The sequence below is a fragment of the Streptomyces sp. NBC_00328 genome, assembly GCF_036139655.1.
Lineage (GTDB): Bacteria > Actinomycetota > Actinomycetes > Streptomycetales > Streptomycetaceae > Streptomyces.
Genome location: NZ_CP108013.1, coordinates 9,873,884 through 9,931,554, shown reverse-complemented (window position 1 = coordinate 9,931,554; position 57,671 = coordinate 9,873,884). Strand labels below are relative to the sequence as shown.

The window sequence follows — 57,671 nt, the reverse complement described above, 5'->3', positions numbered from 1 at the left end:
ACGCCAACCCTCACAGATACGACCCGCGCCAGATCCACCACTGGCTCCACCAACTCGCTACCCACCTCGCCCCGACTCCCTCCACTCCGGCCCGCACCGACATCGACCTGGGCAGTCTGTGGCCACTGGCCGGACAAGCTCTGGTCCGTACTTGCGGCGCCCTTCTGACCACCCTGATCATTTTCCTTCCTTTGCCTTTCGTGCTCTTCGCCCAGGTCACCACGACCGTGCATTTATCCTTTATGTTCCCGATTCAGGTCACTGTGCCCGTGGCCTACATCGCCTCCGGCGGTATCGGAGTTTTAGCCCTGATGATCGGGATCAATTACATAGTCGCCGGACCAGGAGATGCGGGGCGTCTCGGTCTTCGCCGGCTGGCGACCGCCGAAGGGTGGAGGCAATTAACAAACGACCTGGTGATGGGGACGCTGTTCACGCTGTTCTGCGGGGGGATCACCTACCTGTTCGCCTTGTATGTGGTCGTGCTGCCCGTCGGTTTGATGTTCGGAATGGCGACCGTGCAGACGGTCGCGCTGGGGACCGGGCTGGCAGGGGGGCTGGCATGGGGGGTGTTCTTCTTGCTGGTGGCGGTGACACAGGCATTGGGCGCAGCGCAGAATTCCGCTGCCAAGCCCGGTGCGGTCATCGGCGAGAACGCACGGCTCGGTCTGGTTGCGGGCCTAGTGGCTGGGCTGATAGTCGGGTTGGCGTCGGGACTGGCCGTAGGGCTGACGGTGAGGCTGTGCGGCGGGATTGCGGCTGGCCTGGCAGGCAGCCTCCTTTCCGCGAGCTGTGCGTGGAGATACTTGGTGTTCCTTTTGTGCGCTTTTAGGAAAGTGCCGTTCCGCCTGGCCCGGTTCCTCGACTGGAGTTGCCACACAGGGTTGATGCGGTACTCAGGTCCGGCCTACCAATTCCGGCATCGCGAGTTGCAGCTGTGGCTCGCAGCCCACCCGGACCCCGTCACCTGACACCCGCATGGGTCACGATCATCTGCGCAGCCCAGGGATGCCACCCATCAGGCCTTCCGGCATGCGGGCCCTCGATCCGCCAACTCGGGCTTTTTGATCTGGTGGTATTTCACGTACAGCAAGAACCGCTTCATCGGCGACACCTCTGGCCGATATGAGCTGGCCAACCGTGTTGACCGCACCGCAGGGAAGTCCATGAACGGCGAGGGCACCGGATCTCATGCGCCCGCGTGCACGTATGCCGCCCAGTGGTGCGGCTGGCCCGGCAGTCGTCGGCGCAGCTCACGGACGGCACGGTGCAGAGCGTGTGCGCTGTCATCAGGGCCGTCAGACCTCCCCATGCTGTGTTGATAGAAGGTTCGGGTCACCTGTTCAGCGTGCACGCTATCGATCTCCCAGAGTGTGCCCACCGCAGCAGGAAATCCCGCCAGCAGGAACGCGCTTGCGATGTGAATCGCCTCATCGCTGAGCCGGTCCGAGGTACGTGCCGTACCGCATGCCGTGACAAAGGCCAGACGGGCTGCAGCTGGCCGGGCCCGGCAGATCTCCACAATGGACAGCCGCTCACCGGCCGGTAGGTCTAGCCAGGCGCCAGACGGCTCAGCCGGATCGGCGGAGGCGTGGCAGCCGAAGTGCGCCCACCGGACGCCCTCGAGCGCGTCGAGCACGGCGGCGCGTGTGGCAGCGGCACCAACGAGCGGAGCTGGCGCCTCGAGCACTTCGGCAGCGTAGCGGGCCGCTGCCTCCACACCGGGCAGCTCGTCGTCGGAGACCGCGACGACAAGGGCACCGTCAGAGGGGGTATCCGCGCGCCGCTCGCGCTGCGCAGCCTGTCTGCGCGCGTGTGCCAGAACCTGGAACCCTGGCACGTAGGACGACACAACGGCTTCGAGCGCGGCACCGCACCCCTGTAAACCGCAGTCCGCGATAGTGCACTGAGCAGCATGCAGGGGCAGGACGTTGAACGCCCCTGTTGGCACCCACCATATCCGCGGCCAGTCCCCGCCCTCAGATACCGGCGCTGCTATGCCCAGGTGGTCCAGTACAGGGCGGGCAATGCTGTGCCACGTCCAGGACAGGCACCGCTGGAGCGTCGCCGCAGCATCCATCAGCTCGGCGGGGGACGGCCGGAACCTACCTCGGGCATTGATCGCCTGGATCGCATCGCGCAACTGCCTGGCCTGCTTCGCCAGCTCGTGGCTCTCAACATCGAGGAGAAATGCTGTGATCGACTGCTCCGTGACGACGACGGCCTGACAGAGAGACTTACTTTCCAGCAGCAGCACCACTGGCCCGTGGGAGGCCAGACCGCGCAACTGGCCGGCGGTGAGCGGATGGAGGAAGCTGTCGAACCCGGGCAGCCCACGGATGCGTTCGACGAGGTCGTCGAGGGAACGTGATGCCTCCAGTGCCTCGAACCGGGTCCGCTCGGGGACACGACCAGCAGGAGCGGTGATGCGTTCGGCAAGTTGCTCGAACTCGCCCGCCAGTTCGGGGTACGCGGTCCGCAGAGCCGTGAGATCGGCCCGCGTCTCGATCCGTCGAGAGAGCAGCAGGCCTCGCCCACGTTCCAGCACCTCAAGGGCCCGGTCCACGTCAGGGCCGGTAGCGGGTCTCGCGTGGGCAAGGGCGGCGCGTGGCAACGCGGTCAGGTCGAATCCCGGCACCCGCATATGGCCGCGGTCATCTCGGAGGCCGATCACCAGCAAGACTGCCGCGATGGTCGTCCGAAGCACCCCGTCAAAGGACATCAGCCCATGCTCGGCAGACTGCTGGTCACTGCCCCGGTCAGTGATCCGGGACAGAATCCCGACGGCCGCATCCAGATGGGAAAGCGCGACGCGGAAGCGTGGATCTGTCCCCTTCATGGCATGGGTCGCCCTGTCCATCTCCAGGTGTGCGTGGTACACGGGCGCGATCGCCGCGGCATCGACTTGCGCCTGGTCACCGTTTGGACGCGGCAGATGCCGGAGCCGTCGCATCGCATCCGCGATGGGGTCGGCAGGTTCCGTGCTCTCCTGGACGGCGTCATCCTGAGGCTCTGGCATTTCCACGGGCGGAGGGAGTTGAAGGATGATGTCCAGGGCCCGCGCGGCTTCAAGCCGCAGGCTGTCAGCGGAGTCTTCGAAGCCTTCCAGAGCAAGGACGTCGGCGGCGTCCAGGGCCTCGGCAAGGAGCGGCAACGCGCGCAGCGGCATGTCCGAGAACCCTTGGGCCCGCTGGATGAGCGCGCGGGCAAGCGCCCCCGCAGCGTAGTTCCGTTTGGGGTGACCGGGCTGGCACTGGGCGAGCGTTGCCCGGCATCGGTCCACCTGGTCATCGGTGATACTCCTGTGGAGCCCACCATTGGGGCCGATTCCGTTCACCAAGTTCAGGTAGCTGTCCCCCATCACGTCGAGCCCCAGCTCGCGTGATACATCACCGCCCACGCTGGTGCCGAGATCTTTAAGCCGCACAGCGATCTGCCGGGCCCGGTCGAGCTCAGCTGGATCATGGCCGAGCAAATAGTTGACGACAGCGTTGTGGAATTCGAGATCAGCGATCAGGACGGCTTTCCGGACCTCATGTCCCGGGTCCTCGGCTTCGGCACCGTCGTCCTCCTGGGTCTTGGCGGCTGACGCGTCCCGCGCGGTCGCCTCGGCCAGAACGGCTGCGGCCTCGCGCGCGGCTGCCGGGTCGCTGCGGTCCATCGAGATCAGCGTCAGGGTCTGAGCCAGCAAGAAGTCGGTCAGTGCAGAGCTCTCGGGCGAGTGCGCGTGGGCGTAGCGCAGCAGCGCTGCGGCTTCATTGCCAGTGGCCGGGTCGCCGGTCGAGCCGAACCGGTCGCGGAGGACAGCACCGAGGTCCTCCGACAGGTATGCCCGCCGCACAGTGTCGTCTTCGGGGATGAGCCCCATGGCCTCACGCATGATGGCGATGTTGTGATCGCTGGCGGGGTCGTCGGGCTGCAAGCCGGCGTACTTGGACAGCAAGGTTGCGGAGAGCGCGAGTTCCGGATCATCGACGGTACCGTCTGGCTCGCAGTTCACGGCATCGACGACGGCGATCTGCAGGGCTATGCGGTAATGGCCGTCTGCCAGGAAGCCGGTCAGCGTCAGGTCGGGCGGTGCGATGGCAGCGGTCTCTGCCGCCAGGGAATCAGCTTCCGCTTGCAGTTCGGCGGCCCTGCCAGGCTCAGATGTACGGAGCTCGCAGGCCCGAGTGCCCACGAGGCCGGCCAACACAGCGACGTACAGGTGACGGCGCGGGTCATCGGCAGGGACAGCGCCGAGAGCCGAGCGGAACCGTCCGATCTGCTGTTCGGAGACCGCATATTCGAGGGGGTCACCTGATGACTTGACCCATGCCACCATGCTGTCCAGGAGTTCGGCGAGTTCCCCACCGATCTGCAGAGTCTCCCTTTGTCCGCCAGCGTGTTCCTCAAGTGTCGCCGGGTCGTCAAGGAAGTCGCCCGAGTCGAGGAACGCGTCGACATCCAAGAATAAGTCGGCGTCGGGGAAGTCGAAGTCGTCTGCCAATCCGAGGCGAGTGAGGAAGTCGAGGCCGTAGTGTCGGGTCGCGTCAGCTCCCGGCTCCTGGGCCCGCAGGTCGGCTGCCTCACGTGCTGCTGCCGCGTCCCCGCGTTCGTGGGCGAATGCCTCCAGGGCGTCGGCCAGTGCAGATATGACTGCGATACGGGATGGATGGCCGACCGGGGTGGCGTCGAGGGCCGCACGCAGCCGACGTACGGCGCCGGCGATCCATCCGGCATGGTGATTGAGCATGCCGATGCGTGTGGACATCAGCCCCATCTGCAGGTCGAACTGCCCCGTCCACGAGGTCGCGTAGCCTTCGAGCCACCGCACGGCGCTCAGCAGATCCCGGGTCTCGGGCGGGAGCGGTCCAGAGGGCATGGCATCGATCATCCGGTCGACTTCGTTGAGCGGGGGCCGCCCGAGTACCTGGGCGGCGTGGACCATCGTGCTGAGGGCAATGGCGGCTGTCTCGGCCACGTCTGGGTCCATGCGCTCGGGCCCGCTCGCGGACAGCACGTCGCACACCACCTGCCCGTGCCGGGCAGCGCGGGCCAGTGCGTCGGGATCGGCGTCCAGTTCGAACCGGGTCAACTCGATCTCGAGGGCCTTCAATTCCAGCTCGGCATTCGGGGCAAGTTCGAGCGGAAGGAGCCGCCTCGCCTGCGCGGACCAGGCTAATGCGCGCTGCAGCGCAGCCATCTGCCCAGCGTCCCCGGACCAGGGCTCGGAGGCGGCCGAGTGGTGGGCGTCGGCGACGAGCTGCGCGAAGCGGGCCTCGACAAGCGGGGCAGCATCGGCATCCTCGACGGCGACCGCCGGCAACACCATGTGCTCAGGTGCACGCGGGTACAGGAAGCCGAACGCGGCGCTCACGACGGCAGTGTTCAGGGCCGCGTCAGGGTCGCTGGGTCCCAGGTGCCGGAGATGGAACGTCCACAGGACAGCGTGGACCACCTCCAGGTTGATAGCTGCCTCCGGCCACGGGGCCGCCCTGCAAAGCAGCGCGAACGCCTCCTCGACGGCCTCAGGAACACGCAAGGGCGCGGGACTGTCGGTCTTCCGCGCGGTCAACAGCCGTGCCAGAACGCGGTTGTGAAGTTCACTCACCGACTCAACGTAGTGTGGCGTAGCGTGGTATTTCATAAATTCGGCAGGATCCGCGGGGGGCACCGTGTTGCGCGACGCCAGGAACAGAAGCGCCTACGAGGATGCTCTCGAATACCTCTGCCGCCACGCGGAGTCATTGCGCACAGCCTTCAGCCCCGCTGACTGGACCAGGTACTTCACCGCCGTCCGCGACACTCAACCCGCAACCGACGCCTGGCGCTCAGCCATCCTCAGCCTTCACACAGCGGCCGTAGATGCCAACATCCCGGGCGGCCTCGGCCTGGGCTCCACGATGTCCGTCGGCGACTGGCCAGCCGGGCCACCGCCCAGAGCAGTCGGCTGGGTCTGCCCCACCGGCGGCTGCCCTCGCGTGGACCTGCCGGACGGCAACACCCTTGATTCGCCCGGCCCGCTGTGCGCACTCACCGGCGGGCCACTCCGCCCAGTGGACTGAGTTAGAGGTCGTTCTCTTTCCGAACCTTGTGTGCGGATTCCGCTGGTCAGACATGGGATGGCATCTGTCGCGGAAGTCTCGGCTTGTTGCCGGTCGAGATGTTGCGGGGGTGGCGGATGCCGTCGATGCGGGCGGTTCTGGAAGCGCGGCGGAAGGCCGCGGTGGTGCGGGTGGAGGAGCTCGAAGCCGAACTGGAGCGGGTGCGGGCGGACTTGGCGGACGCCGAAGAAGTCCTCAGGCGTCGGGTGATCGGGCTCGAGCAGTATCTGGAGGCGCTGGCCGAGGAGGAAGCGCCGGCCGTGGTGGTCGGCGGGCCGTCGCGGAAGAAGCCGGTGGGTCCGCGCCGTGCGGTGCCGCATCGGGAGAACGCGGTCGGGGTCGAGGATCTGTCGGTGGACTACCGGGCGGTGATGGCTGCCGCGGCGGAGGCCGGAGTCGAGGGGTTGGGTGCCCGGCGGACAGCGGTGGTACTCGGCTGGGACAGTGCCTCCGTCTCACGCGTCGAGGGTGCGAGAGCACGGTTGAAGAGGCTGGTGGAACGGGGCTGGCTGGTGGAGGCGAAGCCGGGAAGGTTCACGACGCCGCCGTCGGAACAGGTTGATCATGTCGGGCGGCCAGACGGCGGCTCATGAGTGCGATCATCGACCAGCGGATGACGGCTTCGCTGGTGTCGGTGCGTCGCTCGTAGTCCCGGACCAGACGCCGGCTGCGCAGGAGCCAGGCGAAGGATCTTTCGACGACCCAGCGGCGGGGCAGTGCCTGGAAACCTTGGACGTCCTCATGACGGCGGACGACGTCGAGGACGAGCCCGAGATGCCGGCTGGTCCAGTCGGTGAGGTGGCCGGTGTAGCCGCCGTCGGCCCAGACCCGCGTCAGCCGCCGAAAGCCCTCCTTTGCCGCGGGCAGAAGGATCCGGGCGGCGTCCCGGTCGGTCGTGGACGCCGGTGTGACCAGCACGTTCAGCAGAAGTCCGAGCGTGTCGGTGAGCAGATGCCGCTTGCGCCCGTTGATCTTCTTGCCCGCGTCGAACCCGCGTGAGGCGTGGGCGACGGTGGCGTCCGCCTTCACCGACTGCGAGTCCACGACCGCGGCACTGGGTTCCGGGCCGCGGCCCTCGCTGGTGCGGACGGCCTCACGGAGCCGTTCGTGCAACTCGGTCACGAGGCCGGCGTCCCGCCAGCGGGCGAAGAAGGCGTAGACACGCGGCCAGGGCGGGAAGTCGGACGGCATCGCCCGCCACTTGATGCCGTTGTCGACGAGGTAGCGCACCGCGTCGATCATCTGCCGGTGGCAGTAGCCCTCCGGTCGGCCGCCCCGGCCTGCCAGCCAGCCCGGAACTGGCAGCAGATCCTTCACCAGAGCCCACTCGGAATCGCTCATGTCCGAGCCGTACCGGGGCCGGCGATCCGGCCGGTCGGCCGCGTTCCCGAACCTGTGGGCGAGGCAGTCACACCCACGAGTGGACCAACTGGACTCGGCAACCGTGACCACGCGACACTTCGACAACAGGGCCTCTTGCTTCTCGCTGGACTCGACATCCGCGAGCTACCAAGAGGCCCTTCTTCCATGCCTGCACACAGAACAACTCACCCGAACCAGGCCCCTGTTCGAACCCCACCGATCACACGGCCGGATAGAGAACAGCCAGTTAGACGATGGGTCTGCTCGTCGAACTCCAAAAGCGCATCCCTGATGGCTGGCTGCTGCGTCGCCTGCTGCCTGCCACCCTGTTCGTGGTGGTGGCTGTGGTTGGGGGCGGGCAGCTCGGCTGGGCGCGCTGGTCGGATCTCAACCTCGCCTGCCAGCGAATTGCCTCCGGGCTGCGGCCCGACCAAGGCCTCACCTCCAGCAGCGTCGCGGTGCTGGTCCTGCTCGCCTCAGCGGCGGCCGCGGCCGCTTTTGCCGTGCCGTTCGCAGCGAGTGCGGTCGCCGCACTGACATGTGGGGCCTGGCCCTGGTGGCTGTCCCCGCTCGCACAGCAGCTCACTCACCGTCACCACCACCGCTGGTCGCAACGCGAAAGAATCGCCGTGGAGGCCGTCCGGGCCCGCGCCAATGGGCACGAAACACGAGCCGCCCGACTCGACGCGCGCCGCGCACGGATCTCTCCTGACCAGCCCACCAGTCCAACCTGGTCCAGCAACCGCCTGCGGACCGCCGAGCAACGGATCAAGCAGACGGCAGGCACCAACATTGCGGAAAGCTGGACCACCCTGGTTCTGACCGCCCCAGACCCCGCCCGGGAAGCGCTGATCGCCACCCGCGACGCGTTCGACCGTGCATGCGAGGCTGTGGTCTGGGGCCTCGCCTTCACCATCGTCGGCCTCTGGTGGTGGCCCTCGGCGCTCGCCGGTGTTCTCGTGTGCTTCGCCTCCTGGCGTGCCCTCCGTCGCTCCGTCGAGACACTCTGCCGCATCACCGAGGCGGTCGCTGCACTTTAGACGGTGTCCTACACGGTCAGTTTGAGGAGCCGTTTGTAGCAGCAGATGACAGCTGCCGGTCCAGAAAGGCGAGGCAGGTGCCGGGTTTCCGTTCGTAGCGGTGGCTGAGTCTGCGGTAGCTGGTCAACCAGGGCATGGTCCGCTCGATCACCCGCCTCTGGCGTCCGAGTCGTTCGGAGGCTGGATCAACACCTTCACCGACCCCGGCTTCTGCGCGGCGATCGTCGACCGCCTCACCTTCAACCGAGCGATCATCGAAACCGGCACCCAGTCCTACCGCCTCGCACATACCAGGGCCCAGCAGCAGCTCAAGGCTGTCCTCTGCACCCGCGACCCACGCTGGAACAGGATCAGCGCCCCCGCTCGGCCCACTCCCTCAAGCTGAGCGCCCGCTTCATGCGGGCAGCGATGTCCGTCTTCGCCGTCGTGTCCGGTGTCTCTGCCAACTCCTCGAAACTGGCGGGCCAGACGTCCAGCAGACTCAATACCTCCTCGCCGGTCCAAACCGTGAGCAACAACTCGCACCGCCACTGCGGCGACACCTCCGGTCGATGGCTGAGCCTGTGCTCCATCGCCGGGAACAGATAGTGCACTGCCGCCGCCTGGACGTGCTCCCGCAGCCAATCGGCCGGGAGCCGCTGGCTGAAGCCCAACCGCGCCGCTTCCTCCTCCAACAGGAGCAGCTGATCGGTGTCCACGGCCCGGATTGTCCGCGGAAACACTGCAGTCATACCGCGATCATGCCATCAGACGAGGCCGGTGGAGCCAGCTCGCACCGACAGCCGGGGCCACTTGAGCACGTCACACCGCCCCATTCGATCTCCGGATGGGGCCACGTCAAACCGTCCAAGTGGGGCCGACTCAAACCGTCACGGCCATGACCAGCAGCACATCAGGTCAAACATCCTTCCGTGGCTCCCAGAACTCATCGCATATACCTGCAGGACTGCAGGCCAACGGCACGCGATCACAGCAACCAGGGAGTCCTCATACGCCAGGTCTGACTGTCTGCTCATGCGCGGCGCAGGCATCCGGACGGTACCTGGCCTCCGGGCACGACCCGCCACAGGCTCCCGCCGCCGCACTCGCGGTACTGCGACCAGGGATCCCGGCCGACGGCGACGATGCACGACCGCACCCGCTCGCCCCGGCGCAGGTAGCGCACGATCGGCGAACGCGTCGTCGCGACCGGACCCCCGTTCCACGCCGGCCTGCGCACCGCCACCTTCTGCACGGCCCGTCAGGTCGACGCGCAGGGCGCGGCAGCGGCAGCGGTCGGCGGAGCAGCGGTCAAGGCGGTTGCAAGGACGGCGGCCGCCATGGTGAGCAGACGTCGAGTCAGGTACATACGCGATCAACCCCGCCTCCCGCCCGGTCACGGTTCCCTTCCCAAGATCACCCGCCAGGGGCAGCTTGTCGGCCCTGCCCGCGCGGCCGCGAGCAGGACGCCGGGCAGCCCAGTCCGCCGCCTCAGACGACGATCAGCAAGCCCAAGTTCAACCTCGCCAGCATCCTGTGCACCTGCGCCACACCGGCGAGCGTCGACTTGATGTCTGGGTCAACTGCGGTCGTCGCCGCAGCTTTCCGCCTCCTTCACGCGCGGCTGGCCCATAGAGATGGATCCCACCGGGTCGTCGTCCCTCAGCGCCGAGCGGTCGTACAGGACGGTCGGCGAGCGCTCCCATTCCTTTCCGTGGCTGTCGACGAACATCAGGTACTTGAACTCGACCCGCATCGGCGTGAAGCGCTCCATGCCGCCCCTCGTTTTGGCCCGCCGGCTCCGAGGGACCAAGACCATCTCGTCAGTATCGAACACCCGCTCAGTGCATGGAGGCAGATCATTACCGTCCATATGGGCGGAGTAGAGCCCAATGGTGAAGCGTCGAGCTCCGAGGAAAACGTCCGTCACCGGGTCGAGGGAACGGTTCAAGACGTGGAGTTCAGGCCCCTCGCCCGACGGCGGGTACTCCAGCCAGAACGTGACCCGTGATGCTTGAGCCTGCTCCTCGCGCTGGCTGTCCTCCCGCGACTGGCTGAGTTGATCCTTCGCCGTCTGCTGGGTCCAGTACGTGGCAACTGCCTGCGCCCAGAGACCGCCGATCGCGGCGACAGCGGCAAGTACGGCTGTGCCGACCGTGATGGCGTGGGTCCACCCAGCCCTCCGTAGACGTTCCCGCACACTCAGCGCTGCGGGCTCCGGCTCTAGCTCGGGCTCCGGCTCTGGCTCGGGGGCAGTGGCAGGCTGCGCCTCAGGCTCGGGCACTCTCGGTTCCGGCACCCGGGCCCGTACCACCTGCGGCGCTGTCCGTCGGCGAGCTAGCCGCAGGCGTACTCTCCGCTCCGATCGCTCGGTCAATCGACCTCCTCGGCTACAAGCACCCGCATACGCTGGCACAAGTCGCCTATTCCCGCGCCTACTTCGCCATACGACGCTCGTACGCTGCCACCGCGCCCGTCGCCTACGGCCCCACAGCCGGCTGCGGGGTCGTGGGCAGCGGGGCCCAACCTCGCTGGTCAGCGCGGCCACGGCCAGCTCCCGCTTCGGGCAGTACGGACCGTCAACGTGAGACACCCACCGCGTCCCGCGCACCGGCCTCGGCCGCCCCCGCTGCTGGCCTGACCAGGTCGTCGCCGACAAGTCCTGCAGCTCCCGCCGCCTTCCGCGCCTACCTCTGCCGACGCGGCATCGCACACACCATTCCCGAGAAGCGCGACCAGCAGCGATACCGCCACAACCGGGGCCGTCGCGGCGGTCGGCCTCCGGTGTTCGACCGGTAGATCTACCCCGCCGCAACATCGTCGAGCGCTGCGTCAACCGGCTCAAAGGCTTCCGCGACATCGCCACCAGGTAGGACAAGACCGCCACCTCCTACGAGGCAGCGATCAGTCTCGCGTCATTCCTATTCTGGGCCAGATCCGTTTGAAGACGAACCCTAGGACTTCGCGAGGCCAACTGCCCATTTCGGGGCGCGAATTCGCCACTCACAGAAAGGTAGGGTGCGGTCATGTCGAATGTGGGAGCGGAAGCCGATCTGGTCCAGCGCTTCGCGCAGCGAGGGATCGGGGACGGCCAGCAGGTTCTACTGGGCGGGATCCTGCGCGCACTGGATCCGCGCGGCCTGCTCACCCAGCACGCCGCCTCCCCGGGCACAGCGGCGGTCGCGCTCTCCAGGGCGCACGCGGTCCTGCATTCCCGCGGCACCGCAGCCAATGCGCGCGAGGCGCAGCCCTACGAGGACCGGGTTCTCCAGATCCAGATCGACGCGAAGAACGCAGTCGACAGGGCCTGCGCCTTTGCCGCGACCGATCAGCGTCTCGCCGATGCCAAGGCCTTCCTCCACAAGATCGTGAATGATGGTGCCGGCAAATTGAAGCAGCCCGCGCAGTGTCGTGCGCTGGCGAAGGTGATGGACCGCCACCGACGCGATTTCCAGGACGCGATCGCCGACCTCGCGGCCCGCGCGTGGCAGTCACCGCCGTCGAACGACTGCCTGGCGTGGATTGCCGCCGAGACAGCGGCGCTGTGCCTGGCGAGCGAGCGACACTACGACCTCCTGCTTGACGACGTGCACGCCCTCCTGCGCCGGCCGAACCCGATCGGCGGCAAGGACCTGGTCAATGTGCTGCTCCCGGCATCGACGCCGTTTCGGGTGGTTGTGGTGGTCGAAGGCGCTGCCGGGCTGGCCACCGCAGGCTGGCTGATGCCTGCGGACGCCGATTGCGTACAGTTCCCGGTCGATGGGCTGCCCGAGAAGTGGGCCCACGGGAAGGCCGAACTGGACGCCCTTGCCACGCTGGTGAGGGAGCGCATGGAGCAGCGGGGGGCCTGGGCGGGCGGGAGCCCCAAGGCGGTGCTGTTGACGTTCCGGGTGCCCGCCTGCGATCACGGCGCGGCGACCCTCATCGGTCGCCGTAAGGCCGCCGAGCTGCTGGACCAGTACGTGGCCGGTCACCGTCTCGCCGAGCTGCGGCTGGGCGAAGAGACCCTGGTCTGCGCGGAGACTACGGGGCGCACAAGGCGCTTCGCGGGAAGCCTGTCCGCCCCCGCTGCGGCGAAGCCGCTGACCGGCCACTGGCCGCCTCAGTTGCGCGAAGGTATGCGAACAGCCCACATCGCCCGGTCCACGCAGGGCCTGACGGCCAGTACGGGCTTGTGCTGGGCGACCCTCGAGGCACTGGGCCTGAAGTCCAAAACGCAAGCCCTCGCGAAGACTTTGAGCCTGCAGGCCCTGCGCCAGCAGGTGACGTCCGCCCACCAGGAGCTACGCGTGGCGGCGCTCGGCAGGCACAGTGCCGCAACAAGTGCGCTCGCGCTTGCTGAGCAGCGCAGGGCAGGAGTGCTGCGTGAGTACGACCGGGCAACGGCCGAGGGCCGCGCGGTCCCACTCCGCCTCAAAGAGGCGGTGGAAGCGTGCCAGAGGGATGTCAAGGTCCGCACGCGCGAGTGCGCGGCGGCCGAGGCCGTCTTTCGCCAGCCGCTGGAGGTGCTCGACCGCTGGACGGAGGCTAGAGGCCGTGGACGAATCGCGGACGTCAACCGCTGGCTTGACGTCCTGGCGCCGCCCCCGGCAGTGCCCTCAAGCCTTGCGGAGGCTGTCGGCGCGCTCGATGACCTGACCCGCGCCGTCGGAGGATGGGCCGCCCACGTGGTGCGAACCTGGCAACAGCGCCTCTCGGACGCTGAGGCCACCGCGAAGTGGATCGAGGAGGCCGAGGACCGCTTCAAAGCCGCGCTGGAATGGCTCTACGCCACCCGCAACACCGCGCTGCACGAGGGCCGGTTCGAATCCGAGACCGGGACACTTGACGCACTGGGCGGACGGGGCCTGGTCGATCTCACATTGGAGGTCCTTGGCAACTGGTACCAGCACGCGAGCACCGGGGACCTGGCAAGCAAGGTTGTCAGTGACCTCGGCACACGCCAGAAGTCCATCCTTGACCAACTTGAAGTCAAAGGCGTCCGAGACCTGCATCTGACACACCTGACCAGTCCCACATCGACCGGTCTGGACCGCCCGTGAAGTCAGGGTGAAGAAGTGAGAGTGGAGGTGTCCTGCCAACTGAACGAACCGGCTCGAAAGCCGGTCGGGGACTCGAAACCCCGGTCTCCTCCTGGCGAGCCGGTGCGATGGTGAATCGCCGTACCCGAAGTATCTCCGGCCCTGAGTGGACTATAGCTCCCGATGCCTGCCACACGCAGCCGATCGCACGCTTGTAGCAGGAGGAACTGCCGTGAGCGGGCCTGCCGGGCAGTCCCCAAGGTGTCCGGCTCGCTCTCTGCGCTGTCATGGACCGGCCGTTACCTGGCCCAGATCGAGAGGTTCGTCGCGGTTTCGTCACTTCCGCGCCAGCAGGGTGTTCGACCGGGAAGAATGCGGCCGACATGAAAGATCTGACTGCCGCGCACCGCGGGTACGAGTACCAGGATCTGATGGAGGCAGGGCGCATCGTCGACCTGCTGCTCGGTGGGATCGCCAGGGTCCATGTGGACGAGAAACTGGTGACGGACGACCGCTTCGACGACCTCACGGTGGTCACCGCGGACGGATCCCGCGAGCGGACCCAGTTCAAGCACTCGGACGAGGAAAGCCCCCTCGACTACACCACGTTCACGTCCGACGCCCGCGGACTGAGGCTGGACCGCCTCGTGGCGGCTGCCGTCGCCGACCGGGACGGACCCGGCGCGGGCGCAACCGCCCACCGGTTGCGGGTTGTGATGCGCGACGCTCCTCCGGAAGACGACGTCCTGAACGCGGTAATGGTGCCCGCCGGCTCCCCCGATTCGCCGTTCCTGGCAGGGATGAACACCACACTCCTGCGGTTCGACGCTGAAGCGCTCTTGCGAGGGTTCGACCTGCCCGCGCGGGGCCGGCGTAAGGCGGGCAACATTTTCGGGTTCCTGACCAGCGGTGACAGGGCCGTGTCCAAAGAAAACCTGGAATGGCTGTGCGAGCACTTGGTGGTGGAAGTCAATGCTCCGGCCATGACGACGGACCTCCTGCTGCCGGGGCCGGCCGAAGAGCTTGTCCTCCAACGGGTGCGCGGCGAGCTCGGGGCGGGGATCTACCCCAACGAGGGGCGCTCGCCGGTGGACGTTGCCGAGGCGCTCATCCGCACGGTCCGCTCTGCCCGGCAGCGTGGCACCGAGGTGACATTCCGTGAGCTCCTGCGCCAGGCCCAGTTGCGCAGTGACCTCGGTGCTGTCGTGCGCGCGAACCCTGTCGACCGCGCCCTGGAAGTGGCAAGGCCCGCCATGGTTGGCGTCCTGGCGGAAGCGGCCGCGACAGCGGCGGCTTCCGGGGGAGTCCTGTTGGTCACGGGCCCTCCGGGGCAGGGCAAGTCCTGGGCGTGCCAACAGCTGGTCGACCAACTTAGCGTTGACGGATGGCTGGCCGCCGAGCACTACTGCTACCTCGGTGACGCCGACGGCGACCAGTTGACCCGGGTGGTCACGGAAACGGTCTTCGGCAGTCTGCTGGGCCGACTGGCCGAGTCGGACCCCGACCTTGTCCAGGAGCAGCGCCCGCGTTTCGCTGCTGATGCTCAAGCGCTGACCGCGGCGGTGGAAGCCGCTCTGGGCAAGGCCCCTGGCCGGCGCGTGGCGCTCGTCGTGGACGGACTGGACCATGTCACCCGCGTGCAAGGAGGAAGGACCAGGAGAGCCGATCCGTCCCTGGCCCTCGCCGCGGTCCTCGGCTCGCTGCCCCTTCCGCCTGGCAGCGTCCTCATCGTCCTCAGCCAGCCCGGAGACCACCTCGTGCCCCTCCAGGACACGGGTGCGGCATCCGTCGCCGTGCCGCCGCTGACGGTGCACGAGTGCCGCGCCGTCGCGCAGCGGCTCGGGCTTGTCCCAGCTGCGGACGGCGAGCGCGCAGAATCGTTCCTGACCGACGACCGCGACGTGACCGACTTCCTGGACGCGCTGCAGGAACGCTCGGGCGGTAACGCCCTGTACGCAACATATCTCTGCCGCGAGGTCGCCCTCCGGCCGGAGACGATCACGAAAGCTGCGGCAGTGGTACGGGCGCTCCCGGCCTACCAGGGATCGCTGGAGGGTTATTACGCACACCTGTACGACACGCTCGGCGCGGAAGCCGACGTCGTCGCGGACATCATTGCCCTGCTCGGCGTGTCCGTCACTCACGAGGAGCTCGGAGAGATCATTCCGGACCGGGTGCACAGGATCGGCAGCGCGCTGAAGGTGCTGGCCCCGGTGCTTTCCGTGACAGCCGGACCCGGAGAAATCCGTGTCTACCACGAGTCGTTCGCGCGCTACCTCCGCCTGGGCTACGACAACAACCCCGGGGCCCTGGAATCGACGCTGGCGCTGATCGCTACCTGGCTGGCCAAGAAGGGACTGTTCGACGACTCGCGGGCTTTCCGCCGCCTCCTGCAGATCCTCGCCGAAGCGGGACGCGACGCGGAGGTGCTCGAGTACATCGGGCGGGACTTCGTCAGCCGTGCTGTCGCCACCGCCCACCCGGCCTCGGCGATCACGGACAACCTGGCCACCGGTGTGCGCTGCGCCGCCAGGACGGCGAACTGGCCCCTAATCGCTCGTTACGTCGAACTTGCCAGGGCCGCACAAACGTTCGAGTTCGAGCGCTTCGACGCGGTCCTGGTGGAATTCGCCGACGTGCCGATCGCCTTGATGGGGGCTCAGACGCTGGCGGACCGGCTCGTGCACGACGGGCGGACCGTCATGCCCGCCCGGGCAGGTCTGCAGATGTGCGCCGTCCTCGACGCGGCAGACGCCGTGTCACCCTGGCACGAATACATGACAGCACACGACCGCGAGGCGGAATCGGACAACACCTCCTACGACGCAGAGTCCGACCGGGCTGTCGAACTGGCATACCTGCGGGGCCGGTTGCGCCTGTCGGCGACCGCTCAGGGGACAATGCAGGAGCCGCGTGAGGTCGAGCCCGGCCAGCCGGTGTCGCTGGACCGCATCGCCGAGTGGTTTGACGAACGGGGTGATCAGGCAGCGGCCGATACCGTCGTGAAGACGCTCCTCGACACCGTCGGAATCGAGGCCGTCACCGACCTGGTGCCGCGCCTTCAGACAGGCGGCCCGGTATGCCTCGCACTCGCCGAGCAGATCGCCGCAGGCGCGGTGCCCGGAGCGGCGGTCGGCGCGGACGACTGGGCGCAGAAGGCCGCCGACCTGGGATATGTGGTGGGAACGGCGCATCGGCTGCTCGCCCTTGGGGTCGCCGCCGCCGATCTCGCCGCAGGACTTGCGACAGGAGAAGCCTCGACGGCCCGCGACACCTTGTTCGCCCTGAGCTCCGACGTGCAGAACGAACAGGTCCGGTTTAGCCCCGAGAGCGTGGCCAGGTGGCTCGATGCGCTGGCGATCACGGCACGAACTGACCCCATCGCCCTTGATGCGGTACCGGCTCTTGTCCAGGGGCCTGGCTGGTACCCCTGCTGGCTGCGGTACGCGATCGCCCTGGCCCGCGCCGAAGCTGCCGAAGCCTCCTCCCGGTCCGTCCTGGTCATCGAGGCCCTCGATCTCCTGACCGCAGACCTCCGGCCCTTCACCGGCAAACCGCGCGCCTGTGATCTCTACCCTATCCATCCACTCATCGAAGAGTCGGTGCGCCGGGCGGCCGCCCTCGTGTCCGACCAGGACTGGCCGCAGGCGTGGAAGACCCTCGTCCGCGTCAGCCGGGAAATCAGCGTCAGCCTGCGCGGCGAGATGGGCGGACCGCTGCCGGCCGACACGCTCCTGACGATCGCCGTCGAGCACACCACGCCCGCACGGCAGGCTGACGTCGACGAAGCAGTCCGCATCGAGTTCCTACAGCAGGCCGGCGGACGCTTCTACAGCGACCTCGCCCGCTACCGCCTCCTCCACGCGCGCCTCGCCCTCACTGGCGACGACCTCGCCAAGGCCGAGGAACTCTGGCTGGCCGCCTGCAGCTTCCTGGCAGCCTATGGCTGGCGCAAGGACATCACCGTCTACGAGGTCCTGGATCCGCTGCCCGCCCTGGTCACTGCGGACCCGGCCCGGGGCCGGGCACGCGTGGCGCGCATCCAGCCACTGTGCGAGCGTCTGGTCAATCACACCGACGGCAAGGAGACCAGCGCGGCCCGCCCTCGGTGGTGGAACGTCCTCGCCGGGGCCGATCCCGCGGCCCTCGCCAATTTCGCCGCCACCGGCCTGCTCAGCGACTGCAACGGCCCGAACACCCTCCTCGACGGCGCCCGAGAAGACCTCTGGGAAGCGTGGAGCGACACCGTCGCCCCGGTCACGGCCACCGCCCTGCGCCTCACGCTGGACACTCCGCTCCTCCAAGGCGACGCCGCACTTCTGGACCGGCTCGCCAGGACCATCGGGCCCGCCACGCCCGACGACGTTCCACAGCTGCTGCGCCTCGCACTGAGCAGGGCCGACGAAAGGCAGGCGAACCGCGACTCCTCCGTCGACGAGACCAGGCCGGCCGACGCGCAGTTGGTCGCGGAACTCAACGCCGTCGCCGAACGCGTCGGCGCCCCGCGGCTCGCCCCCCTGCCCGAACCACCGGCCACCGACGAACCCCGTAACCGCCGCACCGCACCCGTCCCCGCGCAGCCGACCCCGGCCCCAGCCTCTCCTGCCACCCCGTCGCCCGTGCCCTCCGAACCGGTCGGCCTGATCCAAGTACTGCGCGCATGGCGCCGGAGCCCGTACGAGGTCGGCACACCACAGCACACCCTCGAACAGATGACAGACCTCGTCGGCGACGGCCTGCTCGACCTCGCCACCCGAGGACAGACCGACGAGGCCTCACAGGTCCTGCGTGCCATCGCTGGCCCCTTCGACTTCCGCGACGGCCCGCTCCTGCTGCGCCAGCTCGCGAACAAGCTCTACCAGAACCGCCACGACGCTCTCGCCGCCGAGGCCTACGCACTGACCTGGGTGCGTACACGCGGACAAGGCGGATGGCTGAACTTCGGAGGCGAGACAGCCCTCGACGCCCTTCGCACGGCCTCACAGCTCGACTCCACCCTTACCCACCGCGTCATCACCGAAGAAGTCGAAGCAGTGGTGGGCTCTGGCCGGTACGGGACTCATGGCATCACCCAGGCACTGATCTTCGCCTTCGCCCACCAAGCGCTCGCGCTGCCCCCGACCCACTCCCTCAACATAGCCTTCGCCCTCTGGGACGAAGCCGTAACGGTCATCGAGAACAGAGCACCACGCGTCCACGACAGCGACGACCCCCAGCACCCCTACCGCGCCCCCGACAACGACAACGGCACCCCCGCACCCGGCGACCTCGACCACGCCTTCACGACCGCGGCCCTGGCCGCACTCGCCCACGCCGACCGGGAAGGCAAACGCCGCGCGATGGTCGCGACGCGGTACCTGATCACACTGCGCCCCGAAGCCACGGCCCCCGCCATCGCCTTCGCGCTGAAGCAACTGTCCGATCCTGCGACCCTGATGTGGCTGCTGTGCCTCCTCCAGGAACTGCAACCGGCGGCCCAACCTGTCGTGGACCACTGCCAGCACGCGCTCAAAGCACTGGCCCAAGGACCGCTGCTCACCGTCCGCGCCCTCGCCCGCCGGCTGCTCACCGATGCCGCCGGCGTGCCCATGGGCCCCTCCGACCCGGCCGCGCTGAACCCGCCAAGCCGCCTGTGGAGCGCCGCCGCACAGGAAGACAGCCAGAAAGACCGCTTCGTGAAGGGGATGGTCGCAGAAGTGGCCAGCGCGCGGCTGAACGAAGCCGAGCGTCTGCAGCCCGGGCTGATCCCAGCGGTCCTCGCCAAGGTCCGCTACGAGTTCGACACCGAGCGCACCATCCAGAGGAACACGGCCCAGCGCCGCGCCAACCGCAGTGCCGACGAGGACGAGCTGCCGGACGCCTATCTCGCCCTCGAAGAGACCATCGAAGAGGCGATCCAGACAGTGGCGGCAGGCAGCCGCGCGCACAGGCTCTCGCAAGGCCTGGGCGCGAGCCACCCGGCCCTCTGGGAGGACCAACTGGCCGCCCTGCTAACAGACGACCCCCGCATCCCGCTGGCCTTCGAAGAAGCACGCTGGCCACGCCCCAACCTCCAGCCGCCACCCGGCCCGGACGACTCGTCCAGCCAGGACACCATGCAGGCCGGAACAACCGCCGAGACCATCTCCACACGGCCACTGGCGCAAGCCACCGTCCTCACCGGACAGACCCTCCCGGGCTGGCGCATCCTCGCTTCCGCAGAGGAACGCAAGTTCCTGTCATCGGACACCAGGACGACCAACCTGACCACTGTGAGCTTCTCGGCCCCGGACGTGACGGACAGCCGAAACCAGCAAGACAGCGCCTTCACCTTCGCAGAGGGAGACCTCGAGGAGTGGACCCGGCCGCCGGGGCACAACCCCGCCGCCGACAGCCCGCCGGCCACCCCGCTAATCGGCCTCGACCGCACCATGACCGCCGCCGCAGACGCAGCTCAAGGCCTGGGCCTGCCCGGCTTCACGCTTACCCCCACCCCGTGGCTGCGGGCCGCACTGCGCCTGACACCCGGAGCCCCGCTGACACTGGACGACGACCGCGGGCCGGCCCTGCGGCTCATCTGCTGGCGCACCGAGTACGAGCGCAGCGCCTACCGCCTGCCTTGGCCGCGAACGACCGGCTGCGCCGTCGTGATCCGCCCCGACCTGCTGGACGTCCTGTCCGAGCGGGCACCCGCACCGATCGTCATCCGAGACATCGTCACACGTCACGTGGTGGAGAGCGCCTGACCAAAAGCCGGTAAGACACCATGATCGGATAGCCCGGCACCCGCAATCGGACAACGAGTGCGACCAGTCAGCCGCGAGGGGCCGCGCACACGGCCACCGAATGTCAGCCGTACCACCCGCACGAGGAGCGATTTCGAGGCGAGTTCCGAACCCTCCGAAGGGAGATCAACAACTACAAGGCGTGACCGGCTCACGGAACTTGTGCCAGACCCCAGGTTCGAACCGTTAATGCCAGTACGGGCCGGTGACGGGCACTTGGTGAGGCCTTGACGTGACCACAACGGGCCGGCTGACCTTTTGGAGGAAGTTGCGAGACGCAATCCTCGACAACACCCGGCAGTGACCGATCAGCAGCAGGCCTACCCCGACGCGCTGCGCTGGTAGGTGGCGCAGCACTGCGCATCTGTGGCCGGCGATCAGGGATGGGCCGGAGGCTTTTATATCCCGCGCGGACTGCCGCCGCAGGCCCGTTACAACCTGGCGAAGACGTCTTCGCCGCTCCACGAGGCCAGGATAAACAGCTTCGCGTGGCAGCAGTCAGAAAGCTCGGTGTGGCTGTTCAGTACGAAGCTGAAGCGCTCAGAGAGTCGTTCTTGGACCGCCCCTGCCAACTTGGGGGTCCCACTGGGCTGCAGATTGCCGCCTCTGCTGGTGAGGCTGCGATCGCGTGTTCGTCGGCGTCTCGGCAACGGTCTTGCGTGGAGTATCGCAACCCTCCCAATAGGGTGACGTTGTATGTGTAAGGCTGCTTTCATGGGTGGAGCATCGGGCATTGGCGGTGCGTGGCTGCGTGGACCAGGCGCCGCCCTGTCAGGGGCTCTGCCGGGGAGGGGACAGGCAATCGTGGCTCCCAAGGCGACCCTTCTGTGGGGCTTGGCGTCTTGTCAGCGGGAGCTGCGTGAGTGGCACTGTCCATCCGGCGAGGGGTGTTTGCATCAAGCTGTCATATCCTTCGGCCCATGAGGCGTTTTCGCAGGTCAGCCCTTTTGGCTGGTGTGCTGAATGGGGTCCCTGTCGTGGCTGGTGCGCCCTCGCCACTGTCAGTGCCTGGCTCTATCCTTGGTGGCATAGGGGGCAGTCGCAGAGGGGTGATTTCTGCAGCTGAGGGCCTTCTGTCGGCACAGCCCGGTGGCGATGGAAGGGATCTTTGGGGAGGGTGTTCGTGCTGTTGCAAGAGGGCATAGGCATGGGCAGAGAGAGAAGGACAAGGGGGTGACACGCATGAAGAGTGAGCCAGCAACCTTCGATGCTCGCGCGTTGAGCGAGCTGCTCGTCCGTGACGACGTCACTCCGTCTGTCCTGGAAGAGCTTTTCGGATCTTCTGAGGTCGGCGATGAACTGTTGCGCGGGGAGCGTTTGCCGTCGCGGCGGGAAGCGTCCCTCCTGGGCGCACTCCTGGGAGTCGATCCCAGCGTCCTGACCGGTGCGAAGAGGCCCTCGCTTGGCGTGAGTCTGCGCTTGGGGACCGCGCAGGTCGAACACGATGTGGTGGAGCCGGTCGAACACGCCATGAAGCTTCTGACGGCTGACCGACTGACCGAGCAGTGGGGCTTCCGGACACCAGCTGCGGATCTTTCTGCCTTCCCTGTGTCGAGGAGACAGTTCAAGCCGAAGGAGGACGGCAAGACGACTGCCGTCCGGCTACGGGCCCGCCTTGAGTTGGATCCGCTCAGCCCGATTGAGGATCTCACAAGCCTGGTTGAGAGCATGGGTTGCGTGGTGGAGTACCGGCCTCTACCGAATAACGTTCACGGTATTTCTGTTCCAGAAATCAGGGGAAGCCGTAAAGTCTGGGCGATTCTCGTCAACTCGCATGACTATTGGGCGCTCCAACGTTTTACGCTTGCACACGAATTGAGTCACGTTCTTTATCAGGACAGCGGACAGATCATCGTCGACCGGGCGCAGACGTCAAATGCTATTCCTGAAATCATCGCAGATTCCTTCTCTCGGCATTTCTTGTTTCCTGATGACGCGCTGGAGGAGCTGCTAGAAAAGCATGGCCGTCCGGGGAATCTGGCAGATACGGACCGGCTTGTCGTTGACATTATGCTCACTTATGGCATAAGTCGGCAGGCCACTCTCAAAGCGCTGCGGGATTCGAAAGATCCTCTGGCTCCGCCGGAGTCGCTGTTGCATCGGTGCGAGGGTGTGGCAGTCCGGTCGATGATGGCCAGCGTGGGAGCAGGTGCGGCCTGGTCCGAGATGGCAGAGGCTGAGGGGTGCAGGTATGCCTCACCTCGGCTGACCGAGCATGTTCTGGCCGCGTTCGCGGACAATGTTGTCAGTCTGCCGATGGTGGCCGACGTGATCGCGGACGGCGATGAGGTAGAGGCCGCGCGGCAGTTGACCGCTGCAGGGTGGGATCTGCCTGCGGCGGCGGAGAGGTAATGCTGCGGAACTAGCGCGTCAAGGCGTCGCAGGTCTGGCACTCACCGGCCAGGGCGTGGCATCGGAACGCGGAGGAGTCGGTCGGCCGCACCTCGGCGGGCAGGGTGCCGAAGTGGGCCGTCATCTCGGTGAACGCCGTCAGAAGACTTTCCTGCGTCAGGTGCGAGTTCTCGCAGGCCAGCTCCGCAAGGATGTTGCGCAGGTTCCGCGCGGACACTCCCTGCTGCCAGGCCGTGAGGCTGGCGCCTCCGTCGTTGGTCAGCAGGATGGCTGTGCCGCCGGCCTTGATGACGTCGGCAGCGACGAGGATGCTCTCCGTTTCGCCGTCATGGCGCTTTGCCCTGTTCGCGTCGAACGGGGACCACCTCTCCCCTCGTCGCATCGCTGCTGCACGGTCGAGTTCGCGGAGTTGCTGTTGCACGGGGAAGAGCAGGTCGGCTGAGTTTTCGGACGGCTCGCGCACAGTGATGATCTTGTCGTCGAGTTTGGTGACGAGCCGGTCCGCGCAAGCGCCCATCAGCACAAGGTTCTGGTGGGGGCGTTCCAGTCGGGGCACCCTCGCGACAGCACGGATTTCCTCCGCGACAGCTGTGGCGACGACCACGGTCTCGCCATAGAGGTCGAGGAACATCTCCAGGTACTTGGGGCGGTGGGCCAGGGTGTAGAGCAGGCCGGTGTCGGCAAGGGCAGTGGCGACGGGCAGACGGCGCTGGGGAAGCGCTGGGTCGACGGCGTACTTGCGCATCGGCGGCAAGGACGGCCTGGGGCGAAGGTTCGGGCCGCGGGGCAGCATCACCCGGGGGGTGGGGGGCAGCCTGTCCAACTACCCTCCCGCAGCGCACTCATGCCGATATGTTCCCTGTGGGCAAGCCTAACCGTGAGCTGGCCTGCCGCGCACGTGTTCTGGGTGCGGGGAGTTACTCGGGGGAGCCTGTCGGCAGACCGGCACACGGCTCGTCGTCGGACTGCGGCTGTTCGTGGGCGCGGTAGTCGAGGTCCGCCGCATCGGGGCACCACCGTCGGACGGGACACCACGTGCACTGGGCGCCGGGCGAGGGGGCCCAGGAGGTGTCACGAATCCAGGTGCGTGTCCGTAGCTGAACCTCGGCCTGAGCCATGCGGACCATGTCCTGGTCTCGTTCCACGTCCCAGGTGAACACCCGTGCCTCGCTTGGGGTGATGACCTCGAGCTCGATCCTGGGGAACGTATCGGATTCGCCGAAGGCATCTTTCGCGGTCCGAGCGATATTGATCAGCCAGGGAATCGGGAAGAAGCGGTCGAAGGCATCGCTCTCGTCCGCGGGCATCTGAGTCGTCGTCTTCGTTTCACGGACAACAACTCTTCCGCTCGGGTCCCGATAGACAAGGTCGGGTCGAGCGGCGACGATCACATCTGCCTTCGCGTCGTAGCCGTAAACGGGAGGCTCGACGGCGATGACCTCCGAGCCTTCAGCCAGAGGGCAGGAACGGCTGTGGGCGACGAGGAACTCTCGGGCCTTCGCGTACTCGTCCGCAGTGAGGCTCCCCGTGAAGACTCCTTCCTGGTCGGGAGGCGCGACGTCCCGCTCGGTGCACTGGGTACCGCGCGTGTGTGCCTGGTCGAGCCATCGGTGAATGATGCGACCGCGGTCCGATGCTTCCGAAGGGTTGTCCTCGGTCGGCAGCCGGAACTGCATGTCGAGGTACCAGCGGGCGGCGCATTTCGAGTAGAGCTCTAGATCGGCGGCGCTGACAGAGCGCGTTGACGGGCCCGGCCGTCTCTGGCCAAGGCAGTCGGTGAGATCTTGCAGACTGGGGCAGCGCCCCGCCAGCTTGCACTTCTGGCACGAGGGCCCAGGCCCGTAGTCCGTGGGGGAAATCAACTGCCTGATGACCGGCCGACCCTGCGCCTCGTAGAGGGCCAGAGCATCCTCGTACGAGTGCTCAAGAACGACCTCGGTGGAACCGTCCTGCAGGCCGACCTCGACGACTCGGATCCCGGTGGGCGGGACCCGCATCTGCAGCCTGGCGGCGACGTAGCCGGCGACTGTCGCCCCGCGGTCGCTTTCCTCTGTACGACTGCGTGCCCTTTTCATGCGCAGACGGCGGATCTCGCGGACTCCGTCGCCGTTGCTGTAGAGAAATGCCCAGACCTTAATCTCACGGCCCTGGCCGCCGACAACGGGGTCCAGGGTGGTGAAGCGCATCTCCCCGTGCTGCGCCTCGAGTGCGTCGTGTGCATCCAGATATTGCTCCACCGCGTGTGCGACGTACCTTCTCAGCCCGGGGTGGAGATTGTCAGAGCGCAGCGCCATCTGCTCGTTAAGGGCTTCCTGTAGACCTTCCCAGGTGATGGTGCGCACGTCACGGTGGAGCGCCACGACGATGTCCCGGATCACGCCGAGCATGAACGGTTCGTCGCCGTAGCGACGCTCCCAGCCTTCGACGGCAAAATCCCGGCGCGCCTTGGCTGCCGAGAAGACACCACAATGAGCAGGATGGCTCTCCGCGTCCGAGGCCCAGACCCGAAGGCGGCCTTGATGGAGTTGGAGCTGCTCCCGCAGGTCCTGGGTCGACACTGACCGCACCCCCTATAGCGTGGACCAGCAGGCGTTACTGCAGGCACCGCAGTATAAAACTGCCTCAGGCATGGACGTTTCGGATTTGACACTGGCAAGTCCATTCCGATAGCCGACGTGCGGCGCGTACGGCTTGTTCCGCCGGCGGCCCTCCCGTCGGGCCGCCGCGGCGCGCGAACGCCGGGCTGGACGGCGCAGCAGCTTCTCCTGGCGCCGCCTTCTGTCCCGCGGCCGACGCAGCAAAAGCACCCGACACCGCCCGTCGGCTGATGCCCAGCCGTGGATGCCGGGCACGACATCCCTGGCATCCGCTGGGCAGCACACGAGCCGGCTTTGGTCCCGCCATCGGCATCTGCGGCTGCCTCCCCAGCATCACGCAACTCTCAAGTTTGCAGACCCCGTTCCCGGGGACGGCCGGCAGGCCCCGGCGCTCTGTCTGAACCCGTTCTCTGCGCATACCGTGGAATGCATGGCCAACGGGGTGTTTCACACCAGGTACGGCATAGAGATCAACCTGCACCGCAAAGACCTCGCCAACCCAGATCGTGAACACCTGCTGGAGGAGATCACCCAGCCTGTCGGCCGGCGCGCCCGCGACCTGCTGCAGTGTTTGGAGGACCGCAACGGGGGCGAATGCCAATGTGCGCTGGACGGCAAAACGCCCTGGATGTTCGTCCGCCGTCAGCGCCGCAACGGCCAACTGGTCTGGGAGGCGGCTCACCTGCCGCTCACTCACGTCGCAACACCCCAGGAGAGTGACAAGCACAAAGCAATGAAGGAGCGGATCGCCCGTACCGCAACGCGGCACGGTCTGGACGTACAGACTGAAGCACGGTCCGAAGACGGACGAGTGATCACCGATGTCCTTGTGACCGGAGCCGGCGCACGCGTCGGATGGGAAGCTCAGTACTCCCCCATCACCGCCAACACCGTCCGCCGGCGCTCCGCCAAAGCCCGCGCCCGCGGCATCGCGCCCCTGTGGGTGACCGGCGACGCGAGCTCCCAACTGATCGACAGCGCCCCCTGGACCCGCGTCGACGACGTCCCCTGGCAACGCATCATCTCTCCGCTCGCCCTCATCATCCGCGCCGGGGTCCGCCACCTGCAGATATGGAAATGCACCCCCGTCAGCGAGCGTGCCTGCCCCGATACGGGCGACGCCTGCGGCAAATGGCACTGCGGGTGGTACCTGGCCGCCCTGTGCCTGCCCCAGGAACGTGCTACCGCGCTCGACGAACTCGTCATCACCAGCGCCGACGGCGAACACCTAGCCGTGCGCTCCCGCAGCCCCCACGACCCACGGCGCGTCACCTACCTGTGGGCACTGGCCCGCGATGTGCAGCGCTGGCGCGAGATCACCGGCGAGTCCGACGCCCCTGCCGAACCCGACCAGAGCGACGACGAACACGTCACCTACACCGAGGAAGAAATCGACGGCTCCTGCCGGTACGGCGAAGACGGCCCCCACACCAGCAGCCCGCGCCCCCTACGCGAGACCACATCCGCCACAGGGCTCCACACCTTCGACCAGGCACCCGACCACACCCTGCTCCAGCCCAGCCGGCCCATCGCTCTGCATCTTTCCCCCCGTGAACGCCTCGTCATCGCCGCAGATCTGAAATGCCCGCCCTGGGAAATCGGACCCTGCACCCTGTGCGCCACCCCCATCCACCGCTACGGCCCCCGAAGCCCCCTCGCGTGCCCCACCTGCCGCACCGCCACTCACCATCCGTAACGGGAGCGATGTAGAACCTCCCCGTGTCGCGGACTTCGACTTCTTCTGCGCTGCCGTAGCGATCTTCGTAGAACTCGCGTTCGTGCTCAGCGGCCGCTCGGGCGGCGGGACCGCTCTCGTCACCACGGCCGCCCACAAAGCGGACCGCTGGAGTGTCCGCGACCGTGGCTGGGAACAGCAGTCGAAAGCGCCGTGGAGAGCGGCCGTCAGGGTGATATTGCTGCCGGGGCGCGGCTGTCTGGCCGGGCGGCGTATGTGCAGGCCAGACTGGGTGCGCGGCAGGTTGGAGCAGATGGCGTTCCGTGCTTTTTGCGCGAACCGAGTTTTTAGTTAGAGCTAAAGGTGGCATCCTAGTTGAGGCAACGTTCCTTGCTGCCAACGGACTTGGGGGTCCTCTATGAGTTTCTTCGCTCGAGGTGAGAACAGCACAGACTTAGCCGGTGCGCAGTTGGCCCGGCAGGCGACTGCCTCTCTGGCGGGGATCCTGGCGGGCCTTGGCAGATCGCGTTCCGACCTGGCCAAAGCGATGGGTGTCAGCCCGGGGCGCGTGAGTCAGATCATGTCCGGGGACGCCAATCTGACGGTCCGCACACTGGCTGCAGCAGCCGAGGCGCTGGGAGCCCAGGTCGAGATCACGTTCTCGGTACATCCCCAGACCGCTGGCGTGCCGGCGAAGGGCAGCGGGGACTCATCGCCGATGCGCGGTGCCGGCCTGCCGTCGCATCACTGACGAGACATCTGCTGCCGGCCCCGCCGACACGGCGTGTTCCTACACTCGCGTAGATGGCCAGCGCTTTCAGCGGCGGCTGCGACGCCAGGACAGCCGGCGCTTCTGCGGCGGCACCGAAGCACCGTGGTGGGCGCCGGCATTGAAGGCACCGGTCCGCAGGGCTTCGAGTGCAAAATATTCGGATCGGCGGCCGTGCAGGTAGGCCAGCATCACAAAGTGCTCACACAAGGTGCGGGCTTCCGCGAACGCGCTGCGGCAGGCGAATTCCTCGTCGGCGTCCGGTTCCCTTTTGAGCCAGGGGGTCTGGACGTTGCACGCATCGTCGATCTTCGTCTGTACTTCGAGTGCCCTGTCGATCGCCTTCTCGGCGGACTCGTACTGGGCCTTGATCGACTTGATGACGGCTGCATGGTCCTGCCGGGCCAGCAGGTACTGCTGGAGTTCATGGATGAACAGGCGCAGCTGCCGCGATTCCCTGAAGTCGGCGAGAAAGCCGGTGCTCCAGTTCAGGGCGTCGGTGCGCATCCGGTACTCCAGGCGCTCCAGGAGCCACGCGACACCCAGAGTCATGAACTTGACGACCGGCTGGGCCGTGCCGTCCTGGCGGCGGCGGGGGGCTGCCGTGGCACCGAGCGCGAAGCCTGCCGCCGCCGGAGGCACCTTCGCCAGGTGCGGCAGCAGCAGGCCCGCTCCGATGGCGATGGCGCACATCAGGGCGACGACGCTGAATGCCAGAGCTGCGGAGCGGTGCGTGCCCAGCAGCCGCCCCTTGCCGCTGAACTGCCGCAGCAGGCCGAACCAGGCGACACCCGCGCAGATCACGGCCGGTAATGCGAAATCGGTGAACCACGTCTGTTGATACCAGTGCATGTACGGCCCCAGATTTTCCAGTGAACAGGCAGGACCGTCGCCCGACGGCAGAGGTGAGGCGGGCTCCCCCTCGGCACCTGCGCCCAGCCCTCGCCCATGACAGGCGAAAATGCCCGGCATAGGTACGGCCCGATAATCTCACTCTGCGCTGCCCTTGGGTCTCACTTTGAGCAACGTGAAGTGACGGATTGCATGAGATCCGGCCACCCTCAGAACTTTCAGCGGCACCGTCCCGAGCTCCACGCCCCCTCCCCGGCAGGCATGCGAACTTTGCTGCTGGGGGGCGACGGCCACCGCCTCCTGCACTGCTCGCACCGTGCCGACCGACCGACGACCGGCTTGCGGCGGACAGACTTCCGGTGAGCGGGCGGCCAACCAGCGGCGAGCGTTGCGGGTGCCGGTGCGCATCGGCCGGCCGCGTCGCTGGGGCATCAGCGGCGGGTGAAGTCGTGGAGCCGGTCGGCCAAGCGCCGGTCGGGGCGCTGGACGATGATGCAGGAGCCGGCCTTCGCGGTGGCGAGGCGGTCGACCTCCATCTCCAGGCCCCCGGTCGGGGAACTGGCGTGGCTCAGGCCGGACTTGCGGACGTAGGTGGCAACGCTCTCCAGGAAGGCGAGGAAGGCGTTGTCGGGTGCCTCGGAGTCCAGAACGCTCTCGGTCACCTCATGCAGCCAGTGCCGTGCCTCACGGGCCTCGCCCAGGGCGAGGTGGTGCAGGTGCAGGCAGTAGGCGGCCGCACGGTGCCCGGCGCCCGCGGCGAGCTGCCACCAGAACTGGGCGCTCTCGGGATGACCGGTCAGATGGAGCAGGCACGCGAACACCAGCGCGCCGTCAACATCCAGATGACCGACATCCAGAGGAGCATCGGGTTCCTGCGCGAGACGGTCCACGTGGTGGGCCGCGTCCGGCTTGTTGAGGATCCACCGGCACACCGTCGACAGCCGCTGGCCGGCCTGCGCGGCACGCAGCATGTCCGGGTTCGGCCGCGCCGCCGCGCCGGCCGCGTCCGCGGCCAGGCGGCGCAGCGCTGCGCCCACGTCGAACCCGTCGCGCAGTGTGGTGGTGATCCGTGCGTCGGCGAGGAGGTCATCGATGGCAGTCACTGTCCTGCTCCCTTCTTGACGGGCCTGCCGGCGGGAGCGGGCAGGCCCAGCTGGATGCGCAGGCGTTCCCTGCCCTTGCGGCCGTGGTAGTCGACGGTGCGGGTGTCCAGGCCCATGTAGCGGGCGATCCGCTTGGTCGGATAGCCGAGCAGATGGCGCAGGACGATGACGGTGAACTGGCGGGTCGGCAGACCCAGGATCGCCTCGTAGAGGCCGCCTGCCGCACCGTTGATCTCCAGCTGGTTGCGGACCGCCTCCAGGTTCTTGGCTATCGGGCCGGCGATGAGGAAGGCCGGGGGCCGGTTGTCCTCCTGCAGACGCTGGCTCACACCCCGGTGCAGCACGGCGAGCGTCTGCTGCTCGAGATCGCCCTGCTGCAGCAGCTCGTCCCAGCCGCCGAGGATCTGGAGGAACACCTGATGCACCACCTCCTCCGCGACCCGGCGGCCACCGAGGTGGATCACCGCGAAGTCGTGGAAGAACTCCTGATGCCCGAGGTAGAAACCCTCGAAGTCGAGGGGCAGATCAGGAGGGGCCGCATGACCGCCGTCCTGGGGCGACACGTCAGTGCTGACCTCGCCAGTGCCCATGAAACCTCCAGGCGATGCAAGCACCGTCTGCTCCTCGTCGAGCAGCGGCGCGTATCCAGACGCGGACCAACCGGCCCGCGCAAGGCCCCAGTTGATCGGGGTCCTCAGGCACCACACTCTCGATTTCGGAGGCGTAAGACTCATGCCGACCCCGGAAAAAATTACTCACCGATCATCAACGTAAGCGGAACGTTAGTTCTCTGTGGGTCATCCTGTTCGAGACAGGGCCCGTGAGCAGCGGCAACGCGTAAGAGGAGCACGGTCCTGCCGGTAAGAACGACCACAACCGTGGCGCACGTCACACCCATTGAGTCAGCGCCCGAACGCCCAGCCCGCCAACAGACGCCACACCCTGACACCCGCGCGCAGAACCGATCCACCATCACCCGTTGGAGCGACACCGCCCCCAGCCGGAAACCGGCTCCGCACCGCAGCCGTCTTTACCCATACCAAGGTCAGGATCTTGCACCCCGAGCGGGACGACACCGGAGCAGCCGCCCCGGACCCCGTCGGCACGTTCCCGTTGACCGCCTAGAACGGATTGTCTGGGTGGTGGAGGGGTTCAAGTCCTGGTGGTTCTTCCTCGTCGTCGAGGACGTCGGTGCTCTCAGGCACACCGAAGGCCGTACGTATCTTGCCCGCTAGTCCTTCGCCGATACTGCCACTGCTCGTCCGTCAGATCCGTGTCATAGGCCCGGACCCGGTCGGGCTGGTCGCAAGCGTTCCCGAACCGGTGAGCGAGGCAATCACACGAGGGTGACAGCGAGTTGGACTCCGCGGGCGTGAACGCGTACCCCTGCTTTCATGCACGCTCCCGGCGGAATCACCCGCCCCGGCCACTCTTTTCGATCAAACCGCACTCAAGATCGATAGGACAACGGCTTCTAAGGCATTTCTTTGCCCTCGTACCACACGTCCCAACCGCTGGGGTAGTCGCAGTTGTACGACGGCAGCGCCTGTGCCGGCGTCCCGGACAGCCCGACCAGGGCGGCGCTGAGGACGGCGGCGGACAGCAACGACGTGATTCTCCGTGATCGCATCCTTGGCTCTCTGGCTAGTACGGGCCTCATTGTTGAGCGGGGGTGAGGGAGGTTAACGCTGCTCAGGGGCCGCAGGGATCTTCGTCGCGACCCCTGCGGGATGTGCGCGGAGGGTGTGGGGCGTGCCGCTTGCCCCAGGCCTCAGAGGATTGGCCAGTCAGCGTGCACAGGTCAAGATCGGCAGATCTGAGCACTTTCAGAGGGGTTCTGGCCGGGGAATGTTCGCTTTGTGGGACGCGCTTGGGCGAGGATACTTGGCGCCAACCGACTGCGGAAGACCTCGATCGGCTCACCATCCGAAGGACGGCTGCGCGGGCGCGGCCCACGTCAACCGCACAAGCGACGCGGTCCGCTCCACCCGTGCCGGCGAGCCATCCGCGGATCTGTGAGAGCCGAGGGTTCCCGGTTGGGTGTGGCTCCGGGCCGCCCGACCGGGGGCTCCGCTTCCGGGACGTTCGCCGAGCACTGGCGATCCCAGAGTAGAAGGACCGGTCGGCCGCGATTCGGTCGATCGGCAGCAGCGTGCCGTCCAGGATCACGAATGCCTTGGTGGAGGCGGTGCAGGCCGCGGTCCGCAGGTCGGAAGCCAGCGCGGCAAGGACCGCACCCGCAGCAACCGCTTCAAGCGCTGAACACTTTGCAAAGAACCCGCTGCAGGCGGTCGCGAGCCGACAGGTCGGCATCGACAACGACGAAAGGCGGATCAGCGCGCCGGCTCAGACGTGCCTCGCGCCTGGTCGCAGCTGGCGACCACCAGGTATCCATCGCTCTCGGGGTCGAAGGTGGTGGACTGCACCGTAAGCCCGACACTGCGCAACTGCGCCACGAGGTCCTCATACCGGTAGGGCCAGATGGACAACCGCTCCGAGCAGGCTCGCACTGCCCCATCCGGCTCTTCCGCCTGCCTCATCACCCACCGGCATGTCCAACGCCTTTGTTAGGACCTCTAAGCGCTCAGTCTCACACGTTTGGGATCGGCCGTGTTCCTGCTCTAGGCCGAACTCCAGGTGCTCGATGTCTCCTGTGACTTGGCCTGAGACGGCGAGCCGGCTTTCAATGGCCCGGTGACGCTGACACGCCCGCTTCCGGGCAGCACTCTCGAGACGATCGCCGACTTGATCTCTCTGGAGCAGATCCTCGCACTCCTGCAGATGCACCGCCCGGTTTTCCACTCCGAAGCCGATCTCCAGCACGGCTTCGCCCGGGCGTTGTGGGAGGCGGCCCCAGAGGTACGGTCCCGACTGGAGGTGCCAGTACGTCGCGATGACCGGGCGGAGTACCTGGACCTGCTGTGTCTGGGACCGACAGGGCGTACGGCCATCGAGTTCAAATACGTCACCCGCCGGTGGTCAGGCACAGTGGGGACGCCCGCCGAGGAGTACAGCCTGCGGAACCACGGCGCACCGGACGTGGCGCGGCGTGACTTCGTACGCGATGTGGAAAGGCTGGAGCGCTTCTGCGATCGAACTGACCAGAATGGCCTCGCGCTGCTCGTGACGAACGAGGCGTCGCTGTGGAAGCCCCAGCCGCCGGGCCGCGCGCGAACCCGTGACGACGAGTTCAGGATCCACGAAGGGCGCATCCTGAAAGGCACCCTCCTGTGGGCTGAGGGCACATACGCTCCCAACACCCGCGTACTGCGCGGCGAGTATCCCCTCCGGTGGCGCCGGTACTCGCAAGTGGGTGGCAGAGGAGGCGAGTTCCGCTACCTGGCGGTCTTGGTTCAGCCGAAATCTGGCCAGACCTGAAAGGGGTATGCGACTCGGTGTCATCGCTTGCTCAAGCGCCCTCCTGAACCGCCTCGCGTGCCGGTTGTTGTTCTGTAGCGCCGTCGTCCGGCTCACCCACGGTGAGGCAGTCGATTGCGTAGGCAAGCCAGACCTCGCTCGTCACCCGGCCTCGCGCGCCCAACTTCTGACCGTTCAGCTGGGCCCATTGCTGGACGCGATGCTCTTCGAGTAGTCCATCTGACCCCAGGGCATCCAACCGGCCCGCCTTGCTGAGCCGATAGGAAGCTGTGATCCGATCGGGGACCCGTCCGTTCACGCCAACTTCGATCCCCTGCTCCCGAGCCCAGGCACGTGCATCTCGGGTCTCAACACTGGAGATGGTGGAGCGCTGCTGTTGCTTGGTCTGATTGCGTAGGCATCCGCAGCTCTTGGTATTACCCGAGGTGACCTGGGCCTGGACAGCCGTAAAGGGCGAATTGCCGCAAGCACACTGGTAGTCGCGAACGATTTCTGCGGATCGGACGGGGTTTCTGTACGGGGCGTCCACGGGCGTCAGAAGGCTGTCGTGGTGGGGTTCCGTCTCCTTGAGCCTGCGCGGGCGCGGAGATGCCACTCGTTCGGGTTTGCGTCGTGGGGGTCGCAGTTCGCCCCATACAGCGAGAATGTACGCATCAGCCTGTTCTTGGCACTGTGCGCGCCTCCTGGCGACGTAGTCGTCGAGGCCGGGAACGCTGTCAGGGATGCGATTTCGGATGGCGGTCGCCACTGCGCATGCCTGCTGATAGGGATCCGACCGCTCCGGTATCGGCACGCTCAGCGCTTGGGGCGCCTCCAAGGGGGGAAGATCCCCCACCCTCACGTGGACGAGCAAGTCTAGTTTGTCGGCTGCGGCTAGGACCTGGCTCTTTTCCGATTCGAACTGCTGGCGGTCCCTCTTCTTGACTGAGTGGTGATACGAACCGTCGTACTCGACTCCGATCCGGAGCCCGCCCTGTACATGGAAGACGGCGTCGACTTCTACCGCCTTGTAACGCCAGTGATCGGGTTTGTGCAGAGGTGGCACTGTGATCTGGTGTGAGGCGAAATCAGTCAGGCCGTCTGGTAGGCGGGCGTCCCGCGGCTGGGGCGGCACGTAATCCATCAGCCCCGCGAGCTCGGCGATGAGCCGGACTTGTTCTTTCGAAGTTCCAGCCGTTGAGCAACGCGGGCAGCGGGCACCCCGGACGCGATTGAGGATGGTTGCCTTCCAACGGTGCCCATGCCGACATCGCCAAGATAGCCTCTCATAGGCGTCTTTGGGGTCGTTCGTGTCCAGCTTCTTCCTGGAGATGTTGTGCTGACTGGTAGACAACTGGCGAGGGTCGATGTCTGGGTCGTCAACCTCGGCGGCGATCTCCGGAAACCACGTCTGCAGCGAGTTCGTGTCATCTATAACGTATCCGGCACAGACCCGGCAGCCGTCTCCTTGAAGTGCTCGCTCCTTGGTCACCGCGTCGAAATGATGCTCGACCTTGTGCCATCTGCCCGTGGTCGGCTCAACGGCCCATGTGCGACAAACCCACGGCGCCCGGTCACGTGCCGCGAAGGATGTGTCGCCTGCCGGGATCAGCCCTCGGTACTGATCGGCCAGGGTCCGGAGGTCAGCGAGCCGAATCAACTGTCGGCAGGCTGGGCAACCCGCTCCAGCTTGGACTCGGTCCTTCGGCCACGCGGGCCAGGGCTTGTGCCCAAGGCCAAGTGGGCACTCCCACAGATAGGGACTCACCGCGACGCCGCGTTGCTGAGCGGTAGCTGAAACTTCCTCGGGCCGGACTGTGTTGTCCGAGTGCCACTGGACCGCGATTTCGGGAATGTCGACGATCATCGTCTTCCCACGTCCGGCGGTGCGCCCAGCCCACCGCTCCTTCACCACAGTCTTGTGCCGGTCCCAGAAAGCGCTGACCTGCGCTTGACGCACCTTCGCCGCCGCTACCTCGGCGTGTACTCGTTCACGACGCACTCTATTAACGTCGTTCCAGAAGTGGCGCATGTCTTGAAGCATGCGCATCCGAGCTTCGCGGTCGCCTCCGGCCGGATCCAAGGGTTCCGGCCGGGGCGGCCACAGAGGTCCTGGGACCTCAGAGGTCACACGAACGTGAAGAGTGGTGTCGCTGGTGCACGCGCCGACCCGCCTGTCTGTGAACATGCCGAGAAACTACAACTCAGGACTGACATTGAACTTCCTTGCAGAAAGTACAAGTTATGGGGCCTGCGTCCCATCCGGTGGCTCCACTCGTGCCGGAGGTTCTGCTCGGCGGGCCGATTCGTGCCCGTGGGCTCGTGCAGGTTCTTGAAGAGTTCGTTGTCGTACCAGGAGTCCCTCTTGTCCCATACCCGGGACAGAGCGTCCAGCCAGTCCAGATGCTCACGCTCGGGCACGTCACAGACCCTGAGGAAGGCCTGGTCTCTTCAGGACGGGCCACAGGCAACTGTGCGACCCTGTCCGTATTCCGGTGTCATCTGACAGGTCTGCCCTCCGGATGATCGTCGATCCAAGACAGGCCACCCATGTCCAGCCGCTGACGGGTTCGTGTGACGGCCACGTAGGCGAGGCGGGCCTCGCTGTTTTCGATCGGGCCTGGGATAGTCCGCCCGTCGACGTCCTTTTGGTCGCTGTCTTTCGGTGGGGTGAAGTCGTCCGCGATCCTCACGCAGGCCCATTCGCGACCTTTGGCTTTGTGAGCGGTCGAGACGATCACCTCAGCTGACTCTTCGGAGACGAACTGGGCGACGGCGTCGAGGATGGTTCCGGTGCCGTGGGTGTCGACGAGGTCGACCAGCGGTTGCAGGTCGCGTCCCGCCGGGTCGTGGGAGGCGTAGTCCTGTAGTTCTCCCCAGGTGGCGAAGAGGACGAGTTCTGGGTGGTTGGTGCGACGGCCGTCCTTGAGGTCCTGGGCTGCCAGTGCCAGGGCGCGCAGGCTGTCGCCTCCGCCTACCAGTCCGACCTTGTGGCCGGCAGCGAGGAAATTCATCGCCTGGGCCATGGCGCCGACGTTGGTGCGGCACAGCACGGCGTCGGGGCGAGTGACTGGGCCGAGGTCGGTGGGCACGGTGTCGGTGCCGGTGAGGCGGATCGGGGCGTCGGCGATGGCGAGCCACCGGTTGGCTTCCGCGGCGAGGTGGGGGCCGAAGCGGAAGGACTGGGAGAGGGCGAGCTGGGTGCCGTCGAAGCCTGTCATGACGTCTTTGGCGCCGCGCCAGTCGTAGATGGCCTGGGCGGAGTCGCCGACCATGACGAGCTGGGCGTGGTCGCGTTGGGCGAGGAAGATCTGTTCGACGACGGGGTTGGTGTCCTGGGCTTCGTCCAGGAGCAGGAAATCGGTGTCGATCCTGGGCTGGGTGAGGGCCCAGATTTTCAGGTAGTGGTCGTGTTCGAAGCGGACTGTGCCGTCGTCGGGGTTTTGCAGGTCGGTCCAGGCTTTGCGGGCGAACGGCACGATGTGGTCAGCGAGTTCGGTGTGCAGTTTCGTGTCTTCGAGGCCGCGCAGGCGCGGGACGTGATGGCGGGCGACGGCCGTGTCGGCGGTGTGGCAGAAGCGGGCCACGGTGCGCAGTGCCGAGTTGGAGAGAGTCTTCTGCGACACGTCGCGTTGGCCGATGCGGACGGCTTTCGTGATGCCGAGGGCGTGGCCCATCTGCCAGGCGGGGCGGCGTGGGGAGTTGAGGCGGTGGGTGTAGCGGTGGCCGATGGCGGCGTAGGCCAGGGCGTGGGCGGTTTTGCAGCTGACGGTGGCCGGGAAGCGGGCGTGGGCGTCCTGGGCGATGGCGCGGTTGTAGGCGAGGTAGCGGCCGCGGCGGCGGGTGGCGCGGGCGAGTTCGGCGAGTGTGGTGGTTTTGCCGGTGCCTGCACCGGCCTGCAGGGCCAGGTGCTGGCCGGCGTGGAAAGCATCGGCGGCAGCTTGCTGTTCGTCGGTGGGCTTCAGCACGGCGCTGCTCCGGTGGTGTGGGTGAGCGCGCGCCCGAAGGCTGCCAGGAGATAGGGAGGGGTAGTGCCGGCGAGCAGGTGCTGGAGTGCACGGTCGAGGCGATCGGCCTCCTGATCGGCGTGCCGGGCCAGGGCTTGGTAGATGGCGTCTTGTACGAACAGGTTCGGTGGTCTTCTCGTCTGTTCGGCGGCAGCCTTGAGAGCGGCGTGCGCGGCAGGCGAGAAGGTGATGTTGATCAAGATCTGCCCGTGCGGGTCGGGGTAGTGCGTGGTAATCACGTCGATGGGGAGTCGTCCGCCGATCTGGTGGCGCAGCCGGTTGAGGGCCTTGGCTGGGGTTTTGGCGCGGACGAGGGCCAGAAAGCGAGTGGCGTCGTGGGTGGCTGCGAGCGGCATCGTGTGGGCGGCCCGGTGGAGTTCGGCCGGTGTGAGAGCTCTGGTCAGGGTGATGTCCAGGGCGTGGTGCCGCATGGTCATGCCTCTTCGCGGTGGGCGGGCAGGGTGTGGGGCAGGCGGGTGTGGAGGTGCGCCGCGTGCTGGAGGGGGTCGAAGACCTGCCATCCGGCTGGCGTGAGATCTGCGGCGTCGGGCGTTGCGGCGTGGGCGTGGCAGCGCTGGGTGCGCCAGCGCAGCTGCTCGGCGTAGGGCAGGCGGCTGAGGTCGTAAACGGCCATGAGTGTTGCGGGCAGCGCGAGTTGGCCGCGCTGCGGACTGGCGGGTAGTAGTGCCCATACGCCTCGGGGGCTGGTGGGATCGAGCACGCGGTGGGGGCAGCGGTGGCGCTGGCGGGTCTGGGCCACGCACCGGATGGCTTCGACGGGCGCGTCGGCGAGGTAGCGGCCCAGCAGTAGCTGAACGACGGGCTGGGCGGGGTGGTCGTTGCCGGCGGCTTGCTCGCAGGCGGCGGGAGGTGTGGGGGTGAACTGGCCTGTGTCGATCAGGCGGCGGGTGCGGACGGCGAGTTGGCGGCGCAGGGATTCCAGGTAGGGGCCGGGCGGCGCGGTGGGGGCGTGTTGCGGGCAGAGCACGTGGTGCGGGATGCGGCACCAGGGGCTGCCGTCGCCGTGGGGATAGGCGATGCCGCCGCTCAGGTGCCAGCGGCAAGGGGCGGGGATCTGGGAGGCGTCCAGTTCCGCGGGGTGCAGGGCGATGGGTCGCTGGTCGGCGCGCTGGTACCGGTCGATCCGGTGGCCGCACTGGCGGCAGCGGCTGCTCTGGCCGGTGCGCAGCAGGCGGCTGGGGCTGGTGGCGGTCACCCGCAGTGGGCGCCGGGGGCGTGTGGTGCGTGGGCTACCGTCCCAGTGGCAGCTGGCGGAGGCGGTGTTGGGGTGCATGGCGGGACCGTGCCAGGCGACACCCCGCGATTGCAGAGAAGGCCGGGCCGGGGTCGCCCGTACAGCCGAACGGCACCGAACATCCGATCCGGTTGGCGCTGAAGCGTTCGATGCGTGCTCGCCGGTTCGGGTGATTCACGGCCCGGGCGCGAGCGGGTGTTGCAGTGCGGTCAGGGATTCGGGGTGCCGGGCGAGGTGTGGTCGTCGCAGAGGGTGTTCAGCAGTTGCTCGATTGGCACGTCGAAGGTGTGGGCGAGGGTGTGCCAGGTGGTGAGGCTGCCGGTGGTGCGGCCGTGTTCGAGGTCGATGAGGGTACGGCGGGCCAGGCCGCTGCGGTCGGCGAGTTCATCGAAGGTCCAGCCGCGCTCGCCCCGCAGGCGCGCGAACTCGACGCGCAGCGCGGTGAAGTCGGGGTCGGGCGGCAAGATCGTCACCCCACCATCCGACGGTGCAGGACCCTGCCCTGTCAGTGCAGACTTCTGCACTATCTGCCGGTGCGGGAGTGACGTTCACAGTGCAGGGATCTGCACTACGGTGCGTGCGTCCCGGGTGCCGTTTGGAGCTCCCGGCAGGACGGTGAGATAGACAGGAGGACGACGGGCCGATGAGGCTTGCCGGCGCGCATCCCGCGGTGCGGCGTATCTGGACGGTGGAACTGTGTTCACGGGCAGGCGGCCCGAGGCTCATCTGTCCGCACTGCACCGTGCGCTCCCCTCCCCTGCAGGCCGCCTCCGCACGGTCTGCCGCCCTGGCGCATCTGGCCCGCCATGCGCGCGCCGACGCGCTGCCGGCGCATCTGCGCAGCTGCCAGTGCCGGGCGCAGGGCTGCTCCTGGCATCTGCGCCATCGCGGCTGCGCCGGGCCGGTACTGCTCGCCCTGACCCGCGACCGCAGCGGCCGCGCCTGGCGTCTGTCCGACACGTGTGCGGCCTGCGCAGCCGCCACCAACCACACCGCCGTCGTCCCAGCCACCCTGCTCGCGCCCCGGCAGCCCGAATACGCCGGCCGCCGCCCCAAACCGCTGGGCGGCCCTGCCGAGCGCACCCGCGTGCGGGAGATGCTCACCTACTTGTCAGCAGTACTCCCCCAGTTCACCTCCCCCGCCGCCCGCCTGCTCGCGCTGCAGTGCGCCCTGCGCGCCGACACCGGCGGCTACGTCCGGCTACCCAGGGGCCTGCTGCGCGGCATGCGGCTGCGCGGCCGCACCGAGTTGTGGGAGGAGTTGGAGCACGCCGACTGGCTGCGCCGTACGGTAGGTCGGCACCCGTACGTGGAGGCACGGCTGCTGGACGCAGCACTCCTCTCCCAGCAGGACAGCCGGGCGCGGGCCCGTGCCGCACAGTGGGCGATGCGCCCCACCCCGCTCGCCGTACCGGCCGGGCTGCCGCCGGCCGTACGGCTGACCGCGCTCGCCCTGGCCTCGCACACCTCAGACGACGCCTGCAGTACCGACCTCAAGGTCCTCGCCCGCCTGTGCGGGCACTCACCCCAGCAGACCGCGGAACTCCTCGACCGGCTCGTGGCATCGCACGCCCTGACCGCCTGGCGGCACAACCGGGAAACCGATGAGGTCTTCTGGTGGCTGCCGCCACCGGCCTGGGCGGGACATCAGCAAGGACCCAGCGGACGGCCGCCCACCCTCTGAGAGACGCCGAGAACTACTTGCCCTCGCACCGCCCGACGACGGCACCGCCAACCGTGCGGACCCGCTCTCACCCACCTTCGGCACTGACACCTCGAGGCACCGACCGGCAGTTGGACGTCCGCGAAAGGGCGCGTGCTTCGGCGACCTCGCGCGGAACCCCAGCCCGGCTGGGACTGCAAGCGGCATCGACCTCTACCTCCATGCACTGACAACCACCGCCAGTAGGGCGCTGATCAGGGTGAGGGTGCTAGCGAAGGCGACGGCCGCCTGGGTCATGCATCCGGCAGGGGAAGCTCCGTCGGCGCGAGCCAGTAGCGCGGCCGCGACAGCGCACAGCAGCGCGAGGAGCACTGCGCTGAGCAGGGCCAGGCCTGCCAGGGCGAGGGTTGTCGGTTGTGAGGTCATGGTGAGTCCTTCCGCTTTCGTCAACAGCGTTTGCTGGGAAGGAACATGACGGAATCGGCGTACGGAGACGTTCAGGTGGACGAAGATGAACGCCCCGGTGGCACAGCGTGCGGAGCCATACGGTGAGGGGGTCTGATGGAGGCGGATGACGGTGTGACGCTGGATGAGCTGAAGGGGCTCTTGCGGCGTCTTCGCAGCAAGCAACGGCTGTCGATGACCGCTTTGGAACGGCGTGCCGGGCTGGGCCACACCACGGTCAGTCAGGCGCTGAACGGGCCCTCGATCCCCAGCGAGGCGACCGTGATAGCGCTCGGTCAGGCTCTGCGGGCAGAGACCGGCGTCCTTCTTGAGCTGCGTGAGCGGGCTGCGCCGCCGGTGTATGTCCCGGCCCGGCAGAGTAGTGGTGAAGACGACCGGTTCGAAAACCGGTACCGGCAGTACGTGCAGCAGCGCCACGGGCGTCTGTCGGTTGTGGGGCTGGACCTGTCACGGCCTGAGCGTGCGTGCTGGCCGCTGGATGCCGCCTACCTGAGCCTCGAACTGGCCGTCCCGTCCGCGAACATGGAAGCGGCCGGTGGTGTCGATCCTGGTCCGGATGGCGGCAGCGGTGCGAGGGTGCGGGTGGAGCGTGCCGAGCAGGCTCTGGGGGGGCGACGGCGGACCCTGGTGCGAGGTCTGGCCGGCAGCGGGAAGACCACGCTGCTGCAGTGGCTCGCCGTCGGAGCCGCCCGCCGAGACCTGACCGGAGGCATGTCCCACCTGAACGGCTGCATCCCGTTTGTGCTGCCCCTGCGGTCGCTCGTGCGCCGAGGCGAACTGCCCACCCCAGATCAGTACCTGAGCGCCGCCGGATGCCACCTGCACACGGCGCAGCCACCCGGCTGGGCCGATGACCTGCTCGACAGCGGCCGCGCCCTGCTCCTCATCGACGGCCTCGACGAAGTTCCTCAAGGCCAACGTGCCCACACCCGGCGGTGGCTGAATGAGTTGCTAGCCGCCTATCCGCGAGCCACCTGCTTGATCACCACGAGGCCTTCCGCGGTGCCCGAGGGATGGCTGGCAGACGCCGACTTCACCGAGGCCTCGGTGCGGCCGATGAGCAGCCGTGACGTCGGTGTATTCGTTACCCGCTGGCACACCGCGGCGGCAGGCAACGTCACAACTGCCCAGGAGCGTGACCACCTGTCCGCGCTGCAGGAGGCGCTCAAGGACACGGTGCGCGCCCAGCGCGATCTCGCCCACCTGGCCACCACTCCGCTGCTGTGTGCGTTGGTCTGCGCCTTGCACCGCGACCGGCGCGGTCACCTGCCCCACGGACGCATGGAACTGTATGAGGCGGCCCTGTCGATGTTGCTGCACCGCCGCGACACCGAACGCGACATCCACGCCCCCGAAGGCCTCACCCTCACCGAACACCACAGCATCCAGCTGCTGCAGCGTCTGGCCTACTGGCTGATCCGCAACGGGCAGACCGAGCTCGACCACGACACCGCCCGCGCCCTCATCGCCGACGCCCTGCCCTCGATGCCGCACATCGCCGAGCAGGCCGACGCCGACGCCGTCCTCATGCATCTCCTGGCCCGCAGCGGCCTGATCCGCCAGCCCACGGCCGACACCATCGACTTCGTCCACCGCACCTTCCAGGATTACCTCGGTGCCAAGGCCGCCCTTGAGTCCCGCGACATCCCCCTGCTGGTCAAGAACGCCCACGACGACCAGTGGGAAGACGTGCTGCGTATGGCCGTCGCTCACGCGCGCCCCGATGAACGCGCCCGACTCCTGTGCCGGCTGATCAGCCGCGGCGACCGTACCCCCAAGCACCGCAGCCGGCTGTATCTCCTGGCCATGGCTTGTCTTGAGCACGCGACAGAGCTCGACCCGGCGGTACGCCGTGAGGTCGAAGCCCGCACGGCCGCGCTCCTACCCCCGCGCGGTTTTGACGAAGCCCGCGAGCTCTCTGCAGTCGGCCCGGTCATCCTCGATCTTTTGCCAGGGCCCGACGGGCTCGAAGACGACGAGGCCGAAGCGGTGGTCCGTACCGCAGGCCTGATTGGTGGCGACGCCGCCCTGACCGTGGCGAAGCGCTTCCGCAACAGCGAAAAGGACAACGTCGCCTGGGCCCTTCAGGCCGCGTGGGACCGGTTTGACCCGCACGACTACGCCAGCGAGGTCCTCTCTCACGTGCCCAACCTGCGTATGCTCACGGTGTCCACGCCTGAACAGCTGGCGGCCCTTCGCACCCTGCCCTCACTGCCGGGTGTCTCCTTCGACGGGCCCTTCACCCACAAGGAAATGGCCTCTGTCATCGACCCCGGCATGTTCCAGCAACTGATGCTCCGCGACAACCCGGTGCTGCAACAACTGGCCTTCCTCCAGCCATACACCGCCCTGGAACGGGTCAGCCTGACGGGGTGCTCCAACATCGAGGACCTGACCGACCTCGCCAACTCCACCGTCAAGGATCTTCAGTTGTGGACCGGCAGCTCGGTACGCCTCGAAAGCCTCAAAGAACTGACAGGCCTTACGTTCTTCGGCATAGACCAGGAGCTGCCCCGGTGCGGCCTCGAAACGCTCCCCGTGACGGCCGACTTGACGACGTTGTTCCTTGGTTCCACAACATGCCGGAGTATCGGCACGCTCCGCGGCATCACCCGTTGGCCCAACCTGACCAGCCTGAACCTGTGCGGCCCGGTCAAGGAAATCAGCGACCTCAAAGCGCTACCCCACCTCGATCTCCTCATCCTGCAGGGCGAGGCCGGCCTCTCCCTGCTCGAACACCTCACGATCACACCTCAGATCACCAGACTCACCGTGACCAATCTGCAAAGAGGCGACAGTCTCGCGCTCGTTGCCACGGCTCTGCCCCAGCTCAAGGAACTGAACATTCACTGCTTCACCGGACACCGGTCCATCGACCTCACCCCGCTGCGCAGCATGCCTGACCTCATCATTCGTCTTTACGGCGCCGTGGAAGTCACCGGCGCCGAACACTTCCCGGCCAACGCAATCACCCGCACCCCACGCCCCCGCAACTGACCCCACCAGCACCGAAACCTGGTCGGGTCTACAGCCCGGTTGGACCCAGGCCGCCGCGCGAGCTCCGGATCCGTTCGAGAGGGGGGCGTGCGTTGATACTGGTGCGGCGTTAGCCAGGTGTCACCAGAATCGTGGGGCCAGCCGCGACCGGCCGCAGGCGAAGTAGCTGTTGCTGGCAGCATCCACGCGGGCCTGGATCTGCTGGAAGGCCTGTTTGGCACGACGTCCAGGACGTTGTCGACGGTCACGTAATTCGGCTCTGGCGACGATCTTGTGATGCTGTCCGGCTGAACTGGGCATCTCCTGGGTGTGCGGTTCAGGGGGTTTGGGGCGGTTGCTACCGCATTTAGCTGATGTGGTGGTGGAGGCAGTCAAGCGGACAGCAGGGACGGTCACGTTACATGCGGCCTGCCAGTCGCTCCCGGCGAGATGCCCGGGGTGCGGGATGCCGTCGTGGCGAGTGCACGGTCGCTACATCCGTCGGCTGACCGATGCTCCGTTGGGCGGTGCGTCCGTCGTGATCGAACTGGCGGTGCGCCGGTTCAAATGCCTCAACTCCCATTGTCCGGCGGTGACGTTCGCCGAGCAGGTCCCCGGGCTGACCAGCCCGCATGCCCGCTACACGCCGCTGTTACGAAGCGTGCTCGTGTCGATCGCGCTGTGCCTGGCGGGCCGCCCCGGCGCTCGTCTGGCTGCCGCGTTGAAGATCCTGGTCGCCAAGGACACGCTCTTGAATCTCCTGCGCGCCTTGCCGGACCCGCCTGCCTCGGCGGTCCGTGTCCTGGGCGTCGACGACTTCGCTCTGCGTAAGGGCGATACCTACGCCACTCTCCTGGTCGACCTGGAGGCCCGCCGGCCGCTCGACGTACTTGCCGGCCGGGACGCCGAGCCGCTGGCCGCATGGCTGCGCGGCCACCCCGAGGTGGAGATCATCTGCCGTGACCGGGCCGGCGCCTACGCCGAGGGTGCTCGTTCCGGAGCCCCGCAGGCACAGCAGATCGCGGACGGATGGCATCTCTGGCGCAACCTTGCCGAGGCCGTGGAGAAGACGGTTGGCGCCCACCATGCCTGCATCCGGGCTGCGTTCGCCTTGCCCCCGGTCACCGAGGAAGCATCTGAGGAGACCCGAGTCACCGCTGCGTCACCGGTGGAGGTCGTGCCGTTCATCCCGCCCGATGGCACGTTCGACGTCACGGGGAAACCGCGGCGGCTGGTCGCCCGCACGACCGAGCGGTACGAGGCGGTCCAGAAACGGCTGTCCGCGGGGATGCCGCTGGCCGCGATCCGCCGCGAGCTGCGGCTGGACCACTCGACCGTACGGCGCTTCGCCCGCGCCCAGAGCCTCGACGAACTCCTGGTCAAGGCGGTCAACCGGAACTCGATTCTGGACGTCTACGAGCCCTACCTGCACCGACGGTGGAACGAGGGCTGCCACGACATTCCCCAGCTCCACCGCGAACTGCGCGAGCAGGGCTTCAGCGGCGACATCCAGTGCGTCCGCCGCTACTTCCGCCCGTTCAAGAAGCCCCATAGCCCCAGGCCGAGGCAGCCGCCAGCACGTCCTCCCGAACCGTGGCCGGCACCGAAGCCCCGCCGAATCATGCGCTGGATCATGACGACCCCCGGGCACCTCGCCGACGCCGACGCGGCAGAACTCAAAGAGATCAGAGCCGCCTGCCCACACCTCGACGCCGTCGCGCAGCACGTCCGCGACTTCGCCGACATGATGCGTGATCTGCGGGGCGACCTGCTGCCCGCCTGGATGGACCGCGTCCACGCCGACGACCTGCCCGCGCTGCACTCCCTGGTCGCAGGGCTCCGCCGGGACCAGGACGCCGTCGTCGCCGGCCTGTCCACTGACTGGAGTTCCGGGCAGGTCGAAGGCCAGGTGACAAGAGTCAAGCTGATCAAGCGGAAGGGCTACGGTCGCGCCAACCTCGACCTGCTCCGCCGACGCATACTCGTCGCGGACTGATCCTGCCCGTGCCCGTCAGACAGACCATCGACCAACAGCCCACCTCGGGAAGTCAGTCCCACCATGAGACGACAGCAAGGCCCTGCTTCCGGGCTCCTGCATAGAACTCGCGAAGAGCATCGAAATGGTCCATCAGATACGTTCTGGGCCCGTCGACGAGGCCTTCGGCTCCGTGGCCGATCAGCGCTCCTGCCTCACGGATGTCGAGTGGCAGCACAGCCAGAACGGCCTGGAGGTCGATCTCCTTGAGCAGACCGGAGACTCGCCTGACTGCCAACGGTTCAAGGGCGGCCGGTGCAGGCCCGAAGGGCCCGATGGCATGAGGGTGAGCATTGAGGAAACCGACATCCATCGCCAGACCGCCGTCGGTGGCCTGCCTGAGCGCGGCGAGGTGCAATTCGCCGACTCCGGCGATATCGCACGCACGTTCCAACATGGCTGGGACCCAGTCGAGGTCAAGGCAGTCAGCCGTCGGCGGGTCCCACTGGTGATCACCATCGAAGGACTCCTCGGCGCGTGTCCGGCAGGCGGCGAGATACTCCGCAGAGACTCGGGCAAGCTGCTGGGTGACGGCCATGACAACCAGTATCCCGGGGGCGTCCACCCCTTTTTTGAGCACCCCGTTCGTCACAAGATCTTCGCCAGAGCCGAATTGCATGACCGTCGACAAGGAGAGGGCCTCGACTGGCACGCAGGAGGTTGAGGCCGTGAAGGACTGTCGCCTGCGCCGCCCACCGCGCCCTGCGGCCTTCTTCGCCAAACGGCTATCCCTCGTGCGCCGAGCAGCTGGAGCTGGTCCCGGCGGGACCACAGCGTCGGCGCCGTGGTCCCGTCAGCGTGCGAGCGTGACCTCGATCGGCTTGTTCGTAAGGGCTTGTTGCGAGTGGTGCGAGAGCGGGGTGGTAGCGGTCCCGGTGGCGGCCGTCCGTGGTGTCTGCCGCAGACGGACCAGGTGTTGTCGGCGGCGATCTACTACCGGACAAACCTGGCCATGAGGCAGCTCGGGCCGCTGTTCGCGGTCTCGCCGGAACACCTCCGCGCACGCGCCCGGGAAGGGCCCCACTTCCTCTTCCTCTGGAACGGCAGCCGTCTTGCCAGCCGCCGCTGAAACAGGCCCGCGCGCAATCGACATCGCCGCAGGCAGCGACGGAACCGAGGCTGCCCTCGTCAGTTCCGTCGCGCCGGAACGCCCGGCCTCACAGAGATGGCTTGACCGCCGGTACCCATGCAAATCCGAAGCCGTACGCCTTGTCGATGAGCTGCTGGTTCGACAACCACGGCTTGGTGGTGAACCAACGGACCTCGCGTCGGATTTCGAGGGCGTCCCGCCCCGGGGTCAGCAGGGCGATCGCGCACGAGGTGGCCCCGGCCGGGGAGTCGTCCAGGTGGATGCGCCAGGTGCCGCTCGGCGCGCTGACGGTGACCACCCCTCCGAGCATGCGAAAGTCGGCCGCGCCCTCGTAGAGGTAGACGTAGACGAGGAGTTTGGTGAACTGGTGCCGGTGCTCAAGGCTGATGCGGAGCGTTTCCCCGTCGGAAGTCTCACCGGTGCGGTCGTCCTGGTCGAGGCCGACGTAGGGCCAGGCGTCGAGGTTCCCAAACTCACCACCAAGGGGCTGGACCGCGGCGCCTTTTCCGTCGCTGGTGGCCACCATGCAGCCCAGATCGAGATCGGCTTCAGCCGTGACCGACCAGTTCAGGTTCACTTGGAGAACGCCCGGCCCCGCGATCTCGGCACGGGGTGTCTGACGGGTGAGGTCCACGGCACACGGCCGTGGCTCGCGAGCGCCTCGTTCCCTGGTCGGCTGGCCGCCACTCAGCCGGATGACCCCCCGTTGTCTGCCATCACCGCTCATGCAAGCCCCCTGATTTGACGCTTTGCACGGTCGCTCTCATACCCAGCCGTCCGTCGATGCGATCATGGCCTATTATTGCGCAACCCGTGAAGGGGACGTGAAGATCCGTCAACCGTTCGTCTTGTGCGGCAGGAACATACGCGCTGGTCCCAGCCCAGGTTCTCGCCATGTCTCGACACGTAGAAACGTTCCGGCATTGCCGGGCAGGGGTGGGAATGTTGGCGGGAAAACAACTCGACAAAAAAGTGGCGGCACGCCACCTCGAGGACATGGCGCAGGATCCTGTGCTCGCACCGCGCGCCGAGGAGCTGCGTGCGCTGGCTGGGGCACTTGACTCCAGCGACACCGAGGCTCTGGACGCCTGGGCTGATCTCGACCTGATGGGACACTTCGCGCGGCCCGAGAGCGTCACCGAGACGGTGCCCGACGGCCGTGGCACACGTCTGGATTCCGTACTGGACTGGGTTCTGGGAGCCCTGGTCTTCCTGCCGCTGCTCTTCACCTGGTTCGGCCTGTGGCAGGCCTCGAGCGCGTACGGGGCTCTCACGGGCGACGATCCCAAGGCCGCGGGTCGGCCTTTCCTGCAGCTGTGGCAGTCCGGGTTCGACGGACACCTGGGTGGGCTCTTCCGGTTCGGTCACGTGGCCGTGGGCGGATGCGTCACCCTGGCAACGCTGTTCGTGCTCACGGCGGTGCACGGCTTCCGGCGCTCCGCCGCCGAACGCCGAGACGAGCACGCCCGCGAGCGCACCCGTGCCGCCCTCGCCCGCCTGGTCCCGGTCCTCACCCATGCGCAACTCCTGCTCAACGAGCACCGCTTCGCCTCCCCGCAGCGCTTCGCCGCGGAACTCAACTCGGCGGCCGGGCGACTGCAGCGCATGCAGTCCAAAGCCATCACCACCCAGGAAGAACTCACGCGCGCTGCCCAGCTGGTCGCCGAAGCCGCGGAGAAGGCGGAGAAGCGTCTCGCCCAGGCGGAGACGTACGTGCGGCCGATCGAGAAGGTGGTGCTGCGGATCGAGGAGGCTGTGCGGGAGAGCGGAACGGCTATCCAGAGCGCGGTGCGGAATCTGGACGACCCGCTGGACCAGGCGGGCCGACGGCTCGCCGACGCTGTCAGCGGACAGACGGGCGTCCTCGACGAGGCGTTGGAGAAGCTGCGGACGGCCGGGGACGAGATGCGCAACATCCTCACGCGGGCTGCTGACCGGCTGGAGACCGCGGTCGGCGACAACGGCGACATCGTCCACAGGGCCCTGTCGGACGCGGCACAGCGGGTCGAGGATTCCCTAACCGTTCTGGCCGCCTCCCAGCGCGGGTTCACGACCGGCGTGGAAGTGGTCGCGGACGTCAACGGCCGACTGCTCAACGACCTCGGGGCGGTGGCCGAGCGCACCGGTGAGGCCGCGGAGGTCTCCCGCGAGGCGCTGCGCGGCATCGAGGCACGCAGCCGTGCGCTGCACGAGGCGGCCGACCGCTTCAGCGGCGTCACCGATGCCCTGGCGTTGGTGCTCCGCGAGACCGAGACGGCGCGCGCCGAGACGGTCACGGCTCGGGCTGAGGCGCAGGCTGCGCGGGCCGGGGCCGAGGCGGCTCAGAGGCGCGCGGAGGAGGAGCTGCGGCAGGCGAAGGAGCTGCGGACCGGAATCGGTTCGGCACGGTGAGCCCGCCGAGAAGAGGGTTCCGGTTCACGCCGTTGCACCTCGCCGGGTGGCTCTTCGCCGACATGCTGCTCGTGCTGGCTCTGGTGTCCATGGGGGACCGGGGTGATCCGCTGGCCGCGCAGGCCGCCGCGGCTCGCCCCTCCACGTCCAGCGCGTCCCCTAGCGCGAAGCCGTCGCCCGAACCGAGCCCGACGCCCTCGGGCCCCCGGTCGGTGGAGCGCAAACCGGTGAAAATACGTGTCGCGGCGGCGGCCGGCGACACCGCGCGGATGGTGAAGCAACTCCGCGCCGCCACCGCGCGCTACAAGGGCCGCACCGCCGCGTTCGTGCTGACCTTCGGCCAGGATCCCGAGCCCGGCGCCGGCCAGGCGTACGCGAGCAGGATCAACGCGTCTCTGCGCAAGGCCCGACCGCACATGTTCACCGACACGACGACTCGGGACTTCTGGAACGGCGGTGCCCCCGGCACGGCCGACCTGGAGATCTACTTCTACACCCGCTGACGGCTGCGCCGTCCTCAACGACCAGGAGAGTCCATGCAGATCCTGCCCTTCTACATGGTGTGCGACGAGTCCGGTTCCATGGCGGGAACCGGCGTGGACACCATCAACGCAGCGTTGCCTGACCTGCACCAGGAGATCAGCACCAATCCAAGCGTGGCGGACAAAATACGCTTTGCCCTGATTGGCTTCTCCACGCAGGCTTCGGTGCTGCAGCCGCTCGCCGACCTGAGCGAGCTGACCCAGCTGCCGTCTCTGTCCGCTGGCGGAGTGACCTCCTTCGGCGCCGCCTTCCGCCTGCTGAAGGACACCATCGAAAAGGACGTCGCGGCATTGAAGGCCGACGGCCACGACGTGTACCGGCCGGTTGTCTTCTTTTTGTCCGACGGCATCCCCACGGATCATGACTGGCGCACTGCGCTGCAGGAGGTGAACGCGTTCCGCTACGCCCCGAAGATCATCGCCTTCGGGATCGCCGACGCCGACGCTGCGACCATCACCGAGGTGGCCAACTTCAAGGCATTCATCCAGCAGGACGAGTCCATCAACCCGGCCGTCGCACTGCGCGAGTTCGCCTCGAGCCTAACCCGATCCATCATCAACTCAGCGACCAGCATGTCCGCGCAGAGCGGGGAGGGCTTCCAGCTACAGGTCGACGACCACGTGCCTGGCTACACCAGCGTCTCCCTGGACAAGCTGTGAGCGCCCCCGTGAACGGCGAGGACATGCACGGCTCGTACGGCGCGCCGGAATGTCCCGTCCGTGACGCCCGTCAAGACGACCTCGACGCACACTTCAAGAGCCTGCCGCACGAGGTGGTGGCAGCCGGTACGGCCGCCCCCTCCCCGACGGCACCGCCGACGCCACAACCGGCCGAGGGCGCCGTGCCGTCCTGCGAGCCCGCGGCCGAGTTCCGGCGAGGGGTGCCGGCACACGTAGGCACACGTCCTCCGACGTATCCACCTCATCCCCTGCGACGTCCCTCCCTGCGGGACGGCGACACATTCGCCGCCCTGTCCCCCGTGATACGGCTGGACGGCACCCAAATCGGGCGACTGACTGTGCGGGCCGCATCCGTCCGCGGAGACTCCCACAACTGGGAGGGCAGCTGCCGCCAGGACGCCATGGTGGTGACACACATCGGGCCCCCAGATGCGGAAATGCTTCTGCTGGCGGTCGCGGACGGTGTGGGTTCTGCCCGCTACTCGCACGTGGGCTCCAATGACATCTCCCAAGTGGCAGCCGTCCACCTGGACCGGGAGGCAGAGAGCATCTACGCGGCGCTGTGCGCCCAGGACGTCAGCGAACTGCGTGTCCTGGCCACCAAGGCGGTCGCCGGAGCGGCCGCCGAGCTGCGATCCGCATGGGCGCGGTCCGCACAGCACACGCCCCGCCCCTACGCCGACGAGGACTACGCCACCACCCTGCACGTCCTCCTGATCCCCACGGACCCGCACATCCGCGACCGCGTTCTGTGCAGCGTGGGCGACGGCGGACTGTTCGTGCTGCGCGACAGCCACTGGGAGAACGGGGACCCGGACGACGGCGAAGGCCTGCTCGACACTCGGACCGAGGCGCTCCCGCACGCCTACCGCAGCGTCAAGGCCACCCTGTTGCGCACCGTGCCGGGCGAAGTCCTCCTGCTGGGCACCGATGGCATCACCAATCCCCTCACGCAGAAGGACCCGGAGTTCGCACGCCGCCTCGCCGACGCATGGGGTAGGCCCGAGGTGCCCTCGCTGTCGGACTTCCTGTGGCAGGCCCAGACCCGGGCCAAGTCCTACGACGACGACCGGACCGTCATCTGTGTGTGGGAGGAGGGGGCATGAGCGCCGAGGACGGCGCCGACATCGCCCGCTCGTCGCTCAGGCTGGGAGACCGGGTCGGCAGTGGAGGCCAGGGTGACGTGCATTCCGTCGGTGGCGGTGACCTGCTCTACAAGGAGTACAAGGATCCCTCCAAGGTCAATGGCCAGGCGCTCGCGGACCTGGTGGCGTTCCGGCAAGGGCTCGTCCCGACGGACCGGAGCCGCCTGGACGCCCTCGCCGCCTGGCCGCTGTGCCGTGTGATTGAGGGCGGCCGGGCGGCCGGCTTCCTCATGAGGCGTGCCCCGTCCCCCATGACGTGGCGCACCGCGACGGGCGCGACGAAGCTCCTCGAGTTGCAGTACCTGATCAGGCCGCCAAAAGTGGCCTGGCAGGAAGTAACGCAGCCGACTCCCGAGCAGCGCAGGGCCCTGGCACGAGCCTGCGTCGATGCGATCAGCTGGTTCCACGACGCCGGACTGGTGATCGGGGACATCTCGCAAGCCAACATCCTGTGGTCGCTCACGCCCGAGCCCGCCGTCCACTTCCTGGACTGTGACGGCTTCCGCCGGGTAGGGCGCGAGGCCGTCCAGTCGCAGGCCGCCACCCCCGACTGGAACGACCCGCTCGCACCGTCCACCGAGGCGAGCGTCGACACGGACGCATACAAAACGGCTCTCACCGCAGGACGCGTACTCGCCCAGGATCCCTACGCCAGACCGGACCAGGAGTTGCGGCCCGTGGCCGGCTGCCTCAACGAGCGTCAGGCGGCGGCAGCGACACGGCTCTTCGCGCAGGCGGCGGGCGAACGCGGAACCCGGCCCCGTCCGAACGAGTGGCAGACCGCATTGAGCGACCGCGGCGTCATCACCCTCACAGCAGCCGCACCCCGGCCTCGTCCCTCCGTAGATCACACGGTCCTGGACGGCGTGCGCGACCGGAGGCCGATCGACTTGCGCACACCTGGACGGTAGACGGGGAATCCGGCGAATCCGTCGGCAGAACGGCTGGCGCGGCCTGCATTTACGGGTGCGGGCAGAGTGCCGCTACCGAACTCCTGTCATCGCGCGAGCGTGACCTCGATCGGCTCGTTAGGGCAGCTGCTGAGGGTCTTGGAGAGAGCGGCTTCCTCCCCGGGGTCAACGGACAGCTGGTAGCGGGTCTTGTCGGCGACCCAGTCGGTGACGTACTGGCAGCGGTAGCCCGCGAAGGGAGGCAGCCAGGTGTTCGGGTCCTGGTCCGACTTGGAGCGGTTGGACGCGGCGGAGACGGCGATCAGTGCACGGACGTCGTCGAGGTCATTGGCGTAGGCCTCGCGTTCCTTCGCCGTCCAGGCGGAGGCTCCGCTGTCCCACGCTTCGGCGAGCGGGACGAGGTGGTCGACGTCGAGTTTCCTGGCGTTGTCGAAGTAGGCGTCGTCGTACGGGCTGTACCAGGATCCGCCGGTGAGCATGCAGTTCGGTCCCTGCTGCGGAGCCTCGACCGCCTCCTCCAGGAGGACTTCCATACGCGTGTTGCAGCCGTCCCGGTCGGCGTCGATCCAATGGCGGAACTTGCTGCGCTCGTAGCCGGCCCTGACTTCGCCCGCCACCGGGAGCTCGGCGATCAACTCACGCACACTCCCCACCCGGGTCGGGTCATGGGCCTGTGCCGCGGCCACCGGCAGGCCACCGGCCAGCGCCACCGCGGCCAGCGTGCAGATCAGCGTCCTCTTCTTGAGCGTCATGCGGCATGACTACCGAAGCAGAAACGGTCACCCCGCGACGGCGCCACCACCGGTCACCCGAATGCGGCAAGCCACCAGCCCATGCAGCACAGCTCCGTCCCGACCCCTGCAGGTCACCCTCTTGCGTGATCCGGCCGGTCATCACCCTCTCGCTGATGCCGTAGCTGAGCGGGGTGCCCGACGAAACGGCACGAGCCTGCCCTCTGCGATCACCGTTGACCAGAGTTTTGCCTCGTGTGTGGTCGGCTGACGTCGCGAGATGGCCACCGAGGGCAGATGCAGCGAGCCGGTACCAGTCCGCAGGCTGGCGGCGCGCTGACCAGTCGTGGTCGGGGCGATGGCCAGGGTGCGGCGACGGTCAGGGGGTGTCGCCGGAGTAGTAGAAACGGCACGTCACACCCGGGCCAGGCATGCGGAATTCGCCGGGGTGCGGGTCGTACAGGGCGCGGCCGCCGGGCCACCGCCCGAGTTCGGTGGGCAGGGCCACGCCGTCGTCGACTTCCTCGGTCCGCCATCCGTGGATGTCCAGCAGGAGGCCGTCCAGCGGTCCGCCGACCAATGTGGCGTAGGTCCGGTGCGGGAGCGGTCCGGGGTTGGGGTCCTCGTGGTCCGCGCCGTAGACACGCCTGTTCAGCAGCTGCTCGTCGCCGTTCATGCCCTCCAGCGTTGCAGCCGCCACCGACAACGCGGGCTCGCCCAGCACCTTGGGCCTGTCTGCATGGTCGGTCGCTGCGCCTTGCCATGGCCGGATCAGGTGCGCCGACGTCCGAACCAGCCGCCGGCCTTCTGCGCGGCCTGCTCGGCCTCCTGCTCCTGGCGGTGACCTGCCTGGTCCTGGCGCTCGCGTTCGTCGGCTTCAGCCTGCTGTTCGGCTGCAACGGCTTGGTCCTGGCAGTTCTCGCACAGGTGCGGGTGCGACTCGCGCGCCGTGCTCCAGTCCCGTACGTCGGCCACGGCCCACCGGCCGTCACTGAACTTGTTCCCGTAGTCCCGGACAGGACGGTGGGCCGGGTCGCAGGTGATCGGCCCGGCCCCTCTGGCTTTACCACCGCCCGCCCGGCGAGGAGCGGGCCGGGCGAGCGGTGGCAGTTCAGGTCCGGTCAGCGGTGGAAGTGGCGGCGGCCCCAAGAGGCGTCGTCGATGAAGCGGCCGTGGTCGTTGCGCAGGGTGGCCCTGTCGCGGTCGTTGTTCCACACGTAGGCGCGCCGGTCCTGGTAGAGGTCGGTTCGACTGTCGCGGCCGAGGCCGGTGTGGACGCGGACCGTTGCGCGGCCGCCCAGGCGGTAGTGGTCGAAGGTGTAGGTGTGGCCGTCCGCATCCGAGAGGGTCCAGCCGTCCAGGTTCACGCTGCGACGGGTGTTGTTGGTGATCTCCACCCACTCCTGGTTCAGGGAGCGGTTGGAGCGGTCGTCACGGCCCGGGGAGTCGTACTGCACCTGGCTGATCTCCACCGCCTGGCGGTGCGGGCGGGGGTCGGCGGCGGATGCCGGGACGGCGATCGCCGCGGTGATGGCAGCAGCACTCAGCGCGGCGGCGGTCAGACGGCGAGAGGTCGTGGATACGGTCACAGGAATCCCCCTGCATTGTGCGGGCACAACCTCAAAACGCCCTGGTGGGTGCCGGGTTGTGCGGTGTGCGGGTGGCGGCCGGCCGGCCGCGCATTCACACCTTGCCCTCCAGATCGCCGGGATGTGAACGCCATCCGGAGTGCGTTACCGATCAACCGCACCGCCGTGACACTTGGCTGCAACAGCCATCCATTTCGCCGGTGTACGAAGTTGACGCGTGCCCGCTCTCGGCAGCCTTGCAGCAGTTGGTCATCAGGCCCTGACCGCCAGGTACCGCCACCCCACCAGGCAGCCAGCCGTCACCCGAAAGTGAGTAACAGCCCTTCCGTCACGAACAATGGCTCCGGACGGCAGGTGCGCACTGCGGCAGGCCGCGGGCAGCGCGGACCCGGGAAGGCGCCTATTCACTGGTGTTCGTCCAGGGGCTCCGCTGCGAACGTGCCGCCGTACAACGGGGCATCGGTTAGCTGGAACCGCTGGACGCGTCCATCGATGGTGACGACAACGATGCTGCCGACAGGCCGGGTGGTGTCGCGCAGCATGGCGCGGCCGAGTGAGTCCGTCGTGCCGAGCAGCGCGTAGGTACGAAGGCCCGCCTGCACGGCGGTGGGAGCGGTGATCGATGTCGGCTTAGGGGTTCTACGGAACCGCACTCGGTGCGTGATCCAGGACACGGTGCCAAGCAGGGCGGCAACGACCAGCCCGCCGATTACGTGGGGCAGCGTCTCGCTGACGACGTTCACGAGTGGCCCTCCTCATCGGGTGTCTCGCTCGGCAGTTGCTGAGCGCGGCGCCGCTTCTGCTCAGCAACTACGTACCTGACTCTGCGGCGTACACGTTCTCCCGTTGTCTCCGGGTCGAGAGAGCCTGCGTACCAGGCGGCGTCGGCCCAGGTGGCAATTCCTCGCTGAGCCCAGGCGTGGACCACGCGGCGCTCTTCGGGGGCGAGGGCGCGCAGGAGAGCGGCGAGCCTCAGATCACCTTCGTCGTTGCGTGGCATGGAGTCGACCGTTGATGAGTGGCGCGCGATCAGGTCATACAGGGAAAGACCATCGCCGATCGGGAAGTCAAGGCTGAGTGTCCTGCCGTGTCGAGTCCCTCGCCGCCACAGCGGCACCAACTGCCGGTGGATGCTGCGCGCCTCGGCCTTGAGTGCCCCTAGGGCCAGAGGCGTCAGGCGACCTTGCTCTGTGAGCGGGGCAACCCAGTCGCCGAGGAGCGCATCACTTACGGCTTGCCGCCACCGTTCACTGTTGGGCAGACACAAAGCTGTGGTGAGGCAAATTTTGACGATCTCCGCGGCCAGCGGATTGCCGGCGTCGTGTTCCGTCGGATTGTCCACGAGAACCGCACGGGCATTGAGTGCATAGGCGATGTCCGGCACACATCGCCACGGCAGCTTCGCGTCGTGCGGGAGCGGCGGAATGAGCGGCGGGGGCAACTCTTGATTGGACGACACGGGAACCCTGGACCAGGCACTGATCGACCTGATGTCGTCATGGATTGTCACATTGTCTGCCTGGTATGAGGTCAGGACGAACGTGCCGTCGGGGGCCTCGTCGGCAAGCACCCGCTTCGGCGTCGTCGACTCCTGCTTCGACGGCATGGGCACGTAGTAGGCACTGGCGTGATGGGGTTCCAAGATCCGTTTGATGGGTTTGATCATCATTGGGTGCCGCTCCTCCGGGTGGTGGCAACAGATTCACCCATCGGTCGTGGCACCCCCAGGGTGGAGACAAAGAATCTTGGACACATCATGTGACCTGCATCACGTCTTGATATCCATGGCCTTTTGCCGACTTCGCCTGCGCAGCGGACACTGCGTGCGCCATCACCCAGCCCGACCTCGCCCCGACCAACTGCCGTTTGCTCGACCCCGGCGAGGCGCTCCTGTCCAGCGCCCCGCACGACGGCTCAACCGTCCTCGTCCATGGCCATGTCCCGTTTGCGGTTGATCGGAGGCGGCCTTCCCGTCCTTGTTCACCAGTCCCGGCTGGCGGTCAGCTCCTCCGCATCCGCGTCCGTGAACCCGTATGCCGACGCGACGAAGCAGAACTCGTCACAGATCCATTCACGCGCAACCGTCTCGATCTCGCTCCCGGCCGCCACGAACTCCCTGTCCAGCAGGTTGAACTCCTCCGTCGCAGCCTGGGTCAGCGCATACAAGGTCTCCAGATCCGACGGCTGCTCGCCCTCAATGCGCTCGCACAGCCGCAGCAGGATCGCCTTCCCCCCGGTCGACCACGTGATCAGGGAAGTACGAGTCGTCGCACATCGGCCGCAGGAACGCGTGTCCCGCTACCTGCCGGTTTGTGATCGGCATGGCACTTCCCTATCTCCGCGAAGAGTTGACGCGCCGATCATGCACGGCACCACTGACAGCGACGCCAGTCATGTCCGCCAGACCTCACACCTGCCCCTTTGAGTGCATGCAAGGGCACGGGACACCGCAGGACATCCGGCGCCGCCCCAAGAACTGCGATGAAGGGCGGACTGACGCACCCTCCCTCAGCGCCTCGCCGTACCTAGCTGCTCAGGAACCTTCTGGAGATAGGGCCGCTCCACCGACTCAGCCTGCGAGGACCCGCGAGTTTGGGGCTTCGGGTCGGTGGGCCGTCTGCTCCACGTGTGGGGCCGGTCGACCGCGGCAAGCAGGGCGTTGATCCGACGGGCGAATTCCCCACCGGGCAGAGGAAGTTCCGAATCGGGCTCGCGCAGGTAACCAGCAGTCACGGCCGTAGGAATATAGGCCATGAGCTTGCAGATAGGCGCAGGCCGAGACCGGACGGTCTGCTGGGCCAGGTGGCGCAGGATCCGCATGAACTGGCTGGTCGATGCGCTGGTGATCCGGTTCTCTGCTGGATTCCAGCTGCTGCCATCATCCCAGGCCGGAGGCTCGGGCTGGGGCTGGACGGCATCAACCTGACGGTGCCACCAGTCGGCCGTCTCCCGCTCGCCCAGTGCCAGGTGGTGCAGGTAGAGGCAGTACGCGGCAGCAGCCTGCCCGGCGCCGGCTGCGTACTGCCACCAGAAGCGGGCGCCCTCAGCAGTGTCGGTCAGCGGGACTGTAAAACGTTCGGCTCTGGCCCGTAGTCGGTGGTGACGGTGGGTGTCTGTCAGACGAGCAGGATGCGGTGGCGGAGGAGGTCGAATTCCGCGCGTCCGTGCATCTGCCTCATGATCCGTTTGGTGCGGGTGTTGACGCCTTCGGTGCGGCCGTTGTGGTAGGGCAG

42 protein-coding genes and 6 pseudogenes (2 of these 48 running past the window's edge) are annotated in these 57,671 nt (G+C 67.5%); 19 read left to right on the top strand and 29 right to left on the bottom strand.

The genetic code is table 11. From position 1 onward, the window contains the following. A protein-coding gene (locus OG485_RS43690) for an NACHT domain-containing protein (RefSeq protein ID WP_328663231.1) crosses the window boundary here: on the top strand, positions 1-971 show its 3' portion. Its footprint begins 1,018 nt before the window's first position; only the last 971 of its 1,989 coding nucleotides appear in the window; its start codon lies beyond the left edge, outside the window; the stop codon is at positions 969-971. Between the two features lie 218 nt (positions 972-1,189). On the opposite strand, the gene OG485_RS43685 is transcribed toward OG485_RS43690, so the two are convergent. Beyond that, positions 1,190-5,593 (bottom strand): CHAT domain-containing protein, encoded by a 4,404-nt coding sequence (locus tag OG485_RS43685; RefSeq protein ID WP_328663233.1) that lies wholly within the window; start codon positions 5,591-5,593, stop codon positions 1,190-1,192. Positions 5,594-6,172: 579 nt separating this feature from the next. Between OG485_RS43685 and OG485_RS43680 the strand changes: the two genes are divergently transcribed. Further along, positions 6,173-6,679 (top strand): hypothetical protein, encoded by a 507-nt coding sequence (locus tag OG485_RS43680; RefSeq protein ID WP_328674192.1) that lies wholly within the window; start codon positions 6,173-6,175, stop codon positions 6,677-6,679. On the opposite strand, the gene OG485_RS43675 is transcribed toward OG485_RS43680, so the two are convergent. Next, complete coding sequence (locus OG485_RS43675; protein WP_328663239.1) at positions 6,621-7,427, bottom strand: IS5 family transposase; 807 nt, start codon at positions 7,425-7,427, stop codon at positions 6,621-6,623. The two genes, OG485_RS43680 and OG485_RS43675, sit on opposite strands and share 59 nt — an antisense overlap. 275 nt (positions 7,428-7,702) lie before the next feature. Here OG485_RS43675 and OG485_RS43670 point away from each other — a divergent pair, with 275 nt between their 5' ends. Beyond that, on the top strand, positions 7,703-8,488 hold the full coding sequence (locus tag OG485_RS43670) for a hypothetical protein (RefSeq protein WP_328663241.1): 786 nt from the start codon (positions 7,703-7,705) through the stop codon (positions 8,486-8,488). Between the two features lie 8 nt (positions 8,489-8,496). On the opposite strand, the pseudogene OG485_RS43665 reads toward OG485_RS43670, so the two are convergent. Beyond that, positions 8,497-8,669 (bottom strand): annotated as a pseudogene (locus OG485_RS43665) (IS5/IS1182 family transposase); the annotation flags it as partial. On the opposite strand from OG485_RS43665, the pseudogene OG485_RS43660 reads away from it, so the two are divergent. Continuing rightward, a pseudogene (locus tag OG485_RS43660) lies at positions 8,649-8,873 on the top strand (ATP-binding protein); the annotation flags it as partial. The pseudogenes OG485_RS43665 and OG485_RS43660 sit on opposite strands and share 21 nt — an antisense overlap. Here OG485_RS43660 and OG485_RS43655 read toward each other — a convergent pair. The 3 genes from OG485_RS43655 to OG485_RS43645 all read right to left on the bottom strand — a co-directional run bounded on the left by OG485_RS43655 (position 8,839) and on the right by OG485_RS43645 (position 10,751). Next, a complete protein-coding gene (locus OG485_RS43655) occupies positions 8,839-9,186 on the bottom strand; it encodes a hypothetical protein (protein ID WP_328663243.1) in 348 nt (115 codons plus the stop codon). The pseudogene OG485_RS43660 and the gene OG485_RS43655 sit on opposite strands and share 35 nt — an antisense overlap. Before the next feature lie 314 nt (positions 9,187-9,500). Next, positions 9,501-9,707 carry a hypothetical protein gene (locus tag OG485_RS43650; protein WP_328663244.1) on the bottom strand — a complete coding sequence of 69 codons (207 nt, stop codon included), beginning with the start codon at positions 9,705-9,707 and terminating at the stop codon, positions 9,501-9,503. 339 nt (positions 9,708-10,046) lie between these two features. Further along, positions 10,047-10,751, bottom strand: coding sequence for a hypothetical protein (locus OG485_RS43645; protein WP_328663247.1), 705 nt, complete (start codon positions 10,749-10,751; stop codon positions 10,047-10,049). A gap of 742 nt (positions 10,752-11,493) precedes the next feature. On the opposite strand from OG485_RS43645, the gene OG485_RS43635 reads away from it, so the two are divergent. From OG485_RS43635 to OG485_RS43625, 3 genes are all read left to right on the top strand, one after another. Then, positions 11,494-13,509 (top strand): hypothetical protein, encoded by a 2,016-nt coding sequence (locus tag OG485_RS43635; protein WP_328663248.1) that lies wholly within the window; start codon positions 11,494-11,496, stop codon positions 13,507-13,509. Between the two features lie 362 nt (positions 13,510-13,871). Beyond that, positions 13,872-20,213, top strand: a complete 6,342-nt coding sequence (locus OG485_RS43630) for an AAA family ATPase (RefSeq protein ID WP_328663250.1) — start codon at positions 13,872-13,874, stop codon at positions 20,211-20,213. A 1,221-nt stretch (positions 20,214-21,434) separates the two neighbouring features. Further along, entirely contained in the window at positions 21,435-22,604 is a 1,170-nt protein-coding gene (locus OG485_RS43625) for an ImmA/IrrE family metallo-endopeptidase (protein WP_328674193.1), read from the top strand. 10 nt (positions 22,605-22,614) lie between these two features. Here the strand turns inward: OG485_RS43625 and OG485_RS43620 are convergent, their stop codons facing one another. Beyond that, positions 22,615-23,349 (bottom strand): hypothetical protein, encoded by a 735-nt coding sequence (locus OG485_RS43620; protein ID WP_328663251.1) that lies wholly within the window; start codon positions 23,347-23,349, stop codon positions 22,615-22,617. A 172-nt stretch (positions 23,350-23,521) separates the two neighbouring features. Then, positions 23,522-25,162, bottom strand: a complete 1,641-nt coding sequence (locus tag OG485_RS43615; protein ID WP_328663253.1) for a PD-(D/E)XK nuclease family protein — start codon at positions 25,160-25,162, stop codon at positions 23,522-23,524. Positions 25,163-25,631: 469 nt separating this feature from the next. On the opposite strand from OG485_RS43615, the gene OG485_RS43610 reads away from it, so the two are divergent. Together OG485_RS43610 and OG485_RS43605 are read left to right on the top strand one after the other, a co-directional pair. After that, positions 25,632-26,897: a competence protein CoiA family protein gene (locus OG485_RS43610; protein WP_328663254.1), complete on the top strand. Its 1,266-nt coding sequence runs from the start codon at positions 25,632-25,634 to the stop codon at positions 26,895-26,897. A 397-nt stretch (positions 26,898-27,294) separates the two neighbouring features. After that, on the top strand, positions 27,295-27,627 hold the full coding sequence (locus OG485_RS43605) for a helix-turn-helix transcriptional regulator (RefSeq protein WP_328663256.1): 333 nt from the start codon (positions 27,295-27,297) through the stop codon (positions 27,625-27,627). Between the two features lie 66 nt (positions 27,628-27,693). On the opposite strand, the gene OG485_RS43600 is transcribed toward OG485_RS43605, so the two are convergent. The 6 genes and pseudogenes from OG485_RS43600 to OG485_RS43575 form a co-directional block, all read right to left on the bottom strand. After that, the gene (locus tag OG485_RS43600) at positions 27,694-28,497 is read right to left on the bottom strand and encodes a hypothetical protein (protein ID WP_328663258.1); all 804 of its coding nucleotides are present in this window, start codon (positions 28,495-28,497) and stop codon (positions 27,694-27,696) included. Positions 28,498-28,928: 431 nt separating this feature from the next. After that, entirely contained in the window at positions 28,929-29,600 is a 672-nt protein-coding gene (locus tag OG485_RS43595) for a hypothetical protein (RefSeq protein ID WP_328663259.1), read from the bottom strand. Beyond that, complete coding sequence (locus OG485_RS43590) at positions 29,597-30,190, bottom strand: sigma-70 family RNA polymerase sigma factor (protein ID WP_328663261.1); 594 nt, start codon at positions 30,188-30,190, stop codon at positions 29,597-29,599. The genes OG485_RS43595 and OG485_RS43590 overlap by 4 nt, the downstream gene beginning before the upstream one ends. An 884-nt stretch (positions 30,191-31,074) precedes the next feature. Then, complete coding sequence (locus tag OG485_RS43585) at positions 31,075-31,230, bottom strand: hypothetical protein (RefSeq protein ID WP_328663263.1); 156 nt, start codon at positions 31,228-31,230, stop codon at positions 31,075-31,077. 473 nt (positions 31,231-31,703) lie between these two features. Next, a pseudogene (locus OG485_RS43580) lies at positions 31,704-31,832 on the bottom strand (IS5/IS1182 family transposase); the annotation flags it as partial. Positions 31,833-31,933: 101 nt separating this feature from the next. Further along, positions 31,934-32,125: pseudogene (locus OG485_RS43575) on the bottom strand (SAM-dependent methyltransferase); the annotation flags it as partial. A gap of 169 nt (positions 32,126-32,294) precedes the next feature. On the opposite strand from OG485_RS43575, the gene OG485_RS43570 reads away from it, so the two are divergent. After that, positions 32,295-32,978, top strand: a complete 684-nt coding sequence (locus OG485_RS43570; RefSeq protein WP_328663265.1) for a hypothetical protein — start codon at positions 32,295-32,297, stop codon at positions 32,976-32,978. A 31-nt stretch (positions 32,979-33,009) separates the two neighbouring features. On the opposite strand, the gene OG485_RS43565 is transcribed toward OG485_RS43570, so the two are convergent. The 5 genes from OG485_RS43565 to OG485_RS43545 all read right to left on the bottom strand — a co-directional run bounded on the left by OG485_RS43565 (position 33,010) and on the right by OG485_RS43545 (position 38,692). Next, entirely contained in the window at positions 33,010-34,989 is a 1,980-nt protein-coding gene (locus OG485_RS43565) for a zinc-ribbon domain-containing protein (RefSeq protein ID WP_328663268.1), read from the bottom strand. Between the two features lie 466 nt (positions 34,990-35,455). Then, entirely contained in the window at positions 35,456-36,922 is a 1,467-nt protein-coding gene (locus OG485_RS43560) for a UvrD-helicase domain-containing protein (RefSeq protein WP_328674194.1), read from the bottom strand. Beyond that, the gene (locus OG485_RS43555) at positions 36,919-37,401 is read right to left on the bottom strand and encodes a hypothetical protein (protein WP_328663270.1); all 483 of its coding nucleotides are present in this window, start codon (positions 37,399-37,401) and stop codon (positions 36,919-36,921) included. The genes OG485_RS43560 and OG485_RS43555 overlap by 4 nt, the downstream gene beginning before the upstream one ends. Beyond that, a complete protein-coding gene (locus tag OG485_RS43550; protein WP_328663272.1) occupies positions 37,398-38,258 on the bottom strand; it encodes a DUF6083 domain-containing protein in 861 nt (286 codons plus the stop codon). The genes OG485_RS43555 and OG485_RS43550 overlap by 4 nt, the downstream gene beginning before the upstream one ends. 170 nt (positions 38,259-38,428) lie before the next feature. Then, entirely contained in the window at positions 38,429-38,692 is a 264-nt protein-coding gene (locus OG485_RS43545) for a helix-turn-helix transcriptional regulator (protein ID WP_328663274.1), read from the bottom strand. A gap of 269 nt (positions 38,693-38,961) precedes the next feature. Here OG485_RS43545 and OG485_RS43540 point away from each other — a divergent pair, with 269 nt between their 5' ends. The 3 genes from OG485_RS43540 to OG485_RS43530 all read left to right on the top strand — a co-directional run bounded on the left by OG485_RS43540 (position 38,962) and on the right by OG485_RS43530 (position 45,319). Further along, complete coding sequence (locus OG485_RS43540) at positions 38,962-39,903, top strand: hypothetical protein (protein ID WP_328663276.1); 942 nt, start codon at positions 38,962-38,964, stop codon at positions 39,901-39,903. A 540-nt stretch (positions 39,904-40,443) separates the two neighbouring features. Continuing rightward, positions 40,444-43,344 (top strand): NACHT domain-containing protein, encoded by a 2,901-nt coding sequence (locus tag OG485_RS43535; RefSeq protein WP_328663278.1) that lies wholly within the window; start codon positions 40,444-40,446, stop codon positions 43,342-43,344. A 307-nt stretch (positions 43,345-43,651) separates the two neighbouring features. Then, the gene (locus tag OG485_RS43530) at positions 43,652-45,319 is read left to right on the top strand and encodes an ISL3 family transposase (protein WP_328674189.1); all 1,668 of its coding nucleotides are present in this window, start codon (positions 43,652-43,654) and stop codon (positions 45,317-45,319) included. 52 nt (positions 45,320-45,371) lie between these two features. Here OG485_RS43530 and OG485_RS43525 read toward each other — a convergent pair whose 3' ends face one another. Beyond that, positions 45,372-46,079: a DUF1877 domain-containing protein gene (locus tag OG485_RS43525; protein WP_328663280.1), complete on the bottom strand. Its 708-nt coding sequence runs from the start codon at positions 46,077-46,079 to the stop codon at positions 45,372-45,374. A 114-nt stretch (positions 46,080-46,193) separates the two neighbouring features. Between OG485_RS43525 and OG485_RS43520 the strand changes: the two are divergent. After that, positions 46,194-46,346, top strand: a pseudogene (locus OG485_RS43520) (IS5/IS1182 family transposase); the annotation flags it as partial. Positions 46,347-46,515: 169 nt separating this feature from the next. Here OG485_RS43520 and OG485_RS43515 read toward each other — a convergent pair. After that, entirely contained in the window at positions 46,516-47,082 is a 567-nt protein-coding gene (locus tag OG485_RS43515) for a tellurium resistance protein (RefSeq protein ID WP_328663282.1), read from the bottom strand. Between the two features lie 362 nt (positions 47,083-47,444). On the opposite strand from OG485_RS43515, the gene OG485_RS43510 reads away from it, so the two are divergent. The 5 genes from OG485_RS43510 (at position 47,445) to OG485_RS43490 (ending at position 52,118) form a co-directional block, all read left to right on the top strand. Continuing rightward, positions 47,445-48,839: a hypothetical protein gene (locus OG485_RS43510; protein ID WP_328663284.1), complete on the top strand. Its 1,395-nt coding sequence runs from the start codon at positions 47,445-47,447 to the stop codon at positions 48,837-48,839. A gap of 62 nt (positions 48,840-48,901) precedes the next feature. Then, on the top strand, positions 48,902-49,342 hold the full coding sequence (locus tag OG485_RS43505) for a hypothetical protein (protein WP_328674196.1): 441 nt from the start codon (positions 48,902-48,904) through the stop codon (positions 49,340-49,342). Positions 49,343-49,375: 33 nt separating this feature from the next. Continuing rightward, entirely contained in the window at positions 49,376-50,041 is a 666-nt protein-coding gene (locus OG485_RS43500) for a vWA domain-containing protein (RefSeq protein WP_328663286.1), read from the top strand. 23 nt (positions 50,042-50,064) lie between these two features. Then, positions 50,065-51,168, top strand: a complete 1,104-nt coding sequence (locus tag OG485_RS43495) for a protein phosphatase 2C domain-containing protein (protein WP_328674197.1) — start codon at positions 50,065-50,067, stop codon at positions 51,166-51,168. Continuing rightward, a complete protein-coding gene (locus OG485_RS43490; RefSeq protein WP_328663288.1) occupies positions 51,165-52,118 on the top strand; it encodes a hypothetical protein in 954 nt (317 codons plus the stop codon). Before OG485_RS43495 ends, OG485_RS43490 begins: the two co-directional genes overlap by 4 nt. A gap of 86 nt (positions 52,119-52,204) precedes the next feature. Here the strand turns inward: OG485_RS43490 and OG485_RS43485 are convergent, their stop codons facing one another. The 8 genes and pseudogenes from OG485_RS43485 to OG485_RS43450 form a co-directional block, all read right to left on the bottom strand. Next, complete coding sequence (locus tag OG485_RS43485) at positions 52,205-52,870, bottom strand: HNH endonuclease family protein (protein ID WP_328663290.1); 666 nt, start codon at positions 52,868-52,870, stop codon at positions 52,205-52,207. Positions 52,871-53,228: 358 nt separating this feature from the next. Beyond that, complete coding sequence (locus OG485_RS43480; protein WP_328663292.1) at positions 53,229-53,525, bottom strand: hypothetical protein; 297 nt, start codon at positions 53,523-53,525, stop codon at positions 53,229-53,231. A 95-nt stretch (positions 53,526-53,620) separates the two neighbouring features. Continuing rightward, entirely contained in the window at positions 53,621-53,824 is a 204-nt protein-coding gene (locus OG485_RS43475; protein ID WP_328663294.1) for a hypothetical protein, read from the bottom strand. Positions 53,825-53,970: 146 nt separating this feature from the next. After that, positions 53,971-54,438 (bottom strand): lamin tail domain-containing protein, encoded by a 468-nt coding sequence (locus OG485_RS43470; protein ID WP_443048632.1) that lies wholly within the window; start codon positions 54,436-54,438, stop codon positions 53,971-53,973. A 404-nt stretch (positions 54,439-54,842) separates the two neighbouring features. Further along, a complete protein-coding gene (locus OG485_RS43465; RefSeq protein WP_328663296.1) occupies positions 54,843-55,181 on the bottom strand; it encodes a hypothetical protein in 339 nt (112 codons plus the stop codon). Next, entirely contained in the window at positions 55,178-56,107 is a 930-nt protein-coding gene (locus OG485_RS43460) for a hypothetical protein (protein ID WP_328663299.1), read from the bottom strand. The genes OG485_RS43465 and OG485_RS43460 overlap by 4 nt, the downstream gene beginning before the upstream one ends. 311 nt (positions 56,108-56,418) lie before the next feature. Further along, a pseudogene (locus OG485_RS43455) lies at positions 56,419-56,761 on the bottom strand (DUF5713 family protein). A 793-nt stretch (positions 56,762-57,554) separates the two neighbouring features. Next, positions 57,555-57,671: the final stretch of an ISL3 family transposase gene (locus OG485_RS43450; RefSeq protein WP_443048633.1), read on the bottom strand. The gene runs 1,416 nt beyond the window's last position; the window shows 117 of its 1,533 coding nt (coding positions 1,417-1,533); the start codon falls outside the window, past its right edge — the gene reads right to left on this strand; its stop codon occupies positions 57,555-57,557.

Excerpts from the sequence above, each read along its gene's own strand:
- OG485_RS43680 (WP_328674192.1), top strand. The coding sequence starts at position 6,173 with ATGCGGGCGGTTCTGGAAGCGCGGCGGAAGGCCGCGGTGGTGCGGGTG.
- OG485_RS43675 (WP_328663239.1), bottom strand. The coding sequence starts at position 7,427 with ATGAGCGATTCCGAGTGGGCTCTGGTGAAGGATCTGCTGCCAGTTCCG.
- OG485_RS43670 (WP_328663241.1), top strand. The coding sequence starts at position 7,703 with ATGGGTCTGCTCGTCGAACTCCAAAAGCGCATCCCTGATGGCTGGCTG.
- OG485_RS43635 (WP_328663248.1), top strand. The coding sequence starts at position 11,494 with ATGTCGAATGTGGGAGCGGAAGCCGATCTGGTCCAGCGCTTCGCGCAG.
- OG485_RS43630 (WP_328663250.1), top strand. The coding sequence starts at position 13,872 with ATGAAAGATCTGACTGCCGCGCACCGCGGGTACGAGTACCAGGATCTG.
- OG485_RS43625 (WP_328674193.1), top strand. The coding sequence starts at position 21,435 with ATGAAGAGTGAGCCAGCAACCTTCGATGCTCGCGCGTTGAGCGAGCTG.
- OG485_RS43620 (WP_328663251.1), bottom strand. The coding sequence starts at position 23,349 with ATGCGCAAGTACGCCGTCGACCCAGCGCTTCCCCAGCGCCGTCTGCCC.
- OG485_RS43610 (WP_328663254.1), top strand. The coding sequence starts at position 25,632 with ATGGCCAACGGGGTGTTTCACACCAGGTACGGCATAGAGATCAACCTG.
- OG485_RS43605 (WP_328663256.1), top strand. The coding sequence starts at position 27,295 with ATGAGTTTCTTCGCTCGAGGTGAGAACAGCACAGACTTAGCCGGTGCG.
- OG485_RS43600 (WP_328663258.1), bottom strand. The coding sequence starts at position 28,497 with ATGCACTGGTATCAACAGACGTGGTTCACCGATTTCGCATTACCGGCC.
- OG485_RS43590 (WP_328663261.1), bottom strand. The coding sequence starts at position 30,190 with ATGGGCACTGGCGAGGTCAGCACTGACGTGTCGCCCCAGGACGGCGGT.
- OG485_RS43585 (WP_328663263.1), bottom strand. The coding sequence starts at position 31,230 with ATGCGATCACGGAGAATCACGTCGTTGCTGTCCGCCGCCGTCCTCAGC.
- OG485_RS43565 (WP_328663268.1), bottom strand. The coding sequence starts at position 34,989 with ATGCGCCACTTCTGGAACGACGTTAATAGAGTGCGTCGTGAACGAGTA.
- OG485_RS43555 (WP_328663270.1), bottom strand. The coding sequence starts at position 37,401 with ATGACCATGCGGCACCACGCCCTGGACATCACCCTGACCAGAGCTCTC.
- OG485_RS43550 (WP_328663272.1), bottom strand. The coding sequence starts at position 38,258 with ATGCACCCCAACACCGCCTCCGCCAGCTGCCACTGGGACGGTAGCCCA.
- OG485_RS43535 (WP_328663278.1), top strand. The coding sequence starts at position 40,444 with ATGGAGGCGGATGACGGTGTGACGCTGGATGAGCTGAAGGGGCTCTTG.
- OG485_RS43510 (WP_328663284.1), top strand. The coding sequence starts at position 47,445 with ATGGCGCAGGATCCTGTGCTCGCACCGCGCGCCGAGGAGCTGCGTGCG.
- OG485_RS43505 (WP_328674196.1), top strand. The coding sequence starts at position 48,902 with ATGCTGCTCGTGCTGGCTCTGGTGTCCATGGGGGACCGGGGTGATCCG.
- OG485_RS43500 (WP_328663286.1), top strand. The coding sequence starts at position 49,376 with ATGCAGATCCTGCCCTTCTACATGGTGTGCGACGAGTCCGGTTCCATG.
- OG485_RS43495 (WP_328674197.1), top strand. The coding sequence starts at position 50,065 with ATGCACGGCTCGTACGGCGCGCCGGAATGTCCCGTCCGTGACGCCCGT.
- OG485_RS43490 (WP_328663288.1), top strand. The coding sequence starts at position 51,165 with ATGAGCGCCGAGGACGGCGCCGACATCGCCCGCTCGTCGCTCAGGCTG.
- OG485_RS43485 (WP_328663290.1), bottom strand. The coding sequence starts at position 52,870 with ATGACGCTCAAGAAGAGGACGCTGATCTGCACGCTGGCCGCGGTGGCG.
- OG485_RS43480 (WP_328663292.1), bottom strand. The coding sequence starts at position 53,525 with ATGAACGGCGACGAGCAGCTGCTGAACAGGCGTGTCTACGGCGCGGAC.
- OG485_RS43460 (WP_328663299.1), bottom strand. The coding sequence starts at position 56,107 with ATGATGATCAAACCCATCAAACGGATCTTGGAACCCCATCACGCCAGT.